This window comes from Methylophilus sp. DMC14, from assembly GCF_056314085.1.
Genome location: NZ_JBQUZA010000008.1, coordinates 1 through 56,369 on the forward strand (window position 1 = coordinate 1; position 56,369 = coordinate 56,369).

The 56,369-nt window shown below is 51.1% G+C and carries 58 protein-coding genes (1 of these 58 running past the window's edge); 29 read left to right on the forward strand and 29 right to left on the reverse strand.

All coding sequences use genetic code 11. The features are described 5' to 3' along the window. Positions 1-50 precede the first annotated feature (50 nt). Both ACT53C_RS13440 and ACT53C_RS13445 read right to left on the reverse strand, forming a co-directional pair. Complete coding sequence (locus tag ACT53C_RS13440) at positions 51-755, reverse strand: hypothetical protein (RefSeq protein WP_476146803.1); 705 nt, start codon at positions 753-755, stop codon at positions 51-53. A 73-nt stretch (positions 756-828) separates the two neighbouring features. After that, entirely contained in the window at positions 829-1,176 is a 348-nt protein-coding gene (locus tag ACT53C_RS13445) for a YqcC family protein (protein WP_194747367.1), read from the reverse strand. A 413-nt stretch (positions 1,177-1,589) separates the two neighbouring features. On the opposite strand from ACT53C_RS13445, the gene ACT53C_RS13450 reads away from it, so the two are divergent. Beyond that, positions 1,590-2,969, forward strand: coding sequence for an ATP-binding protein (locus ACT53C_RS13450; protein WP_476146805.1), 1,380 nt, complete (start codon positions 1,590-1,592; stop codon positions 2,967-2,969). Next, positions 2,966-3,604: a response regulator gene (locus tag ACT53C_RS13455; protein ID WP_194747364.1), complete on the forward strand. Its 639-nt coding sequence runs from the start codon at positions 2,966-2,968 to the stop codon at positions 3,602-3,604. Before ACT53C_RS13450 ends, ACT53C_RS13455 begins: the two co-directional genes overlap by 4 nt. A gap of 42 nt (positions 3,605-3,646) precedes the next feature. Here the strand turns inward: ACT53C_RS13455 and ACT53C_RS13460 are convergent, their stop codons facing one another. After that, positions 3,647-4,963, reverse strand: a complete 1,317-nt coding sequence (locus ACT53C_RS13460) for a Y-family DNA polymerase (RefSeq protein ID WP_476146808.1) — start codon at positions 4,961-4,963, stop codon at positions 3,647-3,649. A gap of 133 nt (positions 4,964-5,096) precedes the next feature. Here ACT53C_RS13460 and pqqA (ACT53C_RS13465) point away from each other — a divergent pair, with 133 nt between their 5' ends. After that, positions 5,097-5,168, forward strand: coding sequence for a pyrroloquinoline quinone precursor peptide PqqA (gene pqqA, locus ACT53C_RS13465; protein WP_081624291.1), 72 nt, complete (start codon positions 5,097-5,099; stop codon positions 5,166-5,168). A gap of 263 nt (positions 5,169-5,431) precedes the next feature. On the opposite strand, the gene ACT53C_RS13470 is transcribed toward pqqA (ACT53C_RS13465), so the two are convergent. From ACT53C_RS13470 to ACT53C_RS13480, 3 genes are all read right to left on the reverse strand, one after another. Beyond that, on the reverse strand, positions 5,432-6,310 hold the full coding sequence (locus tag ACT53C_RS13470) for an alpha/beta fold hydrolase (RefSeq protein WP_476146809.1): 879 nt from the start codon (positions 6,308-6,310) through the stop codon (positions 5,432-5,434). 2 nt (positions 6,311-6,312) lie between these two features. Beyond that, entirely contained in the window at positions 6,313-6,933 is a 621-nt protein-coding gene (locus ACT53C_RS13475) for a LexA family protein (protein ID WP_194747360.1), read from the reverse strand. Positions 6,934-7,110: 177 nt separating this feature from the next. Then, entirely contained in the window at positions 7,111-7,734 is a 624-nt protein-coding gene (locus tag ACT53C_RS13480) for a LexA family protein (protein WP_476146812.1), read from the reverse strand. Between the two features lie 114 nt (positions 7,735-7,848). Between ACT53C_RS13480 and ACT53C_RS13485 the strand changes: the two genes are divergently transcribed. Both ACT53C_RS13485 and ACT53C_RS13490 read left to right on the forward strand, forming a co-directional pair. Then, the gene (locus ACT53C_RS13485) at positions 7,849-8,664 is read left to right on the forward strand and encodes a sulfite exporter TauE/SafE family protein (protein WP_379077095.1); all 816 of its coding nucleotides are present in this window, start codon (positions 7,849-7,851) and stop codon (positions 8,662-8,664) included. A 127-nt stretch (positions 8,665-8,791) separates the two neighbouring features. Further along, positions 8,792-9,253, forward strand: coding sequence for an RDD family protein (locus tag ACT53C_RS13490; RefSeq protein ID WP_379077098.1), 462 nt, complete (start codon positions 8,792-8,794; stop codon positions 9,251-9,253). A gap of 115 nt (positions 9,254-9,368) precedes the next feature. Here the strand turns inward: ACT53C_RS13490 and pqqA (ACT53C_RS13495) are convergent, their stop codons facing one another. Continuing rightward, positions 9,369-9,440 carry a pyrroloquinoline quinone precursor peptide PqqA gene (gene pqqA / locus ACT53C_RS13495; RefSeq protein ID WP_081624291.1) on the reverse strand — a complete coding sequence of 24 codons (72 nt, stop codon included), beginning with the start codon at positions 9,438-9,440 and terminating at the stop codon, positions 9,369-9,371. 195 nt (positions 9,441-9,635) lie between these two features. Between pqqA (ACT53C_RS13495) and ACT53C_RS13500 the strand changes: the two genes are divergently transcribed. From ACT53C_RS13500 to ACT53C_RS13515, 4 genes are all read left to right on the forward strand, one after another. Next, entirely contained in the window at positions 9,636-10,295 is a 660-nt protein-coding gene (locus tag ACT53C_RS13500) for a YoaK family protein (protein ID WP_194747357.1), read from the forward strand. Between the two features lie 98 nt (positions 10,296-10,393). Further along, complete coding sequence (locus tag ACT53C_RS13505) at positions 10,394-12,025, forward strand: alpha-D-glucose phosphate-specific phosphoglucomutase (protein WP_194747356.1); 1,632 nt, start codon at positions 10,394-10,396, stop codon at positions 12,023-12,025. A 32-nt stretch (positions 12,026-12,057) separates the two neighbouring features. Then, a complete protein-coding gene (locus tag ACT53C_RS13510) occupies positions 12,058-13,611 on the forward strand; it encodes a M48 family metalloprotease (protein WP_194747562.1) in 1,554 nt (517 codons plus the stop codon). A 33-nt stretch (positions 13,612-13,644) separates the two neighbouring features. Beyond that, positions 13,645-14,007 (forward strand): putative quinol monooxygenase, encoded by a 363-nt coding sequence (locus tag ACT53C_RS13515; RefSeq protein WP_194747355.1) that lies wholly within the window; start codon positions 13,645-13,647, stop codon positions 14,005-14,007. A gap of 20 nt (positions 14,008-14,027) precedes the next feature. On the opposite strand, the gene ACT53C_RS13520 is transcribed toward ACT53C_RS13515, so the two are convergent. The 3 genes from ACT53C_RS13520 to iscX are packed head-to-tail and all read right to left on the reverse strand — an operon-like array spanning position 14,028 to position 16,147. Continuing rightward, complete coding sequence (locus tag ACT53C_RS13520) at positions 14,028-14,534, reverse strand: retropepsin-like aspartic protease family protein (RefSeq protein ID WP_194747354.1); 507 nt, start codon at positions 14,532-14,534, stop codon at positions 14,028-14,030. Positions 14,535-14,545: 11 nt separating this feature from the next. Continuing rightward, entirely contained in the window at positions 14,546-15,952 is a 1,407-nt protein-coding gene (locus ACT53C_RS13525; protein ID WP_476146816.1) for a phosphomannomutase/phosphoglucomutase, read from the reverse strand. Further along, positions 15,953-16,147 (reverse strand): Fe-S cluster assembly protein IscX, encoded by a 195-nt coding sequence (gene iscX / locus ACT53C_RS13530; RefSeq protein WP_194747352.1) that lies wholly within the window; start codon positions 16,145-16,147, stop codon positions 15,953-15,955. Positions 16,148-16,287: 140 nt separating this feature from the next. Between iscX and ACT53C_RS13535 the strand changes: the two genes are divergently transcribed. The 8 genes from ACT53C_RS13535 (at position 16,288) to ACT53C_RS13570 (ending at position 24,887) form a co-directional block, all read left to right on the forward strand. Beyond that, positions 16,288-18,327, forward strand: a complete 2,040-nt coding sequence (locus ACT53C_RS13535) for an AsmA family protein (protein ID WP_476146818.1) — start codon at positions 16,288-16,290, stop codon at positions 18,325-18,327. A gap of 340 nt (positions 18,328-18,667) precedes the next feature. Further along, the gene (glyA, locus tag ACT53C_RS13540) at positions 18,668-19,915 is read left to right on the forward strand and encodes a serine hydroxymethyltransferase (protein ID WP_476146819.1); all 1,248 of its coding nucleotides are present in this window, start codon (positions 18,668-18,670) and stop codon (positions 19,913-19,915) included. 21 nt (positions 19,916-19,936) lie between these two features. Then, entirely contained in the window at positions 19,937-20,386 is a 450-nt protein-coding gene (nrdR, locus tag ACT53C_RS13545; protein ID WP_194747349.1) for a transcriptional regulator NrdR, read from the forward strand. Positions 20,387-20,494: 108 nt separating this feature from the next. After that, the gene (locus tag ACT53C_RS13550; RefSeq protein WP_338656859.1) at positions 20,495-20,872 is read left to right on the forward strand and encodes a hypothetical protein; all 378 of its coding nucleotides are present in this window, start codon (positions 20,495-20,497) and stop codon (positions 20,870-20,872) included. Between the two features lie 114 nt (positions 20,873-20,986). Next, positions 20,987-22,078, forward strand: a complete 1,092-nt coding sequence (gene ribD / locus ACT53C_RS13555; protein ID WP_476146822.1) for a bifunctional diaminohydroxyphosphoribosylaminopyrimidine deaminase/5-amino-6-(5-phosphoribosylamino)uracil reductase RibD — start codon at positions 20,987-20,989, stop codon at positions 22,076-22,078. A 5-nt stretch (positions 22,079-22,083) separates the two neighbouring features. Next, positions 22,084-22,884 (forward strand): TatD family hydrolase, encoded by an 801-nt coding sequence (locus ACT53C_RS13560; protein ID WP_476146824.1) that lies wholly within the window; start codon positions 22,084-22,086, stop codon positions 22,882-22,884. 271 nt (positions 22,885-23,155) lie between these two features. Further along, entirely contained in the window at positions 23,156-24,238 is a 1,083-nt protein-coding gene (gene mtnA / locus ACT53C_RS13565) for an S-methyl-5-thioribose-1-phosphate isomerase (RefSeq protein WP_476146826.1), read from the forward strand. Between the two features lies 1 nt (position 24,239). After that, positions 24,240-24,887, forward strand: a complete 648-nt coding sequence (locus ACT53C_RS13570; RefSeq protein WP_476146828.1) for a class II aldolase/adducin family protein — start codon at positions 24,240-24,242, stop codon at positions 24,885-24,887. Between the two features lie 15 nt (positions 24,888-24,902). Here the strand turns inward: ACT53C_RS13570 and ACT53C_RS13575 are convergent, their stop codons facing one another. The 4 genes from ACT53C_RS13575 to ACT53C_RS13590 all read right to left on the reverse strand — a co-directional run bounded on the left by ACT53C_RS13575 (position 24,903) and on the right by ACT53C_RS13590 (position 29,877). Further along, on the reverse strand, positions 24,903-25,430 hold the full coding sequence (locus tag ACT53C_RS13575; protein WP_476146830.1) for a hypothetical protein: 528 nt from the start codon (positions 25,428-25,430) through the stop codon (positions 24,903-24,905). 40 nt (positions 25,431-25,470) lie between these two features. Continuing rightward, the gene (locus ACT53C_RS13580; RefSeq protein ID WP_476146832.1) at positions 25,471-26,199 is read right to left on the reverse strand and encodes an arginyltransferase; all 729 of its coding nucleotides are present in this window, start codon (positions 26,197-26,199) and stop codon (positions 25,471-25,473) included. Further along, positions 26,186-26,884 carry a leucyl/phenylalanyl-tRNA--protein transferase gene (gene aat / locus ACT53C_RS13585; protein ID WP_476146834.1) on the reverse strand — a complete coding sequence of 233 codons (699 nt, stop codon included), beginning with the start codon at positions 26,882-26,884 and terminating at the stop codon, positions 26,186-26,188. Before aat ends, ACT53C_RS13580 begins: the two co-directional genes overlap by 14 nt. Before the next feature lie 209 nt (positions 26,885-27,093). Further along, positions 27,094-29,877: a bifunctional diguanylate cyclase/phosphodiesterase gene (locus ACT53C_RS13590; protein WP_476146835.1), complete on the reverse strand. Its 2,784-nt coding sequence runs from the start codon at positions 29,875-29,877 to the stop codon at positions 27,094-27,096. A gap of 295 nt (positions 29,878-30,172) precedes the next feature. On the opposite strand from ACT53C_RS13590, the gene ACT53C_RS13595 reads away from it, so the two are divergent. After that, positions 30,173-32,359 (forward strand): YgiQ family radical SAM protein, encoded by a 2,187-nt coding sequence (locus tag ACT53C_RS13595; RefSeq protein WP_476146837.1) that lies wholly within the window; start codon positions 30,173-30,175, stop codon positions 32,357-32,359. 4 nt (positions 32,360-32,363) lie between these two features. On the opposite strand, the gene ACT53C_RS13600 is transcribed toward ACT53C_RS13595, so the two are convergent. Next, entirely contained in the window at positions 32,364-33,458 is a 1,095-nt protein-coding gene (locus ACT53C_RS13600; protein WP_476146839.1) for a DUF2235 domain-containing protein, read from the reverse strand. Positions 33,459-33,674: 216 nt separating this feature from the next. Here ACT53C_RS13600 and ACT53C_RS13605 point away from each other — a divergent pair, with 216 nt between their 5' ends. Beyond that, complete coding sequence (locus tag ACT53C_RS13605; protein WP_476146841.1) at positions 33,675-34,523, forward strand: TraB/GumN family protein; 849 nt, start codon at positions 33,675-33,677, stop codon at positions 34,521-34,523. A gap of 41 nt (positions 34,524-34,564) precedes the next feature. Here ACT53C_RS13605 and ACT53C_RS13610 read toward each other — a convergent pair whose 3' ends face one another. From ACT53C_RS13610 to ACT53C_RS13630, 5 genes are all read right to left on the reverse strand, one after another. Then, complete coding sequence (locus ACT53C_RS13610) at positions 34,565-35,044, reverse strand: hypothetical protein (RefSeq protein WP_379077149.1); 480 nt, start codon at positions 35,042-35,044, stop codon at positions 34,565-34,567. Between the two features lie 51 nt (positions 35,045-35,095). Further along, positions 35,096-35,476, reverse strand: coding sequence for a response regulator (locus ACT53C_RS13615; protein WP_476146843.1), 381 nt, complete (start codon positions 35,474-35,476; stop codon positions 35,096-35,098). A gap of 89 nt (positions 35,477-35,565) precedes the next feature. Continuing rightward, positions 35,566-36,198 (reverse strand): response regulator, encoded by a 633-nt coding sequence (locus ACT53C_RS13620; RefSeq protein WP_194747335.1) that lies wholly within the window; start codon positions 36,196-36,198, stop codon positions 35,566-35,568. Between the two features lie 9 nt (positions 36,199-36,207). Beyond that, positions 36,208-36,711, reverse strand: a complete 504-nt coding sequence (locus ACT53C_RS13625; protein ID WP_476146845.1) for a phage holin family protein — start codon at positions 36,709-36,711, stop codon at positions 36,208-36,210. Between the two features lie 12 nt (positions 36,712-36,723). Next, complete coding sequence (locus ACT53C_RS13630; RefSeq protein WP_194747333.1) at positions 36,724-37,140, reverse strand: ElaB/YgaM/YqjD family protein; 417 nt, start codon at positions 37,138-37,140, stop codon at positions 36,724-36,726. A gap of 293 nt (positions 37,141-37,433) precedes the next feature. Here ACT53C_RS13630 and ACT53C_RS13635 point away from each other — a divergent pair, with 293 nt between their 5' ends. The 3 genes from ACT53C_RS13635 to ACT53C_RS13645 all read left to right on the forward strand — a co-directional run bounded on the left by ACT53C_RS13635 (position 37,434) and on the right by ACT53C_RS13645 (position 40,089). Then, entirely contained in the window at positions 37,434-38,864 is a 1,431-nt protein-coding gene (locus tag ACT53C_RS13635) for a sensor histidine kinase (RefSeq protein ID WP_476146848.1), read from the forward strand. A gap of 147 nt (positions 38,865-39,011) precedes the next feature. Further along, the gene (locus tag ACT53C_RS13640) at positions 39,012-39,527 is read left to right on the forward strand and encodes a BON domain-containing protein (RefSeq protein WP_313983409.1); all 516 of its coding nucleotides are present in this window, start codon (positions 39,012-39,014) and stop codon (positions 39,525-39,527) included. 154 nt (positions 39,528-39,681) lie between these two features. After that, positions 39,682-40,089: a BON domain-containing protein gene (locus ACT53C_RS13645; RefSeq protein ID WP_228518674.1), complete on the forward strand. Its 408-nt coding sequence runs from the start codon at positions 39,682-39,684 to the stop codon at positions 40,087-40,089. A gap of 48 nt (positions 40,090-40,137) precedes the next feature. On the opposite strand, the gene ACT53C_RS13650 is transcribed toward ACT53C_RS13645, so the two are convergent. After that, positions 40,138-40,665: a lipocalin family protein gene (locus tag ACT53C_RS13650; protein WP_194747559.1), complete on the reverse strand. Its 528-nt coding sequence runs from the start codon at positions 40,663-40,665 to the stop codon at positions 40,138-40,140. A gap of 149 nt (positions 40,666-40,814) precedes the next feature. On the opposite strand from ACT53C_RS13650, the gene ACT53C_RS13655 reads away from it, so the two are divergent. Further along, the gene (locus ACT53C_RS13655; protein WP_194747330.1) at positions 40,815-41,249 is read left to right on the forward strand and encodes a hypothetical protein; all 435 of its coding nucleotides are present in this window, start codon (positions 40,815-40,817) and stop codon (positions 41,247-41,249) included. Between the two features lie 75 nt (positions 41,250-41,324). After that, positions 41,325-41,765, forward strand: coding sequence for a bacteriocin (locus ACT53C_RS13660; protein ID WP_476146851.1), 441 nt, complete (start codon positions 41,325-41,327; stop codon positions 41,763-41,765). 96 nt (positions 41,766-41,861) lie between these two features. On the opposite strand, the gene sugE is transcribed toward ACT53C_RS13660, so the two are convergent. Together sugE and ACT53C_RS13670 are read right to left on the reverse strand one after the other, a co-directional pair. Continuing rightward, the gene (gene sugE / locus ACT53C_RS13665) at positions 41,862-42,179 is read right to left on the reverse strand and encodes a quaternary ammonium compound efflux SMR transporter SugE (RefSeq protein ID WP_194747328.1); all 318 of its coding nucleotides are present in this window, start codon (positions 42,177-42,179) and stop codon (positions 41,862-41,864) included. A gap of 20 nt (positions 42,180-42,199) precedes the next feature. Next, positions 42,200-42,916 carry a pseudouridine synthase gene (locus ACT53C_RS13670; protein ID WP_313983424.1) on the reverse strand — a complete coding sequence of 239 codons (717 nt, stop codon included), beginning with the start codon at positions 42,914-42,916 and terminating at the stop codon, positions 42,200-42,202. A gap of 105 nt (positions 42,917-43,021) precedes the next feature. Between ACT53C_RS13670 and ACT53C_RS13675 the strand changes: the two genes are divergently transcribed. Further along, on the forward strand, positions 43,022-43,816 hold the full coding sequence (locus tag ACT53C_RS13675) for a TrmH family RNA methyltransferase (RefSeq protein WP_476146853.1): 795 nt from the start codon (positions 43,022-43,024) through the stop codon (positions 43,814-43,816). Positions 43,817-43,823: 7 nt separating this feature from the next. Here ACT53C_RS13675 and hslO read toward each other — a convergent pair whose 3' ends face one another. From hslO to ACT53C_RS13695, 4 genes are all read right to left on the reverse strand, one after another. Beyond that, positions 43,824-44,696, reverse strand: a complete 873-nt coding sequence (gene hslO / locus ACT53C_RS13680) for an Hsp33 family molecular chaperone HslO (protein ID WP_476146855.1) — start codon at positions 44,694-44,696, stop codon at positions 43,824-43,826. A gap of 91 nt (positions 44,697-44,787) precedes the next feature. Continuing rightward, positions 44,788-46,977 carry a TonB-dependent receptor gene (locus ACT53C_RS13685; protein ID WP_476146857.1) on the reverse strand — a complete coding sequence of 730 codons (2,190 nt, stop codon included), beginning with the start codon at positions 46,975-46,977 and terminating at the stop codon, positions 44,788-44,790. Positions 46,978-47,083: 106 nt separating this feature from the next. After that, positions 47,084-47,956, reverse strand: coding sequence for a tRNA glutamyl-Q(34) synthetase GluQRS (gene gluQRS / locus ACT53C_RS13690; protein ID WP_476146859.1), 873 nt, complete (start codon positions 47,954-47,956; stop codon positions 47,084-47,086). 6 nt (positions 47,957-47,962) lie between these two features. Then, entirely contained in the window at positions 47,963-48,271 is a 309-nt protein-coding gene (locus tag ACT53C_RS13695) for a DUF3301 domain-containing protein (protein WP_194747322.1), read from the reverse strand. 93 nt (positions 48,272-48,364) lie between these two features. Here ACT53C_RS13695 and ACT53C_RS13700 point away from each other — a divergent pair, with 93 nt between their 5' ends. Together ACT53C_RS13700 and ACT53C_RS13705 are read left to right on the forward strand one after the other, a co-directional pair. Beyond that, positions 48,365-49,039 carry a hypothetical protein gene (locus ACT53C_RS13700; protein WP_194747321.1) on the forward strand — a complete coding sequence of 225 codons (675 nt, stop codon included), beginning with the start codon at positions 48,365-48,367 and terminating at the stop codon, positions 49,037-49,039. 342 nt (positions 49,040-49,381) lie between these two features. After that, positions 49,382-50,572 (forward strand): ammonium transporter, encoded by a 1,191-nt coding sequence (locus tag ACT53C_RS13705; RefSeq protein WP_476146862.1) that lies wholly within the window; start codon positions 49,382-49,384, stop codon positions 50,570-50,572. 111 nt (positions 50,573-50,683) lie between these two features. On the opposite strand, the gene ACT53C_RS13710 is transcribed toward ACT53C_RS13705, so the two are convergent. Then, a complete protein-coding gene (locus ACT53C_RS13710; RefSeq protein WP_476146864.1) occupies positions 50,684-52,087 on the reverse strand; it encodes a TolC family protein in 1,404 nt (467 codons plus the stop codon). A gap of 650 nt (positions 52,088-52,737) precedes the next feature. Here ACT53C_RS13710 and ACT53C_RS13715 point away from each other — a divergent pair. Further along, entirely contained in the window at positions 52,738-53,988 is a 1,251-nt protein-coding gene (locus tag ACT53C_RS13715; RefSeq protein WP_476146866.1) for an alginate export family protein, read from the forward strand. A 53-nt stretch (positions 53,989-54,041) separates the two neighbouring features. On the opposite strand, the gene ACT53C_RS13720 is transcribed toward ACT53C_RS13715, so the two are convergent. Beyond that, positions 54,042-56,090, reverse strand: coding sequence for a putative bifunctional diguanylate cyclase/phosphodiesterase (locus tag ACT53C_RS13720; RefSeq protein WP_476146868.1), 2,049 nt, complete (start codon positions 56,088-56,090; stop codon positions 54,042-54,044). A 256-nt stretch (positions 56,091-56,346) separates the two neighbouring features. Here ACT53C_RS13720 and ACT53C_RS13725 point away from each other — a divergent pair, with 256 nt between their 5' ends. After that, on the forward strand, positions 56,347-56,369 hold the start of the coding sequence (locus ACT53C_RS13725; protein ID WP_476146870.1) for a methyl-accepting chemotaxis protein. Its footprint extends 955 nt past the window's final position; only the first 23 of its 978 coding nucleotides appear in the window; it begins with the start codon at positions 56,347-56,349; its stop codon lies off the right edge, out of view.

A 56,369-nucleotide genomic window follows, 5' to 3' on the forward strand; every position in this document is an offset into this window, starting at 1 on the left:
TTCTTGCCATTTCACATCTCCTAAAAAGTTAGGTCGATGTGTCTACTTTTCTAAGGCAAGTCCAGCGTCCCGCTTGATGGAGGGGTTAGAGCGGTATTACATTCGATAAATGTTCTAGTGGTTATACCAAGCCAACCCGTCACATTTTTTGCGCATGCCTCCATTCCGATAGCGTATTTTTCATAGTCGGATTTAGTAACCCCAACTCGATTTTTCATAGTGTTGGTTCCGATCACGAATGTATTACCAAGGCCTTTGATTTGTTTAAATTTTTCTGTTATCAAACCTTTTGAAACAACCTCAGTAGATATTGGACCTATTTCGTTAAGATAGCCAGTTAGAAAAAGAGAATAAAAAATCATGAGGCCTGCAATTGACGACAAGTTACCATGCCCTCGAAAGCACACCCATATAACCGCAGTAAGAATACAAAAAATAATCGTCGCCAAAATAAAAAAGTGTAAAAAATTTAGTATTTGAAAACCATATGGTACAGGGTAAGCAAAAATCAACGCCAAACCCAAAGTGCTTATAAAGAGAGGGTCGAACAGATTTATGCGGCTACTAAGCAAAGGCTTAAACTTAGGCTCTCTAATTTCAAATGTGTTTTTGAAAATTAGGTTTGCTATAACCATTGCTGGTAGAAATAAAACAGCACAAGTTGTTGCCCAATAAAAATGCCAATATGGAAAAAAAATGAGCCAAACCAATAAAACAAAAGATATTAGTATCAGCGTTGCTTTTATAAGTCTCAAATCTTTGTACCTAAGCTCTAACGTTTGAATTAAGGGGTGCCGTTAGGCGTCCCGCTTGAATGATGGGTTAGGGTTAATTTCTCGAACCATGATTTTTGCCTAATTTATCATAGTCTCTAAGTAGGCACATTAGTGGGTGGGCTTCTTCTATCCGCGAATGATAGTCATACTCTCGCATGGCCTGTAGTCCTAACTCGTAATTTTTCTGGGATTTACCTTTTTTTGCGTCCTCTCTTGCTTTAGGTAAAAAAACACATTGGAGCCATTGTTCGAAAGTCGGGAAGACTTGCCCGGACTCAATTGCTTCTAGCTGTGGTGGAGTATCTGTCCAAAAGCCAATGCGCCTCATTTCAGCCTCAATCCGCTCAAGTTGCTGGAGAGCCAAGAGGTTGGGCGACTTTTTCCTAAATAAACTGAACATAAACCCTAACGTACAGTAGGCATCCTAAATGACGCAAAACTTTCCGGCATTGATGCTTTTTTGATTGAAGGTTTAAGGTTTTTATTTAACATTTTCAAGCTGTTATTAATTTTTAGACCATCCTAAAATACAACCTTAACTGCGTCAACTTCTATCAGCTCTACACAACAAACCATACCTTTTAATGGCATTTTCATCAAAAGCCGAGTCTGCCGAGAACAGTTCCAGGCCTTCTAGTTTGGCTTGAGCAAGAAGCAATCCGTCCAATAGGTCTTTGTTGTGAGCTGGCAAGTTTTTTGTTAGGCGCTACAATCGACCATGTGACCCCACGCCTTGATAATTTCTTGCTGTACGAATGAATAGGGAAAAATTCCCGAATGTTTTTGGTGAATACTCTTTAAAATCCCCCTAGCATGATGAAATCTCTCAGCCTTCAATTCAAACTCAATCTGATTATTACCCTGTTATTGCTTGGGTTGTTGCTGACGTGGGCTGTGTCGGTGGTTAAAAACGCGCGCGAGGATGTGCTGGCGGAGGTGCAGTCGACCAGTAATCTGGTGATGCATTTGCTGGATGCGGAGATTGCCCATTACATGACGGACTTTGGCTGGTTGCAGCATAACCAGCAAGAGGGGATTCAGATCTTCCGGCTGGAGGAGTTGAAGAATATCCGCCATTTGAAGGTGGATTTTTACGATAACAATGGCCGCTTGCGCGAATCTAACCGCAGTACGCGGCTGACGCATAGCGGGGAAGATCCCCCCAAATGGTTTGTGAAGTTGCTGGATATTTCTAGTGTGCTGAATGAGCCCAAGCGCAAAAATATTATTTTAAATGGCCGCTTTATTGGCGAGTTGGTGATTACGCCGGACCCTAGTTTTGAGTTGCGCGAGATTTGGGATGATACGTCTGGCTTGCTTGCGATTGTGAGTTTGTTTGGCTTGAGTGTGCTGCTGTTTGTGTATTGGACGGTGCGGGCGACGTTTAAGCCGGTTAAGCAGATTATTCATGGCTTGAACCAGATTGAGCGCGGTGAATACCAGAGCCGGTTGCCGGGTTTTGAGCAGGTGGAGTTGAGCGAGATTAGTGACAAGTTCAACAGTATGGCGAGCACGCTTGAACAAAGCATCCGCAATAACCACCGCTTGACCCAGCAGATTATTCATTTGCAGGAAGAGGAGCGTAAAAAACTTGCGCGCGATTTGCATGATGAGATTGGCCAGTATCTGACCGCGGTGCATGTGGATGCGAGTGCGCTGGTGGCGGCGAAAAAGCTCAGCTCGGCGCGGGAGAGTGCGCAGGCGATTGCGCAGATTACGCGGCAAATGATGGTGACGATACAGGATATTTTGTCGCGCTTGCGTCCGCGTGTGCTGGATGAATTGGGGTTGAGCCTGGCGCTGGCGGAGTTGATCCATCACTGGCGCGACCGCAATCGCGGCATTATGGTGTTGAATCAGATTTCTAACCATTTGTCGCAGCCGGATGAAGCGCTGTCGGTGACGGTGTACCGCATTTTGCAGGAGTGTTTGACCAATATCAGCAAGCACGCCGCCGCGACACGGGTGACGATTGAGGTGAAGGAGACCGACAACGGCCTTTACCTGATGGTGGAGGATGACGGACGGGGCTTTGATCCGCAGTCGCAAACGCGCGGTTACGGCTTGGCCGGGATGCAAGAGCGGGTAGAGGGCTTGATGGGGCGCATGCATATTCATACGGCGCCTGGTCAGGGGACGCGCATAGAAATCCATTTTCAGATGACAGAAGCATTTCAGGAAGCAGCGGTATGACAGTCAAGGTGGTGTTGGTAGATGATCACACAGTGGTGCGATCAGGGTTAAGGCGTCTGCTTGAAAGCCACAAGTCGATAGAAATTATCGCCGAGGCGGATACGGGCGAACAGGCTTATCAGGTGTATGGTGAGGTCATGCCTGATGTGATGCTCATGGATATCTCCATGCCAGGCATGGGCGGGCTAGAAGCCGCCAAGCGTATTTTGCAGCGCTACCCGCAAGCCAGGATCGTCATTTTCTCTATGCATGAGGCCGTTTCGTTTGCCGCACAGGCGCTTAAAACCGGTGTGAAAGGCTATGTGACTAAAACCGGCGTGGCTGAGGACCTGGTACAAGCCGTGCTGGATGTGTCCAAAGGGCGCACGTTTTTAAGTCAGGATGTGGCGCAGAAAGTCGCGTTACAAACCCTGGTGGGCGACAGTAATCCGCTCCAACAGCTGACGTCACGAGAGTTTGAGGTGTTCCGGCTGCTGGCCGAGGGCAAACGGGCGGATGAGGTGGCAGACATGCTGAAAATCAGCCAGAAAACCGTGGCCAATTACTACACCCTGATCAAGCAGAAGCTCTCTGTGAACAGCCCGGTAGAAATGGTCAGGCTGGCCATGAAACATGGGCTGATTGATGCGAGCTAACAAGCGAGTAAGCTAAGCCTTTTATTTGTTAAGTCACTACTCTCAATCCACACACAGCAGGTCTTTCCAGTTGGTCGTATAACTCGGGCTCTTGCGCATTTGCTTCATTTGCCAGGGCTGTTGCCGGCCTTCGCTTGCCAGCCGCAAGGTAGCTCTGCCCATTTTGCGGTTAATTGCGTCCATGGCCTGCATCAGCCGCGCAGTGTTGTCGGCTTGCGGCCCTGAATGAAACAAATCCTGTTGTATTGCCTGCGCAGGCACCAATTCGCCCAAGGACACGCCGGCTTTGGCATAGTCGTGTCCGGGCTGGTAAATGCGCCTGAGCGCCCAGAGTGCCGCTTTGACCAGTTGCCGGGTATCGTGCGTGGCCACCGGTAGTGGCACGGTGAGTGCATTGCTGTAAAAGCGGCTGTCCTCGCGGAAGGGGCTGGTGCGGATATACACATAGACACTGCCAGCAAACAGCTGTTTTTTGCGTAACTTTTCTGCAGCGCGGGTCGTATACAACGTCAGCGCTTCAGACAGGCCTTCGATTTCTCTGACCGGCTGGCCAAAGCTGCGTGTGCTCAAAATCTGTTGCTGCGGCCCGCGCACTTCTTCGAGTTCCAGGCACACGGTGCCATTCAGTTCACGGATGGTTTTTTCCATCACCACGCTAAAGCGCCTGCGCATGGTTTCGGCATCACTGTATTTGAGGTCATAGGCGGTGTGAATCGCTAGTGGACGTGCATGCAGCGTGGCGGCCAGGCGGCGGCCGATTCCCCAGACTTCATCCACCTGTATTTCGGCGAGACGGGCATCTACCGCGGTTGGCGGCAGGACGTTGAAATTGCATACGCCTTGCATGGCAGGGGTATGCTTGGCGCAGTGATTGGCGAGTTTAGCCAGCGTTTTGCTGGCGCCTATGCCGACACACACAGCTAAACCTGTACCGCGCAAGATGGTTTGCCGCAAGGTTTGTGCATACTCAGTCAAATCGCGCCGCGTAAACCCGGTCAACTCCAGAAAGCATTCGTCGATGGAGTAAATCTCCTGTGCCGGACTGAACTGACGCAAGATGGACATGACGCGGTTGCTCATGTCTGCATACAAGGCATAGTTAGAGGAGAAGGCAATGACGCCAGCGCGTTCTGCCTGCTTGCGAATCTGGAACCAGGGTGCGCCCATGGCGATGCCCAGCGCTTTGGCTTCGGCGCTGCGCGAGACCACGCAGCCATCGTTATTGCTCAATACCACCACGGGCCGTTGGCGCAATGCGGGTTTAAACACGCGCTCACAGCTCACGTAAAAGTTATTCACATCAATCAGTGCAATGGTGCGTGCATGCATGCTTGGGCAGTCTGTCGCGGTCATTGGCATGAGGTGTGTTTCATGAAATTCCCTAATCCTTGTTCATGATCGGCAATAGCAGGATTTTGGCTCACCGGGTCGATAATACTTTCACACGGGCAAGACATGGGGTCGGCCCGGGACAACAACAAGGAGATCAATCATGTGGACTAAACCAGCTGCAACTGAAATGCGTTTCGGTTTTGAAGTAACCATGTACGTCATGAACAAATAATTGTTCTGACTGACGGACAAGAGACCCGGTCGCCTAGTACCGGGTTTTTTGTGCGCGACGCATTGCTCTCTTGCCGGTTTGCAACGCGCTGTTTTTGATGTTGCCTCAATGTTTCACCCATCAGCATGGCAGCCGTCAGCATAGAAGACGGCTGCCTGATACGACATTCAGCTGGATGCGCTGGCATGCGCATGCAGACCAGACACCTAGCCGCGGCTCCCCTTGTTAGCAAGCCTGACCGCGGCTTTGCACGTCGCGTTTGATTAATAGGCGTAGGCTGCGCGCATGGAGAACATGCCCGGTGTCGCCTGCAGGCGCGGTTTGGCGGCGGTTCTTGGTTTGAGGAAGGCATGAATCGCTGCCGCCAAACGGGCGGGTTCATCGTATGGCAGCCCGTGCCCTGCATCCTGAATGACCTTGTATTGCAGATCAGGATTGATGCGGTGCAAGGCGCGCGCCGTTTCCGCAGAGACCACGCCTTCGCTGCCAAGCAGCATTAAGGTGGGCACATAAATATTGCGGATCAGTTCATCAAACTCTGGATTCGGTGGAATCAGCACATCAAACGCTTGCAGGCTGGTTTGCAGTCTGGCTTCTATCAGGTGCTCGATAATGGCCGAGGCGCGAAAACGGTGTTTCGCCTTGTCTGCTTTAAATAACGCTTCCTTGCTGGAAGTCAGCATTTGTTGATGTTGCTCAACCAGCTGGCGGTGATAGACCTCATGCGGCCACTCTGCACTCAGAAAGGTTGGGTCTGCCAAAATCACGCCATTGATCGCCAGGCCGAGTCTGCTGGCGACCATGGCCGCAGTCATGCCTCCCATGGAGTGGCCGAGCAGGTAAGGCGATTTGATGCCCAGCGTGCGGATCAGCTCAATCACATCATTGGCGTGGTCTTGATAGGTGTAGCCATGCAGGGGTGCGCTGGATTGGCCATGGCCGCGCGCATCCGGCATGATGATGTCATAGTGTTGCTCCAGCGCACGGGCGATGGGTGACCAGCATACGCTGTTGCCGGCCAGGCCGTGCAAGGCAATGATGGTCGGTTTGTTGCCGCCAGTGCGCAGGTAGTGAATATTGATACCGTTTGCTCTGCAAACGCCATCTGTCCAGTGAGAAGCAGGGGTATTTTGACGTGCCATGATTAAAACTTTCTAAAAGAACCAGTCACCACGCCCCAGATTTCAAACTGCATGTGTTGCGAGATCAGGATAGGGGCGTATCTTCCTGATGAATTAGCGGGTAATAACTTGGGCATACCATCTTTTTGTTTGGCCAGGGTTTTGACCGTAAATTCGCCATCAATCATTGCCAGCACAATATCGCCCACAGCGGGCACCTTGTCTTTTTCAATCACGGCTTTATCGCCAGGCATGAGGCCCACCTCAATCATGGATTCGCCTTGTATCGTGACAAAGAAGGTTTTGTCGGCCTTGTTGATCAGATAGGCATTCGGGTCCATGCGTGCATCGACATGGTCGTCAGCAGGCGACGGTAATCCGGCGGGCACTTTGGACTCAAACAGCGGCAAACTGACCTGGTCAAGCTCAGCTGATAACTGTGTAAATTCTTCAATGCGATCAAGATGGTCTTTCAGCTGCGCCAACCGCTGTTTTTTCGCGTAGGCCTCCAGAAAGTCGCTGATGACCGGTTTTTGGCTGTTAGGCACGCGCATGACCGAGGTTTCTTCCCGGTAGGTGCCTGTGCCTGACTTGCGCCCGGCGCCCGCTCTTTTGCCGCCGTGTGTATTGTCTTCATCGTTCATGGGAATTATTGTAACAGCAATCAAGCGTTGTTGTAACAATAATCAAGATTTTTTTAAGCGTGATGAAAAAACGAGTGCACCCTGGCTAGGGGGGCACAGCAAACAGCTGTCGGTGGGCACTGTGTGCCCGGATGTGTGCCTGATCAGGAATGGGTTTTTTGACGGATCTGCAAGTACTTATCTGAAGCGCCTGAATGAGCCAATGACGACGCCCCAGATTTCAAACTGCATGTCGTCTTCGATCAGAATCGGGCGGTACTTGCCTGAGGCATTGGCAGGTAACAGTTGTGGTTTGCCATTTTTTTGTCTGGACAGGGTTTTGATGGTGAATTCGCCATCAATCATGGCCAGCACAATATCGCCCATCACCGCCTGTTTGTTTTTATCCACCACGGCTTTATCGCCAGGCATGAGGCCCACCTCAATCATGGATTCGCCTTGTATGGTGACAAAAAACGTTGTATCTGCCTGATCGATCAGGTATTCGTTGGGGTCCAGCCGTTGTTCGATATGATCATCCGCAGGCGAGGGGAAGCCTGCCGCCACTTTGGACTGAAATAAAGGTAAGGCAATGCCTGACGTATCGCACGCCGGTTGCGCAAAAGAGTGCGGGCTATCCAGGCTGTCCGGTGATGGTTGCCGCTGTTTGCGGGCATCGCTGGCCAGCAGTTGGCGAATGGCGGCTTTTTGGCTGGCAGGCACCCGCATGACTGTCGTCGCTTCCTGGTATAAGCCAGCGCCCGGTTTGCGACCGGCACCGGGGCGCTTGCCTCCTGCTTTTTGATCAACCATCTCGTTCATTTGATTATTGTAACAAAAATTAGTGCGTGGGCAGTTAAACAAAACAAGTGGGATGCAAAAGAAAAAATAATCTCAGAAGGTATACTGTGCGGCCTGATCATTCAAAAAACTGCTATGGACTGGTTAACCGTTTTTTTTGAACAATATGCTGTGTTTTGCCTGATGGGCGTGATTGTCGGTGTCTTGTCTGGCTTGCTCGGGATTGGTGGCGGCATTGTGCTGGTACCCATGCTGCATGCCATTTTGGTCGCCAAAGGCTTTGCAGCCGACACGGCGTTTCATATGGCGCTGGCGACCTCGATGGCTTGCATCGTGTTTACCTCGCTGTCCAGCATTTTGGCGCATCATAAAAACCAGAATATTGTCTGGCCCTATGTGTGGGCCATGGTGCCGATGGCGTTTGTGGGGTCGTTGCTGGCGACACTGGTGGCGATTCATCTGGATGCCAGGTATTTGACGCTGTTTTTTGCCACCTTTACTTTTTTTGCGGCGGTGCAATTATTTCTGGATCGCAAACCGACCCAGCATAAAGTGCCAGACAAGGTTGAGATTGGCCTGGTTTCATTGCTGATAGGCGGTGTGTCTGCGCTGGTGTCGATTGGCGGCGGAACCTTGACGGTGCCTTATTTAGCCATGCGCAATGTGTCGGTGAAGCAGGCGATTGGGACCTCGGCGGTATTGGGCTTTCCGATTGCTCTGGCCAGTACGGTCAGTTATTTGCAAGATGCCTGGCGGCAAACCGCACATGCGCCAGAAACGTTTGGCCTGCTGTATTTACCCGCGGTGATACTGCTGACGCCTTTTAGCATGCTCTTTGCACCAATGGGTGTCGCCCTAACGAGACGACTTCCGGTCAAGGTCTTGAAGCGCATTTTCGCCGTTTTTTTGATCGGTGTGAGTCTGAATCTGGTATGGTCACAACTGTCCTGAAACATCTTTTGCCTCGCGACATCCACCAGTCAGCTTGCAGTCGTCCATGGTTATCCGTTGTCGCTATAATGTTGGTCAGCAGGCTAGCCAGCGCTCAACATTCAATCATCATTATCAGGGAGAATACATGCAGGTCGATGAACTGGAGTATGTTAGTTTTTGGGCGCGTGTCGGGGCTTCGCTCATTGATACGATCTTGTTGGGTGTGATTATCTGGCCAATCCTGACCGCCTTATATGGCGAGTCCTACTGGTCCAGTCAAAAGATGCTGCAAGGCCCGATGGATTTCATCATGTCGTGGTTGTTTCCTGCCGTGGCGGTGATCATTTTCTGGCTGACAAAGCAGGCGACACCGGGAAAAATGGCTATTTCAGCAAAAGTAGTCGATGCAAGAACTGGACAGAGTTTAACCACAGGGCAATCTATCGGCCGTTATCTGTCCTATTTTCTTGCTGGTCTTCCGCTGGGCCTGGGGATTCTGTGGGTGGCTTTCGACCGTCGAAAGCAAGGATGGCATGACAAACTTGCGGGAACCGTTGTGGTGCGTCAGAAAAACAGGCATCCGGAACCGGTCACCTTTGAGCGCTAGCATATTGTTTTTCGGGTGAAAGACCGTGGATATCTGCGAACTTACCCGTCATAAAAAAACCGCCGGAGTCCGGCGGTTTTTTGTTCAGCTCACTTGTGATTAAGACAAGCGCTGATTATTTGTTCATGACGTACATTGTTACTTCAAAGCCAAAACGCATTTCAGTTGCAGCTGGTTTAGTCCACATAATCGTCTCCTTAAGTGTTTGTTTAAATGCATCATGATTGATGTATTTGTATGACTCTCACTATACGCGGGTGTTTCAATCCAGACCTGAAGCGAATCCGTAAAAACGGCTCATGATTTTACGTAGTTTTTATAATCAGGTCGCTCACTCGGCGTAGAATAAGGCTGTCTGGTCTATGCAGGATTCGAGGTCTATATGATGCAGCGATTGCCACGCTGGGTAGAGTGGGGCGGGTTTTTAATGGCATTGAACGCCGGCTTTATTAATGCGGTGGGGGTATTAGGCTTCAGACATCAGGCGGTGTCGCATCTCACCGGGATTTCGACTTTTTTCTCTATTGAAATCATGCAGGGCGACGGGTTGCAGGCCTTGCACTTGCTTTGCGTGATGCTGTTTTTTTTGCTGGGCGCCATGCTCAGTGGTGTCATCATCGGGCATGAGGCACTCAAGCTCGGGCACCAGTATCATTGGGCGTTATGGCTGGAGGCCGGCTTGTTGGCCGCTGCTATCCTGCTATTGAATACGGGCTGGCACAGCGGACAGTGGCTGGCCTCGGCTGCTTGCGGCTTGCAAAATGCCATGACCAGCACCTATAGTGGCGCCGTGGTGCGCACCACGCATGTCTCGGGCCTGTTTACCGATATCGGCATTGCACTGGGCTTGCGCTTGCGCGGCAAGGCCGTGGATAAGCGCCGGCTCACACTGTATTTGTTGCTGATAGGCGGGTTTGTTTGTGGCGGGGTATTGGGCGCCTGCAGCTTTATGCGCTGGCATTTTAATGCCTTGTGGTTGCCGGTGGGCCATGTGGCCGCGTTGTCGCTGCTGTATTTTAGTCTGCGTCATCGCGCAGCCTGAATCATGCGGAGAAGGAGAAATCCCGCCGCACACAAAACTGCCATCAATTTGTAATACAATCAAGCTTAGATTTTTTTACATTTCACGAAGCCCATATCATGTCGATTCAAACTGTCGCTACACAAGCTTTTTCTGATCAAAAACCCGGGACCTCTGGCTTGCGCAAAAAAGTGCGCGTGTTTCAACAGCCACACTACCTGCAAAACTTTGTGCAAAGTATTTTTGATACGCTGGAGATTCCTGCCAATGCGACCTTGACGCTGGGCGGGGATGGCCGCTACTTTAATAAAGAAGCGATCCAGATCATTATCAAAATGGCGGCTGCCAACGGCTTTGGTAAAGTGCTGGTCGGCCAGCACGGTATTCTGTCTACACCGGCGGCTTCTCATCTGATCCGCAAATACCAGACTTTTGGCGGCATTATTCTTTCTGCCAGTCATAATCCAGGCGGACCGGATGACGATTTTGGCATCAAATACAACACCAGCAACGGCGGCCCGGCACCGGAAAAAATCACCGATGCCATTTTTGCCAATAGCAAACAAATCAGCCAATACAAACTGGCCGACTTGCCAGAGGTGGATCTCTCCAGTATCGGTGTCACCACCCTGGATGGCTTCGTGGTTGAAGTGATAGATGCGGTGAGTGACTATGCTGAACTGATGGAAAGCATGTTTGATTTTGCTGCCATCAAGCGCTGGCTGGCCGCGGGGCATCGGCTGACGTTTGATGCCATGCATGCCGTGACCGGGCCATATGCCAAGGAGATTTTGGGCAATCGCCTGGGCGCATCTGCAGACAGCCTCATGAATTGCGAAGTCTCCGAAAACTTTGGGGGCGGCCATCCGGACCCTAACCTGACCTATGCCGAAGACCTGGTCAAAGTGGCGTATGGCGCACAGGCCCCGGATTTTGCAGCGGCTTCTGATGGCGACGGGGATCGCAACATGATTCTGGGCAATCACTTTTTTGTCACGCCGTCTGACAGTCTGGCCCTGATTGCCGCCAATGCCAAGTTGATCCCTGCTTATGCCAAAGGCTTGTCTGGCGTCGCCCGTTCGATGCCAACCAGTGGTGCCGTAGACCGCGTGGCCGCCAAATTGGGCATCGCTTGTTACGAAACGCCCACCGGCTGGAAGTTTTTTGGCAACCTGATGGATGCTGGCCGTGTCACCTTGTGTGGTGAAGAAAGCTTTGGTACCGGCAGTGACCATGTCCGCGAAAAAGATGGCTTGTGGGCGGTGTTGTGCTGGTTGAATCTGCTGGCCGCCACTGGTGAGAGCGTTGAGTCACTGGTGCGCAAACATTGGCAAACCTATGGCCGCAATGTGTATTCTCGCCATGACTACGAAGGCGTGCCCACCGAGCAGGCCAATGCTGTGATGGCACATATCAAGGCCCAGTTTGCCAGCTTGCCTGGTCAGGTGTTTGGCAGCTACACCGTGAACACGGTGGATGACTTCAGTTATACCGACCCCGTCGATGGCTCTGTCAGCACTGGCCAGGGCTTGCGCATTCTGTTTGCCTGCGGCTCACGGGTGGTGATCCGTTTATCCGGCACCGGCACTGAAGGTGCCACCATCCGCGTTTATCTGGAGGCCTTTACGCAAGACCTGGCTCAGCAACAGCTCGATGCCCAGGAGGCATTGGCAGAACTGATTACGGTCTCGCATCAGATTTCGCAGTTGCCACAGCTGACTGGTAGACAGCAACCTACGGTGATTACTTAAGCAAAGGCTGCACAGGGAACCGTGGCGTGAACATGATCAAAAAAAGCATTCTTTGTCCGCTGATAGTATCTGCAGGCCTGCTGGCTTGCGGGGTGAATCCGGTCACCAAAGAGCGGGAGTTCCAGTTTGTCTCGCAAGACAAGGAAATCCAGATTGGCCAGCAAAACTATAGCCCGGCGCGTCAATCGCAAGGCGGCGACTATACGCTGGATCCTGAGCTGACACGCTATGTGCAGCAAGTCGGCCAGCGGTTAGCCGCGGTGTCTGACCGCCCGGATTTGCCCTATGAGTTTGTGGTACTCAATGACTCAGTGCCCAATGCCTGGGCCATGCCGGGTGGCAAAATTGCGTTTAACCGGGGCCTGTTATACGAATTGCACAGCGAAGCTGAACTGGCGGCTGTGTTGGGCCATGAAATTGTGCACGCGGCGGCCAGGCATGGTGCCAAAGGCATGGAGCGTGGCATCTTTATGCAAGGGGCCATGCTGGCGGTGGGCCTGGCCACGCGTGACTCCAATTATGCCAATCTGGTGGTCGGTGGCGCGCAATTGGGCGGGCAACTGATCACGAGCAAATATGGCCGTGAGGCTGAGTCCGAGGCAGATCACTATGGCATGAAGTATATGAAGCTTGCCGGTTATGACCCTGCTGCGGCGGTGACGCTGCAAGAGACCTTTGTCCGGCTCAGTCAGGGCAAACGGCAGGATTTTCTGTCCGGCTTGTTTGCCAGCCACCCGCCTTCGCAAGAGCGTGTCGATCTCAACGAAAAAACCTTGGCTGAGCTGGGCACTGGCGGTGAGATGGGGAAAGAGATTTATGCACAAAAAGTCGCCAAACTAATGGCGACGCGCGAGGCTTATAAAGCCTACGATGAAGGCAAAGAGGCCTTGCAAAAAGGCGATACCGAAAAAGCAAAAACTTTGGCGAAAAAAGCCATCAGCATTGAGCCGCGCGAAGCGCGTTTCGAGGAGCTGCTGGGGGATATTGCCCTCACCAAGAAAAATACTACCGAAGCGCTGGCGTTTTACGACAAAGCCATCCAGATGCAACCGGACTACTTCAAGCCCTATGTGCAAAGTGGCATTGCCCTGTTTAATGCCGGTAAAAAAGAACAGGCGGAATCCTTTTTGAAAAAAGCCAACGCCTTGTTACCAACGGCGCCAGGCTATGCCTTGCTTGGGCAGATTGCTGAAGGGCGTGGCGAAACCGCCCTGGCGTTGCAGCATTATCAACTGGCGGCAAGTTCAGATTCCGAAATCGGCAAAGAGGCTGCGGCAAGAGCCATGCGACTCGATTTGCCACGCAACCCTGGCCGCTATTTGCCTGCTGGTCCGCTGGCTGATGATACCGGCATGGTTTACGCTGCCGTGCAAAATAACAGCAATGTGCCAGTGGGGCGCGTGCAAGTACGCATGCTGCAATACGACAGCCGTGGCCGCATGGTCAACCAGACGCGTTCGATGTTAATTACGGGCGGCATTGCCCCCGGTCGGCGCGGTTCAGTGGCCACCGGTGTCCGCATCATCGACCAGGCCGATTTGCAGTTTTTCCGGGTCGTGGTTGAAGGCGCCGAACTCGCCAATTAATCACGCTATTATTCAATCATTTGGTTTCATCCTATGGCCACTACCGATTCCTGTGTCTCCGTCTCTCCCTACTTTGAAATCCAGCCTGGCCAGGCTTCTGCCTTTCGGGCGATTTGCGAAAAATATGTGAGCTGGTCATCCCGTGAGCCTGGTTGCCTGTATTACGGCTTTAGCTTTCACGGTGACTTGGCCCATTGCCGCGAAGGGTTCACCAATGCAGAAGCGCTGTTGGCGCACATCGAAAACCTGCGGCCGATTTTGCACGAGATGGGGGAAGTGTCTAAGTTGGTGCGGATTGAAGTGCATGGGACAGAAGCCGAATTGGCCAAGCTGAGGGAGCCGTTGGCAGGGATGCATCCGCAGTGGTTTGTGCTCGAATTCGGCTACAGAAAATAGCTTGAAATTTAATAGCAGCCTTATTCTGCGTTCTGAATGGTCATGGTGCCTTGGTATAAGCGCACATCCATTCTGCCTAAAAAGCTCATGCCGAGCAGGGCATCGCCTTCCAGTCCAGGCGAAATCGTCGCGGCGACATCATGGGCGACGACGCCACCCAGTTGCACGGTTTTAAGCCTGACCAAATAAGCGACCGCCGTGCCGTTAGCGGTGTGGGTGCTAATCGCGTCATGGCTGACCAGACCCAAACGGTCTGCCACATTTTGTGAGATGGCGACGCCGGTGGCTCCGGTATCCACCAGAACGCGTACCCGTTCGCCATTAATGAGGGCTTCGGCACTGTAATGGCCGTCGGTGCCGCGCTTGAGCGTCACCACTTTTTGCTGGCCGAGTTGTTCCAGGGTGTTGGGGTGTTGTACGCGGTCTACCAGAAACCAGATCAGTGCAGCTAGCCCCAGCCAGAGCAGGGTGTAAAGCAGGCTGCGCCCGCGGAGATGGTTTTTTTGAGTGGCATGTCGCATGCTCATTCAATGGAGGCTCAAAAAGGGATTTTCAAGTCTGGGTGAGCGCTGAGTAGCAGTTGTTTGAATGTCTGTTGAATGCGGGTTAAGGCCGCATTGTCATCGGCCTCAAAGCGCAAGGTCAACACGGGTGTGGTGTTTGAGGCGCGAATCAAACCAAAGCCATCGGCATACTCAACGCGCAAGCCATCGATGGTGATCACTTCTACTGCGCCCGGAAATTGCGCGGCTTGTTGCAGTTGCGCAATAAAGGCATGTGGCTCGCCTTCTTGCATGGCGATTTGCAGTTCTGGCGTGTTGAGGCTGTCTGGCAGGGCTTCTAGCACGGCGTTGGCATCGGGGCTGCGGCTCACCAGTTCGAGCAGGCGTGCCGCGCTATACAGGCCATCATCAAAGCCAAACCAGCGCGGGGTACCCGCGACACAGTCATTAAAAAACAAATGACCCGAGAGCTCACCACCGATGGCGGCACCCGTTTCCTTGATTTTGGCTTTCATCAGCGAGTGGCCGGTTTTCCAGATCACCGGTTTACCCCCATGTTGGCGTATCCAGGGCGCGAGATGGCGGCTGGATTTGACATCAAACACCACTTGGCTGCCTGGTTGCTGGCTGAGTATATCCTCTACAAACAACATGAGCTGGCGGTCGCTACGGATGATTTGCCCGGATCGGGTGACCACGCCCAGACGGTCGCCATCGCCATCAAACGCGATCCCGATTTCGGCGGTGCCGCCTTGCAAGGCGTGGATGACGTCCTGCAAGTTTTTGGCTTCCACCGGGTCTGGGTGGTGGTTGGGGAAGTGACCATCGACCTCACAAAACAGTGGCTCGACCTCGCAGCCTAATGCCTGGAAGATGGCGGGCGCGTAGGCGCCGGCGACACCGTTGCCGCAGTCGATGACCACTCGCATGGGGCGTGCGAGCTGGATATCCGACACAATGGCTGCCTGATAGGCGGGATAAATATCGTAGCTGGTTTGATTGCCAGCTTGGTCGGGCTGGTAAAACTGCTGCTGCATGATGCTGTGCTTGAGGGCCTGGATGGCTTCGCTACTGAGCGTCTCGCCCGCAATCACCATTTTAAGCCCATTGTATTGCGGTGGGTTATGGCTGCCGGTGATCATGACGCCACTGCGCGTTTGGGCAAGGTAATGCGTTGCAAAATACAGCATGGGCGTAGTGACCATGCCCAGATTCAGCACATTGACACCCGTTTGCATCAGCCCTGCACTCAAGGCGGTGGCCAGTGCCGGGCTGGATAAACGGCCATCATAGCCCACGCAGACACTATGCTCGCCGTGCACCTGAGCCAGCGAGCCAAGTGCCAGGCCAATCTGCTGCACAATCTCTTCTGTTAATGTGTCGCCGACAATGCCACGGATGTCGTAGGCTTTGAAAATCGACGCTGGCAGCAATGGAATCATTTATTCGGCTTCTTCTATCCAGGCCAGTTGAATCGCCTCCAGGATTTTTTCGCCGCAGCGGGAGGGCTCATCATCAAAGTCCTCCAAATCCATCACCCATTGCATGAGGTCGGTAAAGCGGATGGTTTTGGGGTCAATCTCGGGGAATTGATCATACAGCTCTTCAGCAATGCGCTGGCTGTCAGTCCATTTCATGGTGGTGGGCTCCTGTCGATGTGAGTGAGATGGGCTCATTATAACTGACAGTAGGTGCCGGATTTGCCAGAATCCACCTACAGCGCTGTCAGACGTGGGGCACTGGTCAGCCTGAGCTGCACGCGGCATCATAACGGGTTATGAGTGATATTGATAAAACACCCCGCGCTCCCCTGTTTGCACGCTGGCTGGGGGGCATGCTACTTGTGCTTGTCTTTGTAGTCATGGTCTGCGAAATGCTGGGCTGGCCTTTTTTGCGCCAACCCCTGCAAACCGCGTTGCAAAATCAGTTACAACGGGCCGTGATCATAGACCGTCCTTTCCATTTGCAATTGCTGGGTGGCATCCGGTTGCAAGTAGGCGGATTGAGAATTGCCGCGCCCGCAGGCTTTGACGCGCCTTATTTTGTTGAAGCGCATGGCTTGTCGCTGGCGTTGCGCTACCGTGACCTGTGGTCACTCAAAGCACGCGATCCTTATCGCATTGCATCGATTCGCGCGGACCGTTTAAATGCTTACATGATCCGCCATGCCAACCAAGAGGCCAGTTGGGATTTTGAGCTGGATGACGGCAGTCCGCCCCGTCCGTTTCCCATCATTGAGCAACTGGCCGTTAATGAGGGGCAAGCCAAGATTGCCGATGCCGTTACGGATGCGCAACTGAACGTCAAGTTTTATACCGAAGAGGGCGCCCATCTTAAAACGCCGGAATCGCAAATCAAAATGGATGGCCAGTTCCGTCGTTTGCCCTTGCAGGCCGCATTGGTGACGCAAGGCTTTTTACCGATCGCCACTCAGGGGCAGGACTCACCGCCGGTTAACTCGCAAGGATGGTTAACGTATGGTGCCGTGCATGCCACGTTCCGCGGTGCCGTATATGATGTCTTGGGTGTCCAGCGTGTCAAGGGGCAGGTAGAGTTAAAAGGCTCATCGCTGGCCGATGTCGGGGACTTGCTGAGCCTGACATTCCCTAGGACGCCGCATTTCAAAATCAAGGCGACCGTTGAAAAAAACGCGATGCAGTGGGCTGTGAATGTCGCGTCTGCACACATTGGCAACAGTCAGCTGGCGGGACAGTTTGTATATGATCTTGCACCAGAAACGCCGATGTTGACTGGCAAACTGCAAGGCTCGTTATTGATGTTGGCGGATTTGGCGCCCGCCTTTGGCGCTGCAGCGACTCCAACGACTAGCAACCCGCATCCAGGCAAATTGTTTCCAAATACCTCGCTGGATTTTACGACCTATGGCCGTATGAATGCGGATATCGATGTGCATATTGATGCGGTCGATTTAGGATCGGCCTTCAGGCAGCGCATTGCACCGCTTAAATTGCGCTTGCGCTTGCAAAAACACAAGTTAAGTCTGGCAGAGCTGGAGGCCAGTACGGCTCAAGGCTCGCTCTCAGGCGAGCTATCGATTGATGCACATGATGTGCAGAACGCCGACTTGTCGCCACCCGCCGCCCCGGATTGGGAGATTGCGCTGGCGGTGCATGATATCCGTTTGGAACAATGGCTAAAAGTTTCGCCGCAGACGGATAAAAAATCGACCAGTGACACAGCCAAGGAAACCAGCCAACAGCCGGCGCCAGCTTATGTGAGCGGTAAATTGAATGGGCGTGCCAAGCTGCAGGGGCATGGCCGCTCAACCGCCGAATTATTGCGCTCGCTGGATGGTCAGCTCGCCCTGATGGTGCGTCAGGGGGAAATGTCTCACTTGTTGATTGAGGCGGCTGGATTAGATATTGCCCAAGCGGTTGGTGTCATGATCAAGGGCGATCAGCCCTTGCCCATGCATTGCGCCGCGATGGGCTGGCGGGCCAAAGAGGGTGTTTTGACACCAGAGGCAGCCGTGATTGATACGCCTGTGACGACCGTCACGGTCAATGGTGCCGTCGACTTGGGTCAGGAGCAGCTCAACCTTAAACTCCAGGCCAGTCCTAAAAACTTTTCGCCGTTAACCGTGCGCTCACCTATTCTGGTGACAGGGCCTTTTGTGGACCCCCAGGTTTCGATCAGCCCGGGGCCGATTGCCGCACGGGTCGCTGGCGGCATATTACTGGCATTGATCAATCCGTTTGCCGCCATCCTGCCATTTCTCGATCCGGGCGATCAAAGTGCAACTACGGATGTAGGCTGCCAGCAAACCTTGCAGCAATTAAAAATGCGTCAACATTGAGTCAAGACAAGACAGCATCCCCTGAAAAAAAAGAACCCAACCGAAGTTGGGTTTAGGGAGCGATTTTGGAGATATACGCTTACGGATCTTATTAAGCATAAGCTGTGCCAGATTTAAAAAGATAATTTAAATCAATTGCTTAAGTATTTAATTCTGTTTTTTGGTGCATGTTGTTTCAATCAGGTTGGTCATGTTTGCACTGTATTGGTGCGCTTTGTGTCTGGATTACACCACGCCTCAAAGTGATAGGCGCTCAATGAGCGCATCGCTAAAGATGGATGCTGCGGTCGCCTCATGCTAAAATCGCGCTTTATTTTTGTGATACGGAAACTTGATCGTCATGTTTAGCTTTTCAAGAAACTTAAGCGTTGCAGACCCGGCCTTGGCCCAAATGATTTCTTCCGAAGTGGAGCGTCAGCATCAGCATATCGAGTTGATTGCTTCAGAAAACTACACCAGTCCAGCGGTGATGGAAGCCCAAGGCTCGCAATTGACGAACAAGTATGCTGAAGGGTATCCAGGCAAACGCTTTTACGGTGGCTGTGAGTTTGTTGACCAGGTTGAACAGCTGGCGATTGACCGACTGAAAGCCTTGTATGGCGCTGAGTATGCCAACGTGCAGCCACATTCTGGCTCACAGGCGAATCAGGCCGTGTATTTCTCCATCCTGAAACCAGGCGATACCGTCATGGGCATGAATCTGGGTCACGGCGGTCACCTAACACACGGTTCCCCGGCTAACCTGTCCGGCAAGTTGTTTAATATCGTGCCTTACGGTTTGAACGATAAAGAAGAGATCGACTACGATGAGATGGAGCGTATCGCGGTGGAGTGCAAACCAAAGTTGTTGATTGGGGGTGCTTCTGCGTATGCCTTGCGTTTTGACTGGGCGCGTATGGCTGAAATCGCCAAAAAAGTCGGTGCTTATTTCATGGTCGATATGGCGCACTATTCTGGCTTGATTGCAGCGGGTGTCTATCCTAACCCGGTGCCCCATGCTGACTTTGTGACTTCAACCACGCACAAGACCTTACGTGGTCCACGTGGCGGTATCATCATGGCCAAGGCCGAGTTTGAAAAATCACTGAATTCCAATGTGTTCCCAAGCTTGCAAGGCGGCCCGTTGATGCACGTTATCGCCGGTAAGGCGACAGCTTTCCTCGAAGCGGCACAGCCAGATTTCAAAGCATATCAGGAACAGGTATTGAAGAACGCCAGCATCATGGCCAGCACGTTGGCTGCGCGCGGTTTGCGTATTATCTCTGGCCGTACCGAGTCTCATGTGTTCCTGGTAGACCTGCGTCCTAAAGGCTTGACCGGTAAGGCGGCAGACGCTTATCTGGGCCAAGCGCACATTACGGTCAACAAAAATGCGATTCCTAACGACCCCGAGAGCCCGTTTGTGACTTCCGGTATTCGTATCGGTTCGCCTGCGATCACAACGCGTGGCTTTAAAGAAGCCGAAGCCGAACAAGTGGCTAACCTGATTGCCGATGTGCTGGATCATCCGGAAAGCGCTGAAGTGATTGCGGCCACCAAGGCGAAAGTGCACGCCTTGACCGATCAATTCCCGGTGTACGGTAAATAATTTTTCCGGCTATCCACAGCCATGAAATGTCCGTTTTGCGGTGCTGATGATACGCAAGTGGTGGATTCCCGCCTCAATGAGGAAGGGAACTCCATCCGCAGGCGCCGTCGCTGTCAGGTGTGTGACAAGCGCTTTACCACCTATGAAACCGCAGAATTGCATTTGCCACAGGTGGTGAAGCAAAACGGGACGCGCGAAGAGTTCAAGCGCGAAAAATTGCGCCTCTCATTTACACGCGCCCTGCACAAACGTCCAGTGCCTACTGAATATGTCGATAAAGCACTGGACCGCATTGTTCAAAAAGTGCTCGGTTTGGGCGCGCGCGAAGTGCCTGCGCGGTTGCTGGGTGAAACAGTCATGCAAGAGTTAAAACAAATGGATCAGGTGGCGTATATCCGCTTTGCTTCGGTGTATCGAAGCTTTTCAGATGTGGATGACTTTCATAACGCCATCCGCGATCTGGATAACTGACAACAACCATTGCTGGACGCACCCTCTGTGCGCTGGTGTATGTGTTCCGTGTGCCTTGCTTTACCCTTGTGCACGGTCTATCAATGTTGCATGTGAAGGCGGGGGCGTATGAAACTGATCAAGCTGTCTGCAGTGGTATTAGCGGTATTCACCGTGATTCTCACCATCGTGTTTTTTACCTGGTGGGCATTTAAAGATGAGGCGGTGTTTGGTCGAGACAAGTTTGACCAGACCCGCTGGATGGAATTGGCCAACACTGTGCAAAAGGAGTGTAGACGCGGTGACATGGCATACGATCTCAAAAATCACATCCTGATTCGAGGCGCCAAAAAAGAGGCAGTCATGGCCTTGCTTGGGCGGCCTAGCCTTGAGGACGCCAATGCACTTGAGTATGATCTGGGTAAGTGCATGCATGTTTATCATGCCTTACGCATATACTTTGACCAGGATGGACGTCTCACCCATAGTCAAATCTCCTCTCATTAGCTTTCTTTAATACGCGCTTTATTCAGGCCGTGGTCTTATTATTCACTGGCCGTTCAAAGGTGTCCGCCATACAAAACCACCGCAAGGCGGGCTTTTTTTGTATGATGCTAGTCTATGTTACACAGTGCTCAAGATATTCAATGGATGACCCATGCCTTGCGCCTGGCGGCGCATGGACTGTATTCGACCACGCCTAATCCGCGTGTCGGGTGTGTCATCGTCAAACAAGGTCAAGTGGTTGGAGAGGGCGCTCACCTCAAGGCGGGGGAACCCCATGCTGAAGTGCACGCCTTGCGCGCCGCTGGCGAGCAAGCGCGGGGGGCTACTGCATACGTGACTCTGGAGCCCTGCAGTCATTTTGGCCGGACGCCCCCCTGCGCCGATGCACTGGTGAATGCCGGTGTGAGCCGGGTCGTGGTTGCCATGCAGGATCCGAATCCTTTGGTCGCAGGCAACGGCATTGCGCGTTTGCAGGCACAGGGCATCGCTGTCACGGTTGGGGTTTGCGAAGCACAGGCCAAGGCGCTGAATCCCGGGTTTATTCTGCGCATGACGCAACAACGCCCTTATGTCCGCCTCAAGGTCGCTGCCAGTCTGGATGGCCGTACGGCGTTGGCGAATGGGGTCAGTCAATGGATTACGTCGCCTGAGGCGCGGAAAGATGTCCATCACTGGCGTGCGCAAAGTTGTGCAGTGATCACGGGTATCTCTACCATTCTGCAGGATAATGCCTCGCTCACCGTGCGTGAGGTGAAGACGCCACGCCAACCCTTACGCGTCATTCTCGATAGCCAGTTACGCATCCCGATAGACGCCAAGGTGTTGCAGGATGGCCATGCGCTGGTGGCATATGCGCAAGGGGAGGCCGCCAAGCTGGAGATGTTGCAAGTGATGGGAGTACGTACCCTGCATGCACCGAATGCGCAGGGGCAGGTGGATATTGGTGCGGTCATGCAGGCACTAACGGCCTGGCCTTGTAATGAGGTATTGGTCGAGGCCGGGGCAACGCTGAATGGGGCCTTTTTGCAAAGCGGGTTTGTGGATGAGTTATTGCTGTATTACGCACCCAAGCTGATGGGAGACGCGGCACGCGGCATGTTTGCCCTGCCAGCATGGACGCAGATGGCAGACATACATACGCTGGACATCATGGATCTGCGACAGGTCGGGCAGGATATCCGTCTTCAGGCCACGCTTAAGGCCTGATTCTTATGCTGATCGACACCCACTGTCATCTGGATGCCCGTGAGTTTGATGCCGACCGTGAACTGGTCTGGCAGGCGGCTTTGGCGCAGGGCGTTCGTGCGGTGGTCATCCCGGCCGTGACGCAGGCGAGCTTTGAACCGATTATGGCCTGGTGCGCACGGCATCCGCAAGCCGGATTCGCTCTTGGCTGGCATCCCATGTATGTGTCTGAGGCACCTGAGGATGCGCTGGACCAGCTCGAGCAAACCGTCGCCAGGGTGCTGGAGGGCCCCCAGGCGCATCAATTGCTGGCGATTGGAGAGATCGGTCTCGACTTTTACCTGACGCGCGAACATGAGGCCAGACAGCTAGAGCTATATGAAGGACAGTTGCGCATTGCCAGGCAGTTTCATTTGCCTGTGATTTTGCATGTGCGCGGTGCGATAGACACCATCCTCAAATATTTGCGCAAGCATGCGTTAACGGGGGGCATTGCACATGCCTTTAACGGCAGCAAGCAACAAGCGGAGATATTTGCCAGTTTGGGATTCAAATTAGGGTTTGGTGGTGCCATGACTTGGCCGCGCGCATTGAAACTGCGTCAGCTTGCTGCAGAATTGCCTGTGGAAACACTGGTTCTGGAGACCGATGCGCCGGATATTCCGCCGGTTTGGCTGGGGCATCAAGGAAGAAATGCGCCGGATCAATTAAAAAAGATCGCAGAAGAGATGGCCCTGATACGTGGCTTGGAAGCTTCGCAACTCATTGAAATGACTGGTAAAAATTCTGTAGAAGTTTTGCCAAAAATAGCCCATTTATGCACATGACTTAAAGTGACACTTTAAGAATGTGTCGAAAGTGACTATATTATAGTGGTGCTTTGTAAGTGATTGATTTTATTGGATAAAAAAATAGATTAAAAAATGAACTTTTGGAAAAAGTCCTTATAAATTGGTAAGTTACGGAATTAAGACACAGCAATCCACAAAGTTATCCACAGATTTTGTGGATAGCAAAATACGGTGTTTGTCCTACAAGAAAAGCAAGTGGTTTTACAAACTTTACAATTACTAATCGGTGCTTGGCCAGGCCTCTCATATGCGCATTCAATCCCAACATTTCCGTAGCATTTGGCAACAAGCCAACGCTGTTTATATCATTGACCAGACGCGATTGCCGTTTGATTTTGTAACGGTGGAATTAACGTCTTTGGCGCAAATATGTCATGCCATCCGCCACATGCAGGTCCGTGGTGCACCCCTCATTGGAGCTGCGGCAGCCTATGGTGTGGCGTTAGGCATTCAGCAGGATGCCAGCGATGAACACTTGCAGGCGGTGATAAAGCAGCTGATCGCCACACGACCGACTGCTGTCAATCTTGCCTGGGCGGCACAGCGCATGCAACAGACGTTAATGCCGCTGGCTGTGGCGCAACGCGCAGCTGCCGCTTGGCTGGTGGCACAAGCGATTGCTGATGAGGATGTGGCGCAGAATCTGGCGATTGGCCAGCACGGTAAAGCCTTGATCGCTGAAAAGGCGACTGTGGATGCCAATCAGGCTGTGAATATTTTGACCCATTGCAATGCCGGGTGGTTGGCCACGGTGGATGGCGGGACGGCCTTGGCGCCGATTTATGCCGCGCATGATGCAGGTCTGAAAGTGCATGTCTGGGTAGATGAAACGCGGCCACGCAATCAGGGTGCCAGCCTGACCGCCTGGGAGCTGGCGCAACACGGGGTTCCGCATACGGTGATTGCCGATAATGCTGGCGGCCATCTGATGCAGCATGGTCAGGTAGATCTGGTCATCGTCGGTGCAGATCGTGTCACCAGTCAAGGTGATGTCTGCAACAAGATAGGCACCTATTTAAAAGCGCTGGCAGCATCTGATCAGCAAATCCCATTTTATGCTGCGGTGCCGACGCCGACCATAGACTGGCAGATCGCACGCGGCGCAGAGATCGAGATTGAAATGCGTGATGCGGATGAGGTGGCTTATATGCAAGGGCAGACGGCAACAGGAGACATAGAGACGGTCCGGGTAATTCCGCATGAAAGCCCGGCATTGAATCCGGCGTTTGATGTGACACCAGCCAGGCTGGTGACGGGAGTGATTACCGAACATGGGGTGTTTGCCCCTGACCAGTTGCATGCGCTGAAAACGCATAGTCTGGGCGATTAACATGAGCAAGCGCTCGCCTGCGCAACAGTTGTTATACACGGCCCAGCAAATGGCCCTTACCGGCCTGAATAAAGGCACCTCTGGCAATGCCAGTGTCCGGCTAGAAACGGGTTTTCTGGTGACGCCTTCTGGCGTGCCGGCAGAACAGCTGCATGCTGACAGCATGGTGCATATGGATTGGCAAGGCCTGGCTGAAGCCGGGAAAACCCCCTCCAGCGAATGGCGTTTTCATCTGGATATTTTACAGGCGCGGCCTGAAGTCAATGCGGTTGTGCATTGCCACAGCATGTTTGCGACCACGGTAGCCTGCATGGGGCACGACGTGCCGCCGTTTCATTACATGATTGCCAGCGTGGGTGGAGATAATATCCGTTGCGCGCCCTACGCCTTATTTGGCACCCAGGCGCTGTCTGAGGTTGCGCTCGCTGCATTGCATGAGCGCAAGGCCTGTTTGCTCGCACATCATGGCATGATTGCGCTGGGCAAGGATTTATCCCACGCACTGGCCGTGGCGGTAGAAGTGGAAAACCTGTGTGAGCAGTACTGGCGACTGTTACAAGTCGGGGAGCTCCGCTTGCTGACGCCTGCACAAATGCTTGAAGTCCATACCCAATTTAAAGGCTATGGGCAATGGCGAGATCCAGCGTAATTACACTGGATGGATTTAGAGTTTTGGAAATAGCGCCAGGGTGGTCATGCGCAATAGAGCGCCAGGGTCACAAATGTAGATGTTCTGTTTCATCTCGCTAGCGGATGGAGGTACTGCGAGGATGGCTTCTGTGGGAGCAAAGCATTTGAGCAGAACGCCACCGGATTCTACGGCGTTGAGACCTTTGGCATAGCTGGTGGCCAGCGCCTCCGAGGGCGTCCAGCAAAAGCCAATCTGGTCTTGATCAAACAAAAACCAGCTTTCGCCACGATACAGGGTCAGGCCCTGCAGCGGTTGATGCCGCGTGTCGGCCAAGCATTTTTTCAGCACGCGCAGCACCAGCTCATCATTTTTAATCAAGGCGCGCAAATCGCCGCCATATTGTCGCCACAATGCGGCAATGTTTGATTGCTCAAAGCCGGATTCATCCTGAATCCGGCCGATGTATTCGAAGGTTTGCCGCCATAAAGCAGCATCCACGGTATTCACGTACTGACCATGACAAAACTGCCTGGCCAGCGACTGTACGGAGACACTTTGCATACGTATTGAATCAGGCGTCTTCATCGCTGGCCCAGCTGGGTTAACGCACCCATACGCCCTCAATCAGTTTTTCCTGCGGCTGGAACTGCTGCTTGTAAGCCATTTTCTGGCTGTCTGCAATCCAGTAGCCCAGGTACAAATAGTCCAGGCCGAGTTGCCTGGCCCACTCGATTTGCCAGAGGATGCTATAGGTGCCATAACTCGCTTTGTCATGCGTATCATAAAACGTGTACACCGCAGACAGACCATCCATGACAATATCAATCACGCTGACCATCTTGAGCTGCTGCTGTGCATCTCTGAACTCGACCATTACGCTATCTACATTGCTTTGACATAAAAACTGCTGGTATTGCGTCGCTTCGTCTTCTTGCGGCATGGCTGACTCCAGACTGCTGGGATGACGCTGTTGCTGGTAGGTCAGGTACAGGGCGAAGTGTTCTGCATCATAACTGGCTTCACGGATGGTGGCCTGTAACGGTGCATGCTTCTTAAATGCCCGTTGCTGGCTACGCGTGGCTTCAAACGCATGTACAGGCAAACGGACCGAAATGCAGGCATTGCAATGTTCGCAATGCGGCCGGTAAGCAAACTTGCCACTGCGGCGAAAGCCCTGCTGTATCAGCCCGCTATAGACGCGGCCATCTACCAGTGTCTGCGGCGTGGCAATCAGGCTTTGCGCCAGCTTTTTAGGCAGATAGCCACAGGTGTAAGCGGTGGTCACATAAAACTGTAATTTTTGCAGGGGTGCGTCGTTAGGTAGGGTCATATTGCACTAAATGCGTTAACTCTTCGATAAACCTGTCTCTGGGAATTTCATAAGCACCAAAACTGGCAAGTAACGGTGTATGCATCTGACAATCAATCATACCGACTTGTTGCGTGATTAACCATTCCACCAGATGCGCAAATGCCACTTTGGACGCATTGCTGACATGGTGAAACATGCTTTCACCATAAAACATGCGCCCAATCTTGACCCCATAACAACCGCCAACCAATTGCCCATCTTGCCAGGCTTCCATACTATGCGCGTAGCCCATGGCATGCAACTCGCTGTATGCCGCAATCATTTCATCGGTGATCCATGAGCCGGATTGACCTGGGCGCGGGGTGGCAGCGCACGCCTGCATCACGGCGGTAAATTGCGTATTCATGCGTAACTCAAACGGCTGTTGCTGGATGACCTTGCGCAAGGAGCGGGTGATTTTCAGCGCTGGTGGAAACAGCACCATGCGAGGGTCCGGACTCCACCAGAGGATAGGCTCGCCCGGACTAAACCATGGAAAAATCCCTTGTTTGTAGGCACTCAACAGGCATCGTGGCGTCAGGCTGCCGCTGATGGCGATCAGGCCGTTGGGCTCTGTCAACGCCTGCTGCAAGGACGGGAATGGGGTCTCTGCTGCGAGAATGCGCACCGGCCCGCCCGGGAGAGGATAGTAATTGTCATGCATAAACAGTCATTGCGGTGGTGTAGGGACGCAAGTTAATCGCATTAAGGTTTTGTCGGCTCTCCGTGATTGCCAGATACTGATGAGTCTGGTGATCACATAGCTATCCTTTAACGCACATGAGTAAAGTCAGCCTGATATTCAATACGTCATTACGCACGCTTTATGCGGGACTGATACAGGCCCTTACCCGCACGCATTTGCATTTGGTACTAGAACTTAAACGGATTGTGCTTGCTCGTCCATTCTATAACCTTATGGCCGGGGATGCCACGCGAGATGCCAAACCCTTGGGCATAGTCGCAGCCCAGTTCGGCCAGAATCTGCGCCTGCTCGGCTTTTTCGACGCCTTCAGCCACCACCTTGCGGCCGAAGTCGCGGCAGAGCGTAATCACGCCACGGATCACCGCCATGTCTTCCTGGTCACTTAACATGTTATGGATAAAGGACTGATCAATTTTAATGATGTTGACTGGCAGGCGGCGTAAGTAAATCAGCGAGGAGTAGCCTGAGCCAAAATCATCAATCGAGAATGCAACGCCCAGCGCCTGGCATTGCTGGATGACGCGGTTGACGCGGGCAAAATCGCTGATGGCAGCACTTTCGGTGATCTCGATATGCAGCTGTTGCGGCTTGATCATGGCATACTTTTTAAACATGTCAGCCAATCGTTCCGGAAACTGTTTATGCATTAAATGCTGGGCGGCGATGTTGACGGAGACTTGTGTGTCCAAGCCCTGGCTTTGCCATTCGCTCAGTTGGCGCAGGCTTTCTTCCATCACCCAGTTACCGATGTCTACAATCAGGTTGGTATGTTCAACCGCGGTCAGGAAGTCGTTAGGGTAGAGCAGTCCGCGTACCGGATGCTGCCAGCGCAACAGGGCCTCGAAGCAGAAAATTTCACCAGACTGCATGCAGACTTGCGGTTGGTAAACCAGGCGGATATGGTTGTTTTGAATGCCATGCAGCAGGTCTTTGAGCAAGGCTTGCTGTTGCTGGGATTGTTGTGCAGACGCCAGGTCAAACAAATGGCATTGGTGCCCACCATGCGTTTTGGCATGGTACATGGCATGGTCGGCATGCCGCAGCAAGGTGTCTGGCGGATTGCTGTCTATCGGGTACAGCGTATAGCCGATACTGGCCGAAATGGAAAACTTGAATTTATCTACCTTGAACGGTTTTTCAATCGCCGTCAGCAACTTCTTGAGCAGGCGGGTATATTCATTGGCGGTGCGCAGTCCGCACAATAGCATGGCGAACTCATCGCCACCAAGGCGAGCCAGGGTATCTTGCGGTTTGAGCAGACCACTGAGCCGGTTGGCTAGTTGCATAAGTAAACGGTCGCCATACTCGTGGCCATATTGATCATTGACGATTTTGAAGTCATCCAGATCAATATAGCAAATGGCCACCAGCCTCGACTGGCTTTCGGCTTCGTGTAGCGCTTGTTGCAATCGGCTCGAAAACAACACACGGTTAGGCAGTTGCGTCAACACATCATGATAAGCCAGATGCTCAAGCATGTTTTGTTGCTCTTTGGCGTGCGTGATATCTGAGAAGAGTCCGACATAATGCTGAAATTCCCCCGCCTGGTTGAGCACTGGCGACAATTCGAGTTCTACCAGATACTCATGACCTTGTTGATGGCGGTTCCAGACTTCGCCCTGCCACTCCTGAAAGCCACGCTGGCTGTCATACAGGGACTGGAAAAGGTCTGGTTGCTGATAGGCGAGACCGAGTTGTTGCGGGGTTTTACCCATGACTTCGGGCTGCACGTAGCCTGTAATCACGCTGAAGGAGGGATTGCACTGAATGATATGCCCTTGATTGTCGGTAATGAAAATCGCATCATGGGCATGGTCAAACACGCTGGAGGAGACCTTTAGCCGGCTGGCATTGGCCTGCAGCTGGCTGACCATTTCACGTAGGCGTCTGCGCATTTTAAGCATGTTGGCGATCAGGCTGTCCGGGGCTGCCGTGGTTTGGTCTTCGGCAAAGTCGCCGCTTTCAATCCGCATCAATAAATGCTTGGCTGTCTCGGGATCACCGCCCAAGGGGTTCAACACAAACCGCTGCAAACCGCTGACAATGGCAATCAGGACGACCAATGTCAGAATAAAGGTAATGATCATCAAAGGTGACAGCGCGCCCAGTGCAGACCAGTAAGCCTCACTGGTCGGGTACACGATGTTGATTTGAAAATCCCATTCTGGCACCTGCCGCGTGACCTTGGTCCAGCGGTGCTGGCTATCTTTGAGGGCGGTTTCTGCCTCCTGGCGTGTCAGTCCATTGGTCAGAAAGCGGATATTGCCGTGTCCGTCGGTGATGGCCACAAAGCCTTTTTTCAAAAATCCCCATTGCCGGATCGCCTGGTCAATGGCGTTAAAGTCAAGCTTGTAACCGACATACCAGGCCCCAATCAGGTTGCCGTGATTATCCTGCATGGGTTCATAGCGGGAGAGATACGATTCCCCAAGAATATCTACCACGCCAAAATAAGCCTGATTCTTTTGCAATGCGACGATGGCCTTGCCAAAGGGATCGAGTTCGGTCCCAAAGGCATTGGTGCCATCCGCTTTTTTGACGTTGGTCGAAATGCGTAGGAACTGTCCGCCACGTTTGACAAAGATAGTAGCGGTACCGCTACCTATGCGTGTCACCGAATCGACCAGCAGTGTGCTGCCGGTTTGGGGAGTATCCCCAAATTGTAAGTTTGGGACGTCCATTCCCAGTATCTGGGTCCTGCCGTTAATATTGGGCGGGCCTTCAAGCGAGCCATATTGTTTGAGCAAGGCCATGCTTGAGAATACATGTTCGCTGACCAGGGTTTTCGCCGTGATCAACAGGTTGGACAGTTTTTGTGTTTCTTCCTGAGCCTGGGTTTCGATATTGTTTAAATGCGCGTTGAAAATAAATGCGAAAGAAATCAGACCGATCAGCAACCCCAAGCTGGTCAGAGGTAAAAGGATTTTTTTAAAAAGAGTGTAGTGCTTCATTGTGAGTTTATGTAATTATTTTATAAGTAAGTTTCCCCATCCTGCACTTTGTTTATACATGGCTTTACAACTGACTGCAATCATTTATAAGACCGGCCCCCTGTGCGAGCCCAATTTTAAATAAATGTCGTCTTATTTATTACACAAATATTTGGGAATGGTTTGTGGTGATGAATGATTGTGATTGATTTGGCCAGGTAAGGTGGCACTCACCTGAATGTTGTGAAAAAAATCTTTCAAATCAATCAATTAATGCGTAAAATGCGCAACTCTCAAGCATTAGCTGGTTACCCGCGTGGAAATCTATACTTCCCTCACTGCCAAACCCATTCAAAGTTACCGTCCTTATTGGGCGAAACGCTTTGGCACCGCCCCCGTGCTGCCCATGAGTCGCGCCGAAATGAATGCATTGGGCTGGGATAGCTGCGATATTATTCTGGTCAGCGGCGATGCCTACATTGACCATCCAAGTTTTGGCGTCGCCCTGATTGGCCGCTTGCTTGAGGCACAAGGTTTTCGTGTGGGCATTATTGCGCAACCAGACTGGCAGTCGGCAGAACCGTTCAAAGTGCTGGGTAAACCCAATCTGTATTTTGGCGTCACGGCCGGGAATATGGATAGCATGGTCAACCGCTATACCGCGGACCGCAAGATACGCTCGGATGATGCCTATACGCCGAATGCCGAGGCCAACAAGCGTCCTGATCGCGCGGTACTGGTTTACTCTCAACGTTGTAAAGAGGCCTATGCAGATGTGCCGCTGGTGATTGGCAGTATTGAAGCCAGCCTGCGCCGCATAGCGCACTATGATTACTGGTCAGATAAAGTCCGTCGTTCTATCCTGATGGATGCCAAGGCGGACTTGCTGGTGTTCGGAAACGCCGAGCGTGCCATTGTCGAACTATCGCACCGTATTGCCCGTGGAGAAGCGATCCATGAGATTGAGGATATTCGTGGCACCGCGTTTATCCGCAAGCAAGTGCCAGATGAATTTGTGGAAGTGCCCTCTACCCGTCTCGACCGGCCAGGGGTGGTGGATAAGCACGAAGACCCCTATGCGATGAAAATGGGCAAAGCCGATGCCAGTTGCGCAACGGATGATCAGGCGAAAGACGCCAATGCCGCGGCGATCAGCTTGCCTTTACCGCTGAAAGCTGCCAAAGTGCCGCGCGAACGTCAGGTAATCCGTATGCCGTCTTATGAAGAGGTGGTGAGTGATCCTGTCATGTATGCGCATGCTTCACGCGTGTTGCATCTGGAGTCTAACCCAGGTAATGCACGGGCACTGGTACAAAAGCATGGCAACCGGGAGGTCTGGCTCAATCCGCCGCCGATTCCACTCACGACCAAAGAGATGGATTATGTGTATGACTTGCCTTATGCCCGCAAGCCCCATCCGGCCTATGGCGATGCCAAAATCCCGGCCTGGGAAATGATCCGCTTCTCGGTCAACATCATGCGTGGCTGCTTTGGCGGCTGTACTTTTTGTTCGATTACCGAGCATGAAGGCCGCATTATCCAAAGCCGTTCAGAAGACTCGATTTTGCGTGAAATTGAAGAAATCCGCGACAAGGTGGATGGCTTCACGGGCGTGATCTCGGATTTGGGGGGGCCGACCGCCAACATGTATCGCCTCTCTTGCAAGTCTGAGGAAATCGAAAAGAATTGCCGCAAGTTGTCCTGTGTCTATCCGGGCGTATGTGAAAACCTCAATACCGATCACTCTGCGCTGATTCAGTTGTATCGCAAGGCGCGCAACCTGCGCGGTGTCAAAAAGATTTTAATCGGTTCCGGCTTGCGTTACGACCTGGCCGTAAAGTCGCCCGAGTATGTGAAAGAGCTGGTGCAGCATCACGTGGGCGGCTATCTCAAGATTGCGCCTGAACATTCTGAAGAGAATGTGCTAAGCAAAATGATGAAGCCTGGCATGGGCGCCTATGATGAGTTCAAGCGCATGTTTGAGCGCTTTAGCGCCGAGGCGGGTAAAAAACAGTATTTGATCCCGTATTTTATTGCCTCACATCCAGGCACCACCAATGAAGACATGCTCAATCTAGCCTTGTGGCTCAAGCGTAATGATTTTAGATTGGATCAGGTGCAAACCTTTACGCCGACGCCGATGGCGATGGCCACAGCCATGTATCACAGCGGTAAAAATCCGCTGCGTAAAGTGACGGCGGATTCTGAAACCGTGCCCGTCCCTAAAGCAGGCAATATCCGCAAATTGCACAAAGCGTTTATCCGCTACCACGATCCACAAAACTGGCCGATGCTGCGTGAAGCCTTGAAGAAAATGGGCAGAGCGGATTTGATTGGCAATGGTAAAAAGCACCTGGTGCCCGCGTACCAGCCTGCCGTGTTGCCACAAATCGTGCAATCGGACGGCAGCCGCTTCCAGGCCAAGCCATTAGCTAAAGGCTTTAACCAGACCAAAAGCTTTGCCAGCCCGAAAAAGCACGCGCCGCGCAGCAAAAAACATTGATGGATTATCGTGCCGCTTGCGTCGGCACTATGCCGGCATTGAGCAGCGTAGGCGGGCGATAATCGGCTTGTGCCAGCCATTTTTCTGCTACCGAACTATCCAGCGTTACGTTAACCGCCGTCACCGGCAGGGCTTGCAGCGCATTGGCTACGTCGGGGGAGGGCGTGACTGGGCTGCCACGATAAGGCCGGTAAAATCTACCATCGCCTTTGCTAAACAAGCCCTTGAACAAAGCATACAGGCCATAAGCAAACGCTTTGTATGCATCTCTGGGGCTGGATAAGCAGGCATTAGAGGCCACTGAAAACGGTTTCAGTTTAAGGCCTGCGGCACGGGCTTTGTCCAGCATCCATCCCAGTGCAATGGTGGCCAGCGGGTCATGGCCATAACCGCCGCCGACATTGGCATGCGCGCCGATAAACCAGCGCTGCTCCACCGCAATGTTCTCAGGTTTTTGCTGGCCACCCGCATTGGTCCACATCGCTACTTTATAAGCGTCACGGTGTTCGTCTATTGCCATCGCATGGTAGGCATAAGAAACAATTTTTGACAGCTCGGTATCATGCCAGGCATAAAATCCCTGCTCTGAAATCATGGTGCCGGGGATGCCGAGCGCGCCGACGGTATCCCAAACTCCCAGAAAATGGACACGGACTTCCTGGCTGTAGGTCTGCCTGAACGCCAGGCACTGGGGACTTTCTGGTGCAGCGGATTTGTCGCGGTAGAGCGCTTCAGCGCGTGCGAGCAAATCTGGTGTGCTGGTGTTGAGTAACCCGCATTTTCGGATCAAGCCGACCAGGCTTCTGGCCGTATACGCGCCACGGCTAAAGCCAAACACCCAAATTTCATCGCCTGCCTGATAGCGCCTGACTAGCCAGTCATAGCCTTTAAGCAGGTTTTTGCTCAAGCCATACCCAAATAGTCCTCCGCGCAACTTTTCGCCGGTGCCGGTCCCCACGCCAGGTTCATAGAAAAAACGCTGTTCAATGTCGCCATCCTTGGCTTCGATTAAGGTCGAGAGTTGGTAGACGTTGGTCAGGTCTTGCGGGTCGTTCCAGGTGCCATCAAATAAAACAATCAAACGTTTGTTGCTTTTCATCTGGCTGTCTCCGGGGTTGAGGGGGAAGTGTCGCTGTATCCTTGAGTGCTCGATCATGGAGCTACCTGCCTATGGTAGCCCTCGGCGTGGGGGCTGGCAATGACGGCCTGATGCCTTGCAATCATGGCAGCGGATATGTATTTGTGAGACGATGTCACAATGCCGGTTGCTGAGGGTTTGCAACTGTTTAGCTAATCACAAAAAGTGAGGAATTTGATGCGAAGTGTCCGTTTGTTCGCCCTGTGTTTATTGATGGTAACCCCACTGCTGCAAGCGGCTGAGAAAGGCCTGTTTTGGCAGCTGGAGGCGCCCAATGGCCAGGTCAGTTACCTGTTTGGCACTATGCATACCGACGATAACCGGGTCACCAACTTTTCAGCGCCAGTGATTCAGGCGCTTAAAAATGTGAATATGTTTATGCTGGAGGTAGCAGAGGCGCCGCCAGTGAGTCTTTTGCAAATGCCAGAAGGCAATTTGAAACAGTTAATCTCGGAAGCAGAATTGCAGCAGGTCGCTGCGCTGGCAGACATGCACGTGATCCCGATGGATGCGGTGGTCAAAATGAAACCCTGGTTGCTGGCAGTCATGTTTGATTTGCCCAAGCCACAAACGCCGTTTGCGCAAGATCTGTTGCTTAAAGCTAAAGCAGAGGAGTTCGACAAACGTATTGTGGGATTAGAAAGTGCGCAAGCGCATTTTGGGGTCATGGATAGTTTGTCCATGGATGAGCAGTTGCTCATGTTGCGTGCGGTGCTCAAACGCAGCCAAAAGCAAAAGGAGCAAGACTTTGAACGGTTGATGAAGGCTTATCTGGCGGGGGATGCCGATCAGGTCGCGAATATGGATGATGCCATGACGCGTGGCATTTTGCCGGCCGCTTTGTGGCAACGCATGCGCGTCAAGTTGCTGGACGAACGCAATGTGGTGATGGCCGAGCGTAGTCTGGAGCAGGCGCGACAAGGCAGTGTGTTTATTGCCGTTGGCGCGGCGCATTTGGCCGGTAAAAATGGCTTGTTACAGGCCTTCAGGCAGGCGGGCTTTAAACTCACCGCCATCAAAAAATAGCGGTTGAACTGTCTCGTTGGAAAGCGTCATCAGCTGTTGGTCTAGCGCGCCTGCGCAGAGGCGACTTCCTGTGCAATCTGGTTAATGTGGGCGACAAAATCAGCATCTTCGCCGACCAGCAGTCGTGGCAGGTGCTGGCGGAAATCCTCACGCTGGCACCATTCACGCATGTAATCCTCCCACGACATCCAGCGGCGCAAGCGTTTGCCACGCATGTCGGGATCGTAAGCCAGCAAATAGGCGCGCTCAAACAGTGAAATAAGGATCTCAAACAACACCAGTTTGCGCTCCTCCTGTTCGGCGCTAAGTGCCAGGGATTCGCGGTTGGAGCGCAATTGCAGGTCAGGGTGAGCCATCACCAGCTTGAGAAAATCCGTGTAGTTGTCCGCCAGTAATTGGTAGACCTCTTCATCTTCATTTTCGCGCTCTTTGCGCTGTTCAAGCACAAACGTGACAATGGCCAGCGGCAAGCCGACCACGGTGACCACATAGCTCAGTAATTCCCAGGTTTCTAAAGACATCAAAGCACCGCAGTGTTTCAGGCCGGGTCCGGCCAGGGTTAAGAAAGGTAGTTAGTTGATCTGGCTGGCACGCTGTTGAATGATGTCTATGCACTCATCAAACTGCAAGGACTTGTCAAAAAAATACTCTACGCCCATATTTTGCGCCAGATTACGATAGTAACTGTTGCCATGATTCGTCAACATGACAATGTCAGGCGTCTTGTAAGGGTAGGTCTGCTGGCGGGTATGCCTGACTACATCAAAGCCCGTGCCTTTGGCCAGCTCAATGTCGAGCACGACCATGTCGTACTCATGGGCATTGAGCAGGTTGATCGCTTCATCACTGGTGGTGGCGACATCCTGGATATCAAGCTGCTGACAGTCTTGCAGCATTTCCACAATGACATCACGGATCAACGCAGAATCTTCAACTAACAATAATCTATACATAACAATCTCACCAATGACTCCCTGGGTGATCTAATTTAAGCAAGTTGAATGCTGACATGACAAAAGGGCGCCTTGTTAGTGATTTTTCTTTAGTTAAGTAGCCCATATTTAATGGCATAGTATGTCAGGTCAGCATTTGATTTCATGGCCATTTTTTCCAGAATGCGACTGCGATAAGTGCTCACGGTCTTGATACTGATGAAGAGCTCCTCTGCAATGGCCGTTGGGGTCTGCCCCGCAGCCAGCTTGACGAATACTTGAAACTCGCGGTCGGACAGGGTTTCATGTAACTGCTTTTCCGAAGGATGACTCAGTTCATTGGTCATCAGCTCTGCCAGTTCGGCCGAAATATAGCGTTTGCCGCTGGCAATGGTACGGATGGCCTGAATGATTTCATCTGAATCCGCATTTTTCGATAAATAGCCCTTGCAGCCGTTACGCATCAGGTTCAATGCATACTGGTCTTCAGAATAGCCGCTCAGCACCAGCACCGGCAAGGTCGGGGCGACGTGCTTAAGCTCATGCAGCGTATCGACCCCATTTTTATCCGGCATGGATATATCCAGTACCATGGCATCAAACTCGTTTTTGCGTACCAGCTGGATGGCTTCTGAGCCTGAGCTTGCTTCTCCGGTGACCTGCAGGTCAGACTCAAGCTCAATCAGGTTACGTAAACCATCACGAACAATACTGTGATCATCTACCAAAAGAATTCTTTTCATGTGGTTCTCTTATTGTTTTGGGGTGTCAGAAGCCGGTTTTTCAGTATGATCTGCTTCGCCACCCTCATCTTCAGGTGTTGCCGGTGGCGGTGGCGCAATCTCGTTGCGGAATACCTGCCAGTCATGACTGATCATTGACAGCGAATCTGCAAACAAGGGTTTTTTATACCACTGTGCACGCACTGCCAAAAACACAATCAGTCCGATGGCGGCAGGAACCAGCATCACCAGCCCCAGAATCAAGGTGCGATGTGGATTCTCCCACAAGATGGAAAACAGCCACATCAACCCGAGCAAGCCGGTAAAAATAAACATGCTGAAGACCACCAGCAGGCCGACAATGCTGGTAGCCATGCGTTGGGTTTCCTCCAGAAAATCCTGCTTCATGTGTTGCGCTCTGTCTTCGGTATAGTCAGCCACATGATGGCGCAAATTGATGAAATTATCCTTCAATGCCGAGACTTTACGGTCTAGAAACAGTACAGCCACAAATTTCAGGAGGTTTAACCACATAGATTTCCTTAATTATTCGCGACGCTTGGCGCCCAACAGGTATCCTATCAGCAAACCGACGCCAGCGGCTACCAGTACCGTACCCAGTGGATGCTCTTGCACCGTGTCAGCGGTTTTGTCCTTGATGGTGTGATAGGTATCGCTGACTTCACGCTGTACCTGATCCTTCACACGGCCTGCTTTCGCTGACAGGTTAGAAGCCAATGCTGCTGCATTTTCTTCGCTGGTCAAACGGTCGATATTTGCTTTCAGGGTGTGAATCAAGGCCTTGGCCTTGTCTTGTGTCGTGTCAGCCGTGTCATTGACTGCGTCCAGCAAATCATTGGCGGTGGATTTGACTTGCGCTGCAATTTCTTCAATGGCTTGGTCAGATTTTTTAGCTAAATCATCCGTTGTATTTTCAACATGGTCTTTGGAAAAATTAAACATTTTGTAACTCCTTTAAAAAGTCATACAGCATGGTTGAAATCGATCTTGATGTTATATGAGCATTAAGATGCGTTTTCAATATGGTGCCATCTTAACTGCCCGGCCTGCGAGAACCTATCGGCTCACTACCGATTACACGGTCAGAATTCTCTGACAATACTTATTTGGCTTGATCACGCATGTTTACATTGCCCATCCTCATCAAGCCCGTTATGATGATAATGTATTGTTCACAATGCACATTAAAATACGCTGGATTGACCCTTCTTTCAATCTTTATCCTTGTAAACCGCATGCAAAAAATCAGAACCCAATTGATGGCCTTGCTGGACAGGCTGGAAGTCATCAGTGATACCTTTGGCGGTAATACGGTGGCTTTACTGACGGTGAGTTTATTGCTCGCTGCGGCCATGCTGGTGGTGAACGATCGCTTGATCGTCAATACGCGTGAAAAAACAGACCTGCTCACCAAGCTGGACCAGCTTCTGATGGAGGAGTGGAAAACACAAGCCAGTCTTTCTGTGGCCGAAAGCGCGCAGCGCGGCTACTTGCTCACCCGTTCGGAAAACTATTTCGCGCCTTATGACGAGGCGACGCAGGAGATCAGCGAACATCTGCAAAACATTAATACGCTGTTGAACCACACCAATCTGGTCAAGCACATCACGATACAAAACATCATGAACCAGCTGGTCAACAGCATTGCCAAAAAGTCTGCCGAAATGAGTGTGACCATTGATTTTGCCAAAAAGCACCAGTTCGACAAGGCGTTGGCCGTGGTCAAGCTGGACTCTGGTATTAAAGAAAGTGCGAACGTACAAATGCTCTCGCGCCAGTTTGAGAAGGAAATCACTGATTACCGTCACGAACTGGCCGAGGCGAGAAACAATATGCGGCGCATGATGCGCTGGTTTGTCATGGCGTGCCCGTTGATCTTTGTGTCACTGGTGGTACTGGTGATTCGCCGTTTATTGCGTGAACTGGCAGAAAAAGCCAATCTGCACGAACGCTTGACTGATGAGAACGCCGAATACGAGCGCAATATCCAGACCCTAACCGTCAGCCTGCAACGCCAGGCGCTGCAGGCACAGACTAACATTGAGCGTGAGCGCTATCAGCTCTCGCGCGAATTGCATGATGAGCTGGGCTCGTTGTTGACAGCCATTAAAATGGATATTTCCTGGGCGATCAAATACTTAAAAGACAGCTCGCCGCAAATCACCGACAAGCTGAAAAAGACCAACCAATACCTGGACCGCAGTATCAACTTTAAACGCGAGATTGTGCAAAACCTGCATCCCTCCATGATCAAGACTTTTGGTCTGATCGCCTCGTTGCAAAACCTGGTTGATGAGGCCGCTGCCCGTAACCATTGGCAAATGGATATCATCATGCCCGAGCAAGAGCTCATGATGAACGAGACCTTGAGTTTGATTATTTATCGCCTTGTGCAAGAGAGCCTGAATAACTGCAGCAAGTATGCACAAGCCAGTGGCGTTTCTGTGCATCTGATGCACGACGACCAGCATATCAAGCTTGAAATTGCCGATAATGGCATCGGCTTTGACATGAGTAGTCTGACCAGTAGTAACACCGGCATTAGCGGCATGCGCAACCGGGTGGAGTCTATTGGCGGCCATTATGAAGTCACCAGTACGCCTGGCCAGGGCACCAGTACGCGGGTGATGTTACCTTTCCTCGCTGCCGAACCGGCAAACAACTAAGCCTCCTTAATACAGCGTTTTGCACGCTGTAGTCATATTCTGACAAGGGATTCAGTCGGTGGACGACTGACCCCTGCGCTCCCAGCCAGTAACATGGCTACACATCGCATCAACTACTTTGCGATGTGCGTAAATAAGGAGACGCAAATGTCAATGTCAAAATATAAACAAGCAATCATCTTTGGCAGCCTGTTGGCAACAACAATCACTGTGAATGCCTTTGCGTTCGATTTGGACGAAGTGCAAAACGGCGTACAGCCCTATCAGGAAGAGTTTAAGGCCTTGGACAAGAATAGCAACAGCACCTTGACCTGGGCAGAAATACAGCAAGACAAAAACGTAAAGAAAAAAGATTTCAAAGCGTTTGACCACGACAATGATGGCACTTTGAGCTATGAAGAATTTGCAGAGCTTAAGACACAGACCAGCCAGAAAGCCATTAAAGGCGCCATGTCTGACAGCTGGATCACCACTAAAGTCAAAGCCAAACTGCTCGAGGAAGAATCCTTGAAGTCACTCAAGATCAGCGTGGAAACTCATAAAGGCGAAGTATTGCTGAGTGGATTTGTGGGAGATGCCTCTCTCAAAGCCAAGGCTGAAGAATTGGTGACTGGTGTAGAGGGCGTTAAATCTGTGAAAAACGCTATTGTGGTGAAAGGTTAACTCACACCCCCTCGCAAGCTACATATCCTCTCCCAATGATGTAGCTTGCTTTTTTTGTTTGGCGGGTTGTCCTACAAGTAGTTGTTAGATTCATCCTCTTTGCAGCTTGGACAACTCGCCCTCTTAATCACGTGTACAAATGAAAGGAAACATCATGAAAATGAACCGTTATCTGACTATGAGTGCTTTAGTAACTTTAATGGGTCTTGCCAGCACCCATGCGCTGGCACAAGGCGAACCGATGTATAAATTTTTGCCTAGCGAAACGGTGGTCGACAATGTGAAAACCCTGTTGCAGAGCCATGGCGTAGATGCTTCAGCAATTGAAGTGAATTCTGACACCCATGGTGTGGTTCAACTGAGCGGTCAGGTTTCTTCCAAAGAGCAGGTTGAAACGGTGACTAATCTGGCCAAACAGGCTGAAGGCGTGTATGCCGTTCTGGGCGAGTTGCGCTATACCACAGGTGAAGTGGTGCCAGCCCCTGCGCCCGCAGGCATGGATACAGTGATGGATACCCCACCTGCACCTGGCAGCGCTGTTGAGCAGATGGATGCCCAATGAACTGATGGACAAGGCCATGCGGTGGTATCAGAGATGTCCCGGCAGGAGTTATTGATGCTGGGGCATCACATGTCTACCGGATTCGTACTCGGCCTGGTTGGCTTGTCGGATGAACAGTAACTGATCGGTGGCAAAACCCAATTCTTTGGCTTTGGCCATCAAATGTTGTTTGATCGGGTAGGGGAGTTGTGGTGTGCGGGAGAGTATCCATAAGTAGTCTCTGCCACTGCTAACCAAGGCATAGTTGTAATAAGGCTTATCGATTTCGAGGATGGTGTAATCACCATAAAAAGGGCCGAAGAATGACACCTTTAGTTTGCCGGTACGGCTGCCGTCAGGATTGGCCGGATCGACAAATTTGGCCTTGCCGGTAGCGACACTCCAGTCGTTTTTCTGGGGATCGAAGCCACGGTTCACTACCTTGAGGGTGCCATCCGCTTCGATGGTGTAATTGGCCGTGACTTGCTCCAAGCCTTTTTCAAATCGGTTGTCCAGTCTGGCAATTTCATACCAGGTTCCGGTGTATTGGTTAGGGTCAAAGCTGCGGACAATCGATTGCTCGGCCTGGCTGGGCATCGGCGCTGAGCAGCTGATGAGACAAGTTGACACGATGCAAATGCAAATGAGGCTGAGACGGCTAGTTAACATAACAATATAGTCAATAAACAATATATGGTTTTTCAAAGACCATTTAAAATAGCATAAATTCAAACAAGGGATACAACATGAAAAAATTGATTTGGGGTGTGTTGTTCATATGCGCAACACCAGTCATGGCAGATAATCTGGAAACAGGTCTTGGCGGCGGCCTGGGCGCAGCAGCCGGGACTGCAGTTGGTAGCGTGTTAGGCGGCTCTACCGGTGAGGTGATTGGCGGCGCTGTCGGCGGTGGTCTGGGTGGTGCGGCCACTACAGGCCGTGCGGGACGGACCGGTGCCATTTTGGGTGGGGCTGCGGGCGGTGCCACCGGGGCAATGGTTGGGCGTAAAGTGAGCGGTACTACTACAGGCGCTGTGGTCGGTGCCGGTGTTGGCGGTGCAGGTGGTGCAGTGGTCGGTAAAGTGATAGCCGAGCCGGATCCCTATGCCGGGCGTGGCTATGGCAAACGACACAAAGGTCCGCGTCATCACCACAAACACAGACACCATGATCACGATTAAGACTGTTGATTAAGCGCGCATGTCGTACAAGTGTCTATTTGATCCTCTTCCTTTTTTCATTGAATGGAGCATGACATGAAAACATGGATGATTGCTGTCAGTTTGCTGATTGCCAGCAACCCCAGTTGGGCGCAAAGCTGTAATAGCAAAAATGTCGGTGCCAGTGGCGTTGGTGGCTTGGCTGGTTCAGCCATTGGTGCCGTGATGCTGGGGCCCGCGGGCGAAGTGCTCGGGGGCGCCGTAGGTGGTGCCGTGGGGAGTGTGGTCGCCAATGGCGGCAAAGCACAGCCTGCGACGATGTTGGGGGGTGCCGTGGGCGGGGCCGGCGGTGCAATCCTGGGGCGTGGTTTGGGTGGTGGCAGGTTACTCGCGGTGATTGGTGCCGGTTTAGGCAGTGCAGGCGGCGCTTGCGTGGCTCAGCAAAGTGGGGCCACAAAAACACATCACGTCTCACACTCTAAAAAACAGACGGCGAATAACGCCACTACCAAAGCACAAAAATTGCTCGGTAGTTAAATCCAGACTTGGGGGCGGCTTGAGTTTCAAGTTGCCCGGCTTTCACACAACAGGATTTAAAATTGCCAGTTTGCTAATGCCAGTGCTTGCTGGCAGTTAATGCGCCGCCAGCTTGAGGCCGATAATGCCGGCCATAATCATGCACAAGCTGAAGATGCGCAATGGAGATACCGGTTCATTAAATAGCCAGATGCCGCCGATCACAGTACCGACAGCTCCAATGCCAACCCAGACGGCATAAGCCGTGCCGACAGGCAGTTGCTTGACGCAGACGCCCAAGAGCCAGACACTGATGACCATGGTCACGATGGTCCAGAACGAGGGCCAAAACTTGGTGAATCCCTCGGTATACTTCAAACCGATAGCCCAGGCGGTTTCAAACAATCCCGCAATTATCAGTACTAACCAGATCATGAAGGTCCTTTGTTGATCGTTCAGGATTGAACGGCAATTAAATCCTCGTCGGTGAGCCAGCGCCATTCCCCCACTGCCAGAGTCTCTGGTAGCGCAAGTTGACCAATTTTGATACGTTTCAAGGCTTCTACGCGGTTGCCGATGGCGGCGATCATGCGCTTGACCTGATGGTATTTGCCTTCTGCCAGCGTGAGGTGTATCACGGTCTCTGTGATCTGTGTGGCGGCCAAGGCAGCAATCGTTTCGTCTTCATCAATCAGTTGCACGCCTGCCAACAGGTGCTGCATATCGGCAGTGCTCAAAGCGTGTTTGCAAGTCACCTCGTATACCTTGGGTACATGGTGTTTGGGCGAACTGACTTTGTGTATAAACTGACCATCGTCTGACAGCAAAATCAGGCCGGTGGTATCTTCATCCAGCCGTCCGATACACTGTACTCCGCGCTCTACCAGCGGGCTGGGCAGCAGCGTATAGATGGTCGGGTGAAATTGGGTTTTGTGCGTACATTCATAATGCGCCGGTTTGTGCATCATCAGGTAACTATGCTCGCGGTATTGCCAGGGCTCACCTTCCACCGTGAAGTGCAGGCTGTTGTCGAGCGCAAACTTAGCGTCCGGGTCATCGCAGGGTTCACCATTGACGGTGACTGCATCGTTAACAATTAAAATGCGGCACATTTTGCGTGTGCCAAAGCCCTGCCTGTGCAAGATACGTTCTAAATCAAGTGTTTTTGCCATGCAGGAATTATACGTGAATGGCGCGCAGCTTTGGGCTGGGCGCGTGTTTGTGGATGGATTCCAGGCAAAAATCAGCCAGCCGCGCAATTCACGTATAATTCGGCCATGGCTTTTAAACATATTACCTCCCGCGATAATCCTGTCTTCAAGCAATTGCGCAAGCTGGCCGACCAGTCGCGTGAGCGCAAAAGAACGGCGTCTACCCTGTTGGAGGGCGTGCATTTGATTGAAGCCTACCATCAGGTCTATGGTGAACCCAGGCTGCTGATTATTCCTGAAGGGCATAGTAATGACGAGGCGACGGCCTTGATACAGCAGTTGACGGATGTGGATACGATGCTGCTGCCTACGTTGATGTTTGCCGAGTTGGCGCCAGTGGCATCCAGTAGTGGTGTGATGGCCTTGGTGGATATTCCTGCTGCGACGCTGCCCGCGCACTGTGATTTTGCACTGGTGATAGAAGATATCCAGGATCCGGGTAATTTGGGCAGCATCTTGCGGACGGCCGCGGCCGCAGGCGTGCAGGCCGCCTATCTGACCAAAGGTTGTACCGATGCCTGGTCGCCCAAAGCGCTCAGAGGCGGGCAGGGGGCACAGTTTATTTTACCGCTGATGGAAAGCGTGGATGCGCTGGAGGTGATTGCGGGCTTTTCCGGCAAAACCCTTGCTTTGACCATGCAGGGCGCCAGCTTGTATCAGCAAACGCTGCAAGAGCCCGTCTTGTTTGTGGTGGGTAACGAAGGGGCTGGGGTTTCTGCTGCGCTGCAAGCCGCGGTTGAGACCTGTGTCACCATTCCGATGGCACATCAGGGCACACTGGCCCTGGAGTCTTTGAATGCGGCCGCAGCCACCGCGATTGCCTTATTTGAATGCCAGCGCCAACGCGGGCTGGGCACATAGCCGCAGGTTAGTGTTTGATGCCAGGCGAGTTGTCTGCCTCAAACAAGGCGAGCGCTTCTTCTTCATCGACCACATAGTGTTTGTGGCAAAAGTCACATTGAATCTCAATGCTGCCTTGCTCCTGCAAAATGCTTTGCACTTCTTCCAGACCCAGCATTTGCAGCATATTGCTGACATTGGCTTGCGAGCAACTACAAAACGCCTGCACTTCGCGCCCGCTAAATAACCGTACATCTTCTTCTACAAACAACCGCTGCAAGAGAGTGACCGCTTCCAGATCCAACAACTCCGGGGCCGTGACAGTACCCGCCAGATGTTGCACACGGTTCCAGCAGTCCAGATCACTTTCTTGCTGCTGCGGCAATTTTTGCAACAGCAGGCCAGCCGCGCGGTTTGCCTCCGCGGTCAGCCACAGGCGGGTGTCAATCTGTTGAGAGCGCAGCATGTAGTTTTCAAGCATGCTGGCTATGCTGTCGCCTTCTAGCGGCACAATGCCCTGATAAGGCTCGCCCGTTTCAGGCATCAAGGTAATCACCAGCTGGCCTTGTGCGAGCCAGTCTGTTAAATGTGGGCCATTGAGTTCGCCGCTGACCTTGGCTGTCGCGCGGATATTTAAAGCAGAAGTGCATTCAACCACCAATAACTGCAAGGCGCCTTTGCTTTGCAATTGCAAAATCAGTTTGCCTTGCATTTTGAGGGTAGAGGTCAGCAACACACTGGCCGCTGCAAATTCACCAATCACGCTTTTGAGCGCATCAGGCAGGCTCTGATGCGCAAGCGCAGTGAACAGGCTTTGATTGAGTTGAACAAAGTTACCGCGCACGGCGGACTGTTCAAAAATAAAAGGGTGCAGTTGATCTGGGCGTTGTGCATTTTTCATGACCGTTATTTTAACATTGAAGCTTGGCGTGTCTGACACCCGCAATAAAAAAGCCCGCACAGTGGCGGGCTAAAATCACATGCATGCTAGATCAGAAATGATAGTTCAAGGTCGCACGGGCGTTTAAAGGCGCACCGGGCGTAATGTTATTGTTGTTGTGCGCAAACAGGGCATAGTCTTTGTTAGTCAGGTTCTCGATATTGATTTGCGCATCCCACTGCGGGCTTAACTTGGCAAAAATCGCTGCATCAAAACGCGTGTAACCTGGCAGAAGTGTGCTTTGGCTCGCCGTTGGGGTGGCCGCATACATTTCTGAGCGGCTGACCATGCCCAACGCGACGGCCCACATGTCATTGATCTGGTATTTATTCCACAATGAGAAGGTGCGGGTAGGTGTCATTGCCAGATTGCTGCCAGCCAGGATCGCACTGTTGCCTGCGCCTTGCTGTTTGGTGATTTCACCTTCTTGCAGCGTGAATGCGCCCATGACCTGCCATTGGTCAGTCACCTTGCCGCTCAGGCCAACTTCCAGACCTTTGGTTTCCTGGCCGTCAAGCAGAATAGAGTTACCTGTATTTGTAGGGTCTGCGGCCAAAACATTTTCTCTTTCAAGTTGAAAAATGGCGGCAGTCAATGCCAGATTGGGGTTGATATCCCATTTTGCGCCGACTTCTTTATTAATGAATTTTTCAGGCTTGAAGCTTTGAGTGCTCACGGTAAGACCAATCAACTGATCCCCAGCGCGCGGCACATATGAGGTGCTGTAGCTTGCATATAGCGAGCTATCCGTCGTAGGTTTGTAAATCAGCCCGGCTCGCGGTGAAAGCAGATTATTTGTGACATTGATATTGGCAAAGTTACCTGTTCGCAAGTCGGTGTAATTTGTTTCCAAATGATCATGTCTTAAGCCCAGGACTGCCTGCCATTTGGGGTTGAAAACGATTTGATCCTGCAAGTATATGGCGGCAACGGTAAAGTCACTTTTCTGATTGCGGCTGGTTGCATTAAAGGCTACATTGGAAACTGTAGGGTTATCGGCCGAGACGCTGCCAGTTAAGTTTTCACTCGTTCCCTGAGTGAGTCGCTTATTTGTCGTATCTTGTGCAGCAAGCTCTGTCCCAGCCAGCAACTTATGTTCTACATTTCCAGTTTTGGCTGTATAGGTAATATCAGTTTGGTTAATCAGGTTCTCACGTTTTGTCTCATCTCGATAAGCGCCTAATTGCAGGGTATTGGCGGTTGTCACACTGCTATTTGCATAAACGTTTTGATAATACTTATCGTAGTAGGCCAAACGGGTACTGTTTTTGACCTGCACGCCGTTATCAAAGGCATGGCTGATGGCAGCATTAAAGGCGACAGTTTCTGTTTCGGTCGGGCTTAATTTTGCGTTACCAAAAAACTTGTCATAATCCTTGATGCGATAAGGACGATTATTCAGGTTGCTGTTGTCCCCACCGATAAAAGACGGTATGCCTCTATCCGCAGTGCGTTCGTCTTTAAAGTATTCGGCACTTAAAACAATCTCGGTTTTATCCCCCGGCTTGATCGTAAAGGTCGGTGTCATGCCGTAGCGTTTTAATTCCACGCCATCACGGTAAGAGTTGGAGTTTTCATACACCGCATTGAGTCTGAATGCTAATTCCTCGGACAACCCCTGACCATAATCCGCGGTGATACGGCGGTGATCGAAACTGCCATAGCTCACGCTGAGGTCTCTGACTGGATCCCAGCCGGCTTTTTTGCTGACGCGGTTCACGACACCGCCTGCGCCGCCGCGGCCAAAAATCATGCCGTTAGGGCCTTTAAGCACTTCGATACGGTCAGTGTTATATAAGTCGCGGTAAGTCTGAATGTCGTCGCGCAGGCCATCTACAAATAAGTCACCCGTAGTCTGGTTGCCACGTAATACAAGCTGGTCACGGTTACCTTCACCTTGTGCCGCTTGTACACCAGGCACATAGCGTACAGCATCAGCGATGCTTTGCATGGACTGGTCTTGCATAAAGTCGCGCGTAATCACGGTAATGGCTTGCGGTACGTTGACCAGCTCGGTATCGGTTCTGGTCGCGGAGGTGGAGCGTTTTGCGTTGTAACCCTTGACCGGTTTGGTGTCACTCTTTTTCTCTGCCTTGACTTCAACTTCTTGTAACTCGACGGTTTCGCGCTCAGTGGCGCCTAACGCGGTCATGGATAGCATTGCGCTACTAAAAAACAGCCCGATCGAGAGCAGCGTTGGACGAGGTCTGAACGGATTTTTCTGGGTATTTTTAATTGTCATAAAATTAATATCCTCTCAATGATTGCCGCGAATATTAACTTAATTGATAATGGTTATCAATAAATTTTGTAAGTTTTGTCAGCAAATCACGGGATAAGCGTGAGTACTAGTCGCTAGCAAGCTGGCCGAGTTGCCAATGGGCCGTCGCCCATTGCCACAGCGCAGGCAAGTTTGAAAAAGTGGGAACCGGTTGCGGTAAATAGGGTAGAAAGTTAAAGGCGGCAACGAGCGTGGCCAGGATATTGTCGAGCGGCAAAGCGGTTGCCAGGGTTTGTTTGCTGAGTTTTTGCCCTTGGTCGTTCAATACCAGCGGGATATGGGCATACGCTGGGGTGGCATAGCCCAAGCACTGTTGCAGATAGATCTGCCGCGTGGTGGACTGCAGCAGGTCTGCACCGCGCACCACGTGGGTCACGCCTTGCAAGGCATCATCAACGACCACGGCTAACTGGTAGCTGAACAGACCATCGGCACGCTTGATCACAAAGTCACCGATGTCACTGGCCATGGCATGTTGCTGCCAGCCGATAATTCTGTCTGCAAAGCCGATATTGATGGCAGGCGTTTTCAAGCGCCAGGCAGCTGGTGTGTCTGGTTTAATGGGATGTTGCAGGCAAGTGCCAGGATAAATGGCACCTTCAATGCCCAGTTGTGTTGAGCTGTCGGCAATCTCCTTGCGCGAGCAGGTGCAAGGGTATGCTAGGCCCCGGTGGCGTAACTGCGCCAGGGCCTGCTCATAGTGCTCGGTGCGTTCACTTTGGTAGACGATTTCCTCATCCCAAACAAAGCCATAATGCTGCAGGGTGCGAATCATGTCTGCGCTGGCGCCGGCGACGCGGCGGGTGGTGTCTACATCTTCTATACGCAGCAGCCAGCGGCCGTCCTGGCTTTTAGCATCACAGTAACTGGCGACGGCGGCGACCAGTGAGCCAAAGTGCAAGGGACCGGTAGGCGAAGGGGCAAAGCGGCCAACCACCATGGCGTTTTACTGGGTGACGTAAGGCGGAATATGCCAGGCTACCAATTGGCCGCCCCGCAATTGCAGATGACAGGCCATGCGCTCAATGCCCTGGCTGGAGACGTCAAAGGTATACGTGCGTTGTAACTGCATGCGACCATTGCCGTCCCTTGCAAAACCGACGCGGGCGCAAGCCACGGTTTCATCCAGAAACTGCAGATGGCAGCGCTCAGCCAACTGGCGGCCAATCTTGAGCGCGATCTCACGTTTCGAAATCGTATCCATCCAATACCATGCGCCCGCCATCAAAATGGCTAATAAGGCCCATTCAGCCATCGTTGTTCTCCTTTAAGACGATTATCTTTTTCAGTGTATGATGACCAATAATCCGTTTCATATTCATTTCATTCTTATTTAGTGTTGTTAACGATGAATTCAAGCCGCGAAGCAGATGCGATTCAAGCTTATTATAATTTATTGCACAGCAAGGGCGCTGATGCTGCCATCATGGCACAGCGCGACGCGGTGCTGGCTGAGTTAACGCCGCTATTAAAAGACCAGGAGTGCAGCAGCACGGTCTACCGGCAAGCGGTGGACGATTGTCTGGCCGACAAAGAAGCCCAGCGCTGGCCAGAAATCCTGACCATTATCCGCGAGTTTTATCCTTTTTGGCGTGGCGATGTGAAAGCCGTCATGCAATATGCCGATACTGTCGGCTTTGAATTACATCCTATCGGTTGGCAGCCCGCGGTGATTGATTTGCAGTCCGTTTGGCCGGCGTTGCAGTCCGAGAAGTTTGAAACAGCAGAATTATGGCCGCTTAACGGCTACGTCAAAGCGCTCAAATCCATGGAGCACAAGCAGGAGATGGATATCGAACTGCGTACGCGCATGGCAAAGCTCATGTTGTTGCGCTTGCGTGAAGCACCACTCACAGAAAAAAACGCCTACCGCATCACCGCTGACGCAACCCTGCCGCTATTTAATCTCAAAAATACCCGTCACCTATTTTTAAACGCGGTGCGTGAATTTTACTATTTCTGGTCTGCGCATCCTGATGCGGTCGAAATGCTCAAGCAATTGCAACCGGTCGAGATCATATAAGTCTGTCCCTCCTCCGTATTGGCATACGACGATACGGTTATCCACCGCTTTATCCGCTTTTGTTGACGCAAACTCTCGATGAGTTCGCATGGCATGCCTCATTCATCAGCATTTGAGCATCTTTAAGTAGTTTTGTTTAAATATGCCTAATTTTGCACCAATAATGTGCAATGCACTTTTGATTGAGTTATTTTGGGGCGTTTTTGCCAGTGCCCAATCTCCACTCTTTTTAAAATCAATCACTTAAAGATGGCCTGATATTTGCTTGAAACCTGCGCATTTTAAAAAGGCGTGTCTTTCAAACAAAACGCCAATCAATAATTATTGAATTCGGAGAGCGAAATGGAATCATTAGTGACAGCTAATGACGTCCTGTTTGTATTGCTGGGGGCCATCATGGTCTTGGCAATGCATGCCGGTTTTGCCTTTTTGGAGGTCGGCACAGTGCGTCAAAAAAATCAGGTGAATGCCCTGGTTAAAATTATGGTGGATTTTTGTGTGTCTACCATTGCCTATTTTTTTGTTGGGTATGGCATTGCTTACGGTATCCATTTTTTCAATGGTGCCGAAACACTGACCGTGCAAAACGGTTACGGTCTGGTCAAGTTCTTCTTCTTGCTCACCTTTGCCGCTGCGATTCCTGCCATTATTTCTGGCGGCATTGCTGAGCGCGCCAAATTCAACCCGCAATTGGCAGCAACTTTTTTGATCGTCGGCTTTATCTATCCCTTTTTTGAGGGCATTGCCTGGAATGGTCATTTTGGTTTTCAGGATTGGCTCAAGGCCAGTTTTGGCGCTAACTTCCATGATTTTGCCGGCTCGGTTGTCGTGCATGCCATGGGCGGCTGGATCGCCCTGGCGGCGGTGTTGTTATTGGGTGCGCGTAATGGGCGGTATACCAAAGACGGTAAATTGCATGCTTATCCGCCTTCCAATATTCCGTTTCTTGCCTTGGGTGCATGGATATTAACCGTAGGCTGGTTTGGCTTTAATGTGATGTCCGCACAATCCATACAAGGGATTTCAGGGCTGGTGGCTGTTAACTCATTAATGGCGCTGGTCGGCGGAACATTGGCGGCATTGGTACTGGGTAAAAATGACCCCGGTTTTGTCCACAACGGTCCCTTGGCTGGATTGGTGGCAGTCTGTGCCGGCTCGGATGTCATGCATCCGCTCGGTGCGCTCGTCACCGGCGCAGTAGCCGGGGTCTTGTTTGTCTGGGCCTTTACCCTAACGCAAAACCGCCTAAAGATTGATGATGTCTTAGGTGTGTGGCCACTGCATGGGTTGTGTGGCGCCTGGGGGGGCATTGCTGCCGGTATTTTTGGCAGCACAACTTTGGGTGGGCTGGGTAGCGTGAGCCTGGTGAGTCAATTGTTAGGCACGCTGGTTGGCGTGGTCATTGCCTTGCTGGGCGGTTTGCTGGTCTATGGCTTGCTCAAAAAACTGGTTGGCCTGCGCCTGGGCCCAGAAGAGGAGTTTGATGGTGCAGATTTGAGCATCCACAAAATTCCGGCGGTATCGGGAGATTAGTTAGCTCTGCTTTGATACTAAATAATTCTGACTATATTTAAAAGCCCAAGGTTAGGCCTTGGGTTTTTTTATGATAGAAGCCAATGAAAATAAATGCATGGCTGAACCAGATTATTTATCACGCATATCAACGCTAAAGTTTGCAGCCTGCCACGCTGATAAAGCCTTGGCGTAATCAGCTTTGACGGTTAAAGCCTCTATTTGTAATGCTCTGAGCACTCGTCTAGCATCTAGTAAATCAAGCACACCACTTGCCCCATGACTGTAAGCAAACTCAGCATAATTTGCATTTTTTTCGGCTTTTGTCAAAATGTCCTGATCAAACCTTTTGGATCGATCAGCAGCCGAGATTAAATTCGCGCGTGACTGTTTGAGCTCAACGATTGCTAGCGCTGTAGTTTGCGATTTGACTGTAATTGCATTCTGATAACTTGCTTCAGCCCTAGCGACCTCACCTTCGTACTGGTAGTTTATGAATAGGGGAATATCGACTTGGATGCCTAATGTATTGGTAAACATACCCGTCTGTTGCCCTGGAAAGTGGTCATACCTACCAGTAATTGTTAAATCGCGAACTTTAAGAGATTCTGCTAATTTTATTGACTGAGTTGACTGGCCAATGCGTGTTTCAGCGGCAAGCACATCTGGGCGCTGTTGTAAGATAGTGCTATCAAGATTGGCTTTAATCGCTTCACTATAAGATGGCCACATTTCAGTGACAAAGATTGCAGAAGACTCGTTCTCTCTGCCAATTAGATAAGCTAAACTAGCTTGGGCTTTTTCAACATTGGCCTCTGCTAGCCGAAGGTCATTGGAGGTTCGCATGACCTCGACCTCTATTCGTGATAGGTCTGAAGTTGAGGCATCACCCGCTTTTACCCTTAACTCTGTGGCCTTAAGAATAGCCTGATATAACGCAATGTTTTCTTGCTGCACTTGTAAAACTTCTTGCGCAAGCTTGAGATCATAGTACGCATTTTTCAAGGCCAAGTATTGTTGGCGAAAAGTGTCCTGTAGATCCAACTCGCTGGCACTAAAAGCACTTTCCGCTACATTTTTTCTTAAAGTTCGTTTATCTCCCCTTTCCCAAAGTTGCGCATACATAATGTAAGCGTCATAGGTTTGATTCAACAAACTATTTTGATTGTTTGTGATGGCATAGTTAGTGTTGGCTTTATTACGATTTAAATCAATATTCGCTGTGGCAAGACTTAAAACGGGATTCGGCGCATGATCTGCAATCTTGATATTTGCCCCGGCAATATCAACAAGCTGTTTTGCGGAAATGATTTCTCTATTATTGAATGACAGCAATGTAGTTGCATCTTTTAGAGTCAGTCTTTTTAATTGAATATTGCCAAATAAGGGGTCGGCATTAGACTCTGCATGTATGCTTGCAACGTTGAAAGCTACAACAAAAGCGTAAGCGATATATAAGAAACGTAACATAGTGTGTGTTGTCATTAAATAGCTTGATTCATAAGCAATTATTGAACCAAAATTCTTGATTAACATCGTTCAATCCAAAGGGCAGGTCAATCTAATTTACAAAGAGACGATCTAACAACAAAACGTTTTGTTTTCACTCAATACTCTTAAACTTCATGGAAAAAGGATATTTTAAATATATATGTCAACCATGTAATCTTTGCAGGCTAAAGGCAATGCAATTATGCATATTTTGCAGAGAATGTGTATCGGGTAAAGTGAAGTTGGTTTCGCTTGAGATGTTTTAAAAGCAGTTAAGTCATCACTCATTTAAGAAGAGATAAGTTATTAGTATAAACCTATGCCAAGCTGTTGGGTTAGAGGGGATGAGAGAAATGTCTTTTGAGTAGCTAGTCTTGAGGGATTTAGACTGGACTCCTTTAAACATAGGATAGTTAAGATGACGAGTGACTTTTACCCTGACTTATTAAAAATTAAATGCATTATCAATTGATACTCTCCATCTTCAGATGGGCTTAACTCCTTCTTCTCACTCATTCCAAAGCTTGCAATCTGGCGGGATTTTTATCGAATCGCTTTGCTATCAATTAAAAAAAATAAGGTGAGTTATAAACGATGATGTAAGGTTTTACTAGCTATCATCTTCGTTAATATTGACCCCATTCATTAATGGGGTGATAACCATTCATTATATTTTTTGGCAAGGTAGCCGTCTTTTGTTGGGCCTTTTGCTGACTTTTCATTCTGCGATTTATGCAGAGGAAGGTGGCGTTAGTAGTATGTATGAGGCGATTAATCAGGGCAAATCGGTATCACAATTCCGGTTCCGTTATGAATATGTAGACCAGGCCAACAAGCCAGACGACGCCAACGCATTGACCTTGCAGTCCTTGCTCGGATGGCAAACCGCGCCTTACCAAGACCTCAGTGTCACGGCGCAGTTGATCAATGTAAGCCATTTGAATCAGGATTTTTACGATAACAATCTGGGGCGCAATCATTCCAGTCCGCTGCCAACGGTACAAGATCCTGAAATCACGGATATTAACCAGCTCTTTATTGATTACACCGGTATTCCTCATAGCAAAGTGCGGTTAGGCAGGCAAATCATCCGGATTGATAATACCCGTTATGTGGGCGATATTATTTTCAGGCAATCGTCTCAAGTGTTTGACGGGCTGACCTTGACCAATCACTCGCTGGCAAATACCGAGTTTTTGCTGGGGCATTATGAGCATTTGCGCCAGTCTACAGGCAAATACCGTAATACCAATTTTGATATTGCGCATGCCAGTTATCAGTATGCGCCCAAGGCGAGTGTCACCGCTTACGGCTATTTTATGGATCAGCCTGAAACAGGCCAGAATACCGGCGTTTTGAATAGTTCGCACAAGGATATTGGCTTGCGTTTTGATGGCGCAATCGAGGTGCACCCTGACTGGCGCTGGTTGCATACGCTGGAGCTGGCCCGGCAAACCGCCTATCAGGGCGGCGCCAGCGCCATTGATGTGTCTTATCGCAGAATGGGCTTGGGGCTGGGTTACAAACAATGGTTTGCCAGGATCGATCAGGAAATTCTATCGAGTAACCGCGGCTTATATGCGTTTCAAACGCCTTTTGCCACCTTGCATCCTTTTCAGGGCTGGACCGATTTGTTCACCACCACACCGAGACAAGGCATGATAGACCGCTATTTGACGCTAGGCGGCAAGTTTGAGCAGTGGACATTGCATACCGAGTGGCACACCATGTATGCCGACCAGCGCTATCAAACACCGACAGGCATGGGCGATCATTATGGTAACGAGTGGGATGTTTCCTGTGCTTATCAATACACGCCCAAGTTGCAGGCCAAATTTGAATATGCGCGCTTTTATGAGGATGACACGCTAGGCAGCAGCCTCACCGCGACCTCACGCAAGCCTGATACCACCAAGGGCTGGTTGACGTTGTTGTATCAGTTTTAATCAGTTTTGGTTGGCGAGTCGCAAGCTAGGTGCGGGGTTTACTTGAGCGATGCTTACTCATTGGGGCTGTTGGGAACAGCCACTAGGGTCTTGAAGCTGCTGTAAGGCATGGGCTTATAAAAGTAATAGCCCTGCACCAGTTTGCACGAGGTAGTATTCAAAAAATTTAATTGCTCCAGAGACTCTATGCCTTCTGCTACTACTTCAAAGTGCAGAATTTCGGCCAGTTTGACGATGGCCTTCACCAGCTCGGTATTGTCCAGATGTAAGGGAATGTCGTTCATAAACGCCCGGTCTATCTTGATCTGGCTGATTGGATATTTGGTCAGATAGCTCAGTGAGGAATAGCCTGTCCCAAAGTCATCCAACGAAACTGTAATGCCCAGTGATGCGACCTGAAGCAGGGTTTTCAGCACCTCTTCACTTTTCTCCAGCAGCACAGATTCAGTGATCTCCAGTTTTATCCAGGCCGGATTGCACTGCCAATGGTTTAATTTTTGTTGCAAGCTGTCAAAAAACAGCGGTGCCTGAATCTGGTGTGAAGATAAATTGATTGAAATCGGGATCATGTCATGGCAAGCACGATTGATTTCGACGGCATAAGCAATGCCTTGATTCAGAATCCAGTCGCCAATCTCCAGAATTTGCCCATTGCGTTCAGCCACAGGAATAAATTTATCTGGCGGGATAAAGCCTTTGAGTGGATGTTTCCAGCGGATCAAGGCTTCGGCACCGGCAATCCGATTGTCACGAATATCCACTTGCGGTTGCAGGTAGATTTCAAACTCCTTGTTTTCAAGCGCATGCGACAGTGCAGCTTCCATTTCAATATAATCAAGAGACTCTTGTAAAAAGCCCGGGGCAAAAAACAGGTATTGCTGCAGTGTTTTTTCCGCTTTGGTCGCCGTCAGCGTCGTGTAGGGGATCAAGAGCTTGAAGTTCTCTGTATCTTGCGGCAGCTTCATGATGCCGGCAAAAGTCTTGATCTTGATGGTGCGTATGCCCAGTGAATAAGGGGCTTGCAGGCGTGTAATCAGGGTTTCAATTTCGGTCACCAGCTTTTTATCGTCCCCGCATTCTTCCCTGACCCACAGAAAACTTGAAGACGCGACGCGCGCAATCAGACTGTTTGACACGACTCTTTCTTGCAGCCTGGCCAAAAACTGGTTCAATAATTCAGCCGTGCTAGCAGGCCCGATAAACTCTGACAACTCCTCGAGTGACTGTACCCTGATCATGGTCGCAACGATGGATTGATCTGCAGAAAAACGCTGCGGATAATGGTGTAAAAAGCCCAGTTTATTCAATACCCCGGTTTCCTTGTCAAACAGCAAGGACTGCTGCAGCCTGAACATCAGACTGTTTTCTGGAACTGGTTGTGGTTGGGTTTGCTTGCCTTCCAGCAAACCATTAATCACGCCAATAAATTCATTGGGCTCTGACCCCAACACTGCCAGAATCCTTGCATAGGTTTTTTTGCCCGCAAAATACAACACTCCCAGCAGGAGCAGCATACTGACCAGATAAATGCCGATATTGGTAAATTCAAGATACTCCAGTGACTTGAACTCTTGCCAGGTTTGCGAAAGATTCCCGGCCAGTGCGGTGTCCACGCTGTCTATCGTCGCCTTCCCAGCATGAAACACCGGTGTAAAGCGTGTTGTCACTGAGGCCTCTGACTTATCTATCGGTTGTTGAATGAGTAACTGGTTGAGTTCGTCCTTAAAAAGATGGAAGTTGCTCTGTATTTCGTCAATCAACCTAGCATTTTGCAAGTTGATTGCTGGGAGCTGTTTCAATTGCTCCACCTTGTTAGTCAGCACATGGAGCTTGTTCAGTATTTCTGGCAGGACATGATTACGCTTATATAAATCCTGCGTCCTGAGCGACTCTCTTACATCGGCAATCAGCATCAGGGTTTCTGTTCTAACCTCGTTTAGCGCCTCCATATTTGGGATCAAGGTGTTCGTGATGACTCCGCGTGAGAAGTAGGTTTTATGCGTCATCCAGATCAGACAGCCAACGGTCAAGGTAATGCTGATAATCATCATGAAGACGAATTTCAACAAGGTCCGTTTGATATTGATTTCCTGCGTGTTCATAGCTAATTCCTTGTTTTAACGTGAATAGTTCACGTTGCAGTTATGCCCCGCTCGTCTCTCTATAACGCCATAAATACTCTAGGCTTTAGGCCTATGCTCAAGCGTTAGATTAGGACAAATAAACCCACGTTTATTAGGGGATTAATGCGTCAGGGAGTCTCTTAAAATTGAGTTAAACAAATGTAATTTCATTGGCACTACTGTAAGGATCACATGAATGCAAAATTATTACGATCACACCGCAAGCAGCAATGATATGCCTGAATTTCACAACGAAGA

Bases quoted from the DNA above. Each gene is read 5' to 3' on its own strand.
- ACT53C_RS13505 (WP_194747356.1), top strand. From the start codon at position 10,394: ATGTCGATTCAAACTGTCGCTACACAAGCTTTTTCTGATCAAAAACCC.
- ACT53C_RS13575 (WP_476146830.1), bottom strand. From the start codon at position 25,430: ATGCAAAGTGTCTCCGTACAGTCGCTGGCCAGGCAGTTTTGTCATGGT.
- ACT53C_RS13535 (WP_476146818.1), top strand. From the start codon at position 16,288: ATGAGTGATATTGATAAAACACCCCGCGCTCCCCTGTTTGCACGCTGG.
- ACT53C_RS13710 (WP_476146864.1), bottom strand. From the start codon at position 52,087: ATGTTAATCAAGAATTTTGGTTCAATAATTGCTTATGAATCAAGCTAT.
- ACT53C_RS13615 (WP_476146843.1), bottom strand. From the start codon at position 35,476: ATGTATAGATTATTGTTAGTTGAAGATTCTGCGTTGATCCGTGATGTC.
- ACT53C_RS13515 (WP_194747355.1), top strand. From the start codon at position 13,645: ATGGCCACTACCGATTCCTGTGTCTCCGTCTCTCCCTACTTTGAAATC.
- ACT53C_RS13445 (WP_194747367.1), bottom strand. From the start codon at position 1,176: ATGTTCAGTTTATTTAGGAAAAAGTCGCCCAACCTCTTGGCTCTCCAG.
- ACT53C_RS13460 (WP_476146808.1), bottom strand. From the start codon at position 4,963: ATGCCAATGACCGCGACAGACTGCCCAAGCATGCATGCACGCACCATT.
- ACT53C_RS13475 (WP_194747360.1), bottom strand. From the start codon at position 6,933: ATGAACGATGAAGACAATACACACGGCGGCAAAAGAGCGGGCGCCGGG.
- aat (WP_476146834.1), bottom strand. From the start codon at position 26,884: ATGCATGACAATTACTATCCTCTCCCGGGCGGGCCGGTGCGCATTCTC.
- mtnA (WP_476146826.1), top strand. From the start codon at position 23,156: ATGCGCATTCAATCCCAACATTTCCGTAGCATTTGGCAACAAGCCAAC.
- ACT53C_RS13560 (WP_476146824.1), top strand. From the start codon at position 22,084: ATGCTGATCGACACCCACTGTCATCTGGATGCCCGTGAGTTTGATGCC.
- ACT53C_RS13485 (WP_379077095.1), top strand. From the start codon at position 7,849: ATGGACTGGTTAACCGTTTTTTTTGAACAATATGCTGTGTTTTGCCTG.
- ACT53C_RS13675 (WP_476146853.1), top strand. From the start codon at position 43,022: ATGGCTTTTAAACATATTACCTCCCGCGATAATCCTGTCTTCAAGCAA.
- ACT53C_RS13700 (WP_194747321.1), top strand. From the start codon at position 48,365: ATGAATTCAAGCCGCGAAGCAGATGCGATTCAAGCTTATTATAATTTA.
- ACT53C_RS13470 (WP_476146809.1), bottom strand. From the start codon at position 6,310: ATGGCACGTCAAAATACCCCTGCTTCTCACTGGACAGATGGCGTTTGC.
- ACT53C_RS13510 (WP_194747562.1), top strand. From the start codon at position 12,058: ATGATCAAAAAAAGCATTCTTTGTCCGCTGATAGTATCTGCAGGCCTG.
- ACT53C_RS13685 (WP_476146857.1), bottom strand. From the start codon at position 46,977: ATGACAATTAAAAATACCCAGAAAAATCCGTTCAGACCTCGTCCAACG.
- hslO (WP_476146855.1), bottom strand. From the start codon at position 44,696: ATGAAAAATGCACAACGCCCAGATCAACTGCACCCTTTTATTTTTGAA.
- ACT53C_RS13660 (WP_476146851.1), top strand. From the start codon at position 41,325: ATGAAAACATGGATGATTGCTGTCAGTTTGCTGATTGCCAGCAACCCC.
- ribD (WP_476146822.1), top strand. From the start codon at position 20,987: ATGTTACACAGTGCTCAAGATATTCAATGGATGACCCATGCCTTGCGC.
- ACT53C_RS13525 (WP_476146816.1), bottom strand. From the start codon at position 15,952: ATGATTCCATTGCTGCCAGCGTCGATTTTCAAAGCCTACGACATCCGT.
- gluQRS (WP_476146859.1), bottom strand. From the start codon at position 47,956: ATGGTGGTTGGCCGCTTTGCCCCTTCGCCTACCGGTCCCTTGCACTTT.
- ACT53C_RS13620 (WP_194747335.1), bottom strand. From the start codon at position 36,198: ATGAAAAGAATTCTTTTGGTAGATGATCACAGTATTGTTCGTGATGGT.
- ACT53C_RS13600 (WP_476146839.1), bottom strand. From the start codon at position 33,458: ATGAAAAGCAACAAACGTTTGATTGTTTTATTTGATGGCACCTGGAAC.
- ACT53C_RS13500 (WP_194747357.1), top strand. From the start codon at position 9,636: ATGATGCAGCGATTGCCACGCTGGGTAGAGTGGGGCGGGTTTTTAATG.
- ACT53C_RS13720 (WP_476146868.1), bottom strand. From the start codon at position 56,090: ATGAACACGCAGGAAATCAATATCAAACGGACCTTGTTGAAATTCGTC.
- ACT53C_RS13590 (WP_476146835.1), bottom strand. From the start codon at position 29,877: ATGAAGCACTACACTCTTTTTAAAAAAATCCTTTTACCTCTGACCAGC.
- nrdR (WP_194747349.1), top strand. From the start codon at position 19,937: ATGAAATGTCCGTTTTGCGGTGCTGATGATACGCAAGTGGTGGATTCC.
- ACT53C_RS13655 (WP_194747330.1), top strand. From the start codon at position 40,815: ATGAAAAAATTGATTTGGGGTGTGTTGTTCATATGCGCAACACCAGTC.
- ACT53C_RS13455 (WP_194747364.1), top strand. From the start codon at position 2,966: ATGACAGTCAAGGTGGTGTTGGTAGATGATCACACAGTGGTGCGATCA.
- ACT53C_RS13580 (WP_476146832.1), bottom strand. From the start codon at position 26,199: ATGACCCTACCTAACGACGCACCCCTGCAAAAATTACAGTTTTATGTG.
- ACT53C_RS13705 (WP_476146862.1), top strand. From the start codon at position 49,382: ATGGAATCATTAGTGACAGCTAATGACGTCCTGTTTGTATTGCTGGGG.
- sugE (WP_194747328.1), bottom strand. From the start codon at position 42,179: ATGATCTGGTTAGTACTGATAATTGCGGGATTGTTTGAAACCGCCTGG.
- ACT53C_RS13670 (WP_313983424.1), bottom strand. From the start codon at position 42,916: ATGGCAAAAACACTTGATTTAGAACGTATCTTGCACAGGCAGGGCTTT.
- ACT53C_RS13450 (WP_476146805.1), top strand. From the start codon at position 1,590: ATGATGAAATCTCTCAGCCTTCAATTCAAACTCAATCTGATTATTACC.
- ACT53C_RS13520 (WP_194747354.1), bottom strand. From the start codon at position 14,534: ATGAGCATGCGACATGCCACTCAAAAAAACCATCTCCGCGGGCGCAGC.
- ACT53C_RS13490 (WP_379077098.1), top strand. From the start codon at position 8,792: ATGCAGGTCGATGAACTGGAGTATGTTAGTTTTTGGGCGCGTGTCGGG.
- ACT53C_RS13610 (WP_379077149.1), bottom strand. From the start codon at position 35,044: ATGTCTTTAGAAACCTGGGAATTACTGAGCTATGTGGTCACCGTGGTC.
- ACT53C_RS13695 (WP_194747322.1), bottom strand. From the start codon at position 48,271: ATGGCTGAATGGGCCTTATTAGCCATTTTGATGGCGGGCGCATGGTAT.
- ACT53C_RS13630 (WP_194747333.1), bottom strand. From the start codon at position 37,140: ATGTTTAATTTTTCCAAAGACCATGTTGAAAATACAACGGATGATTTA.
- glyA (WP_476146819.1), top strand. From the start codon at position 18,668: ATGTTTAGCTTTTCAAGAAACTTAAGCGTTGCAGACCCGGCCTTGGCC.
- ACT53C_RS13550 (WP_338656859.1), top strand. From the start codon at position 20,495: ATGAAACTGATCAAGCTGTCTGCAGTGGTATTAGCGGTATTCACCGTG.
- ACT53C_RS13570 (WP_476146828.1), top strand. From the start codon at position 24,240: ATGAGCAAGCGCTCGCCTGCGCAACAGTTGTTATACACGGCCCAGCAA.
- ACT53C_RS13625 (WP_476146845.1), bottom strand. From the start codon at position 36,711: ATGTGGTTAAACCTCCTGAAATTTGTGGCTGTACTGTTTCTAGACCGT.
- ACT53C_RS13480 (WP_476146812.1), bottom strand. From the start codon at position 7,734: ATGAACGAGATGGTTGATCAAAAAGCAGGAGGCAAGCGCCCCGGTGCC.
- iscX (WP_194747352.1), bottom strand. From the start codon at position 16,147: ATGAAATGGACTGACAGCCAGCGCATTGCTGAAGAGCTGTATGATCAA.
- ACT53C_RS13645 (WP_228518674.1), top strand. From the start codon at position 39,682: ATGAAAATGAACCGTTATCTGACTATGAGTGCTTTAGTAACTTTAATG.
- ACT53C_RS13640 (WP_313983409.1), top strand. From the start codon at position 39,012: ATGTCAATGTCAAAATATAAACAAGCAATCATCTTTGGCAGCCTGTTG.
- ACT53C_RS13605 (WP_476146841.1), top strand. From the start codon at position 33,675: ATGCGAAGTGTCCGTTTGTTCGCCCTGTGTTTATTGATGGTAACCCCA.
- ACT53C_RS13635 (WP_476146848.1), top strand. From the start codon at position 37,434: ATGCAAAAAATCAGAACCCAATTGATGGCCTTGCTGGACAGGCTGGAA.
- ACT53C_RS13650 (WP_194747559.1), bottom strand. From the start codon at position 40,665: ATGCCCAGCCAGGCCGAGCAATCGATTGTCCGCAGCTTTGACCCTAAC.